Raw genomic sequence first — 55227 nt, forward strand, 5'->3', positions numbered from 1 at the left:
CGTCGCGCTGACCGGGAGTGGTCTCAAGTCGTGACGGTCCGCCCGGCCGACTACTGCCCCGACTGCGGGACCGCCACGACGACCCGGGAGATAGAGGACCGCGAGCGCCGCTACTGCGAGGCCTGCGACCGCCCGGTGTTCCAGAACCCCGCGCCGACCGCCGCGGCCGGCGTGGTCGACGGCGACTCGGTGTTGCTGGTCGAGCGGGCGGTCCCGCCGGGGGTCGGCGAGTGGACCGTCCCCGGCGGCCACCTCGAAGCCGACGAACAGCCCGCGGTCGCCGCGGCCCGCGAACTCCGCGAGGAGACCGGCGTCCGGGTCGACCCCGACGCGCTCGAACTGGTCGACGCCGAACTCCTCGCTCCGTTCCGTGGCAAGCGCGCCGTCTCGATGGTGTACGCCGTCCCGGCGGCCCGCGCCGAGGGGGCGCCCACCGCCGGGTCCGACGCCGCCGCGGTCCGGTTTTTCTCCCGCGACGAGGTCGAGGCCGACGAGGACGCGTTCCGGCCCCACGTCCCCGACCGAGTCGAGTCGGTCCTCGACGCGATCTGAGTCGGCGACCGCTCGTCGCCCGCCCGGAGGATCCCGCGGCTCGGAGCTACAACCACCCCGCCTCGGCCCGCGCGACCAGTTCCGAGTCGGCCGCCCGCCAGTCGTCCTCGGCGTCGGCGAAGACTCGCTCGGCGCGTTCGCTCGCGTCCGCGACGACGGCTTCGGGGTCCGCGTCCACGAACTCGCCGTCGCGAACGATCGGGTCGCCGGCGACGAACACGTCCCGGACCTCCCGGCCGGTGGTCGAGTGGACGAGGTTCGGGACCGCGGTGTGGAGCGGCTCGGAGACGGTCGGCGCGACCCCGAGCGCGTCGACGTCGACGGTGATCACGTCGGCGGCGGTGCCGGCTTCGAGCGTGCCGACCGCGTCGGCGATCCCGAGCGCCTTCGCGCCCTCGACGGTCGCCAGCTCCAGCGCCCGCCACGCGGGCAGGGCGGTCGGATCGCCGGCCTCGACCTTCGAGAGGAGGCTCGCGGTCCGGGCCTCCCTGAGCAGATTGTGGTGTCCCGGGCCCGGCGCCTGATCGGTGCCGACGCCCGCGACCCCGCCGCGCTCGACGTAGTCGGCGACCGGGGGCACCTCGCCGTCGATCATGCCGATAGAACTCGGACACGCGAGCATGCGGGCGCCGGCCTCGACCAGTCGCTCGCGCTCGGCCGGGGTCGTCCCGTGGCAGTGGACCGCGACCAGAAAGTCGTCGACCGCCCCGTGGTCGTCGAGGGCCGAGACGGTGGTCTCGCCGTCGCCGTACCGCTCCTCGATCTGGAGGCGTTCGCGCTCGCCCTGCGCGACGTGCATGTGGACGTCCCGACCGTGCTCGCGGGCCCGGTCGCAGATCTCCCCGAGCAACTCGGGCGAGACCATATCGAGCGCCTGCGGTCCGTAGGCGGGCTCGACGAGCGGGTCGTCGCCGTACCGATCGAACAGCGCCTCCGCGCGGTCGAGCGCGGCCTCGCCCTGCTCGCGGTCGAAGGGGTAGAGCTCTCGGGGCCCGAGATCGGCGCGGTCGTCGGGCACCTCGTTGATCGTCTCGATCGCGACCGTCCGCACGCCCAGGGGCCGGTACACCTCCTCGACGAGCCGGCCGACCTCGCCCGCGTACTCGCCGATCGTAGTGACGCCGCCCCGGACCGCCTCCAGCACGCCGAGTCTGGCCCCGACCGCTTCGTCCTCGTCGGTCATGTGGTTCGCGAGCGGGCCGAGCGCGCGGTTCATCCACTCGATCTCGGGCACGTCCTGTGCGCCCCCGCGCACGAGCGTGTGGCGGGTGTGTGCGTGGGCGTTCACGAGCCCGGGCATCGTGACCGTCCCCGACCCGTCGATGCGGGTTTCGGCGCTCGCGTCGACGTCGTCGGTCGGTCCGACGTACGCGATCTCGCCGCCGGCGATCCCGAGCGCGCCGTCCTCGACGATGCCGAGCGTCTCGTCGCGAAACGTGAGTAGCGTGGTACCGTGGATCAGGGTATCCATACTCGTGATCTCGTAACCACGGCGCTTAACGTTCAGGGTGGCGGAAGACGGCGATCCGGGCACGGACGGTTCAGCCGCCGCGAAAGCCAATGCGCACAGTTTTTCAGCGTCGGCCCGGTAGAGGGAGACAACGAAATGATCTCGAAGGGCTGCGAACAGTGCGCCGAGGGGGGCAAGATGGTGCTGTTCGTCTACGGCTACTGCGACCAGCGCGACTGCTTTTACTGTCCGCTCGGCGAGAACCGGAAGAACGTCACCGACGTGTACGCCAACGAGCGGAAGGTCGAGTCCGACGAGGACGTCCTCACCGAGGCAAAGCGCATGGACGCGCTCGGCACCTCGATCACGGGCGGCGAGCCCCAGGAAGCGATGAACAAGACGTGTCGGTACCTCTCGTTGCTCAAAGACGAGTTCGGCGAGGACCACCACACCCACCTCTACACGGGCATCACGGGGGGCCGCGAGAACATGCGCCGGCTCTCGGAGGCCGGCCTCGACGAGATCCGGTTCCACCCGCCGCTGGAGCTGTGGGGCGACATGCACGGCACCGAGTGGGAGGAGATCCTCTACATCGCCCGCGAGGAGGGGCTGACCCCCGCGTTCGAGATCCCGGGCATCCGCGCCGAGGAGGAGTTTCTGGAGTTCTTAGACGAGGGGGCCGCGGAGTTCTGCAACATCAACGAGTTCGAGATGAGCGACGGCAACTTCCGCCGGATGCAAGAGGAAGGCTACGAGCTTCAGGACGGCCACATGAGCGCGGTCGAGGGCTCGAAGGAGATTCTCGACAGGATGGGCGACCACGACCGGGTCTACTTCTGTACCTCCGTGTTCAAAGACGCCGCCCAGCACCGCAACCGGATGAAGCGAATGGCCCGCAACATCCGCCGGGAGTTCGACGAGGTGACCGACGACGGCACGCTGGTCTACGGCAAGACGTGGGAGACCGAACAGCGCCTCGACGAACTCGGGGTCCCCGAGGAGTTCTACAGCGTCAAGTCCGACCACGTCGAGCTCGCGTGGTGGCTGCTCGAGGAGATGATCGACGAAGGCGATCTCGAAGAGGGCGAGATCGTCGAGCAGTACCCCACCTACGACGGGCAGGTCGTCGAGCGGACGCCGCTGGCGTAGTCGTCCGGTGCGGACGGACGAGCGTGGCGCGTCTGGCCGTCTTTCGGGTCGAGGGCGGCTTTAGACGCCGGTCGAGTAGCGTAGAATTCCGGCGACGCCGCCGAACGCCGACTGGAGCTGTTCGCCCTTCTCGAAGTCCGTGGAGATGAACTTCGTCTCGGTGCCGCGCTGTCCGGCGATGTTCATCAGGTACTCGATGGCGTCCTCGCGCTCGACGATCTCGGCGTCCTCGCCGCTCTCGCAGGTGTGGTCGGGCGTGTCCTCGCGCTGGTCGACGAACTCGAACTCCTCTTTCTCGCCGCAGTCGTAGACCACCACGTCCTTGCGGAGGTCCTCCGAGAGCAACAGCCGGTCGACCGACCCCATCACGAGGTTCTTCCGGGTCGGCTCGAACCCGTAGGTCGCCTTGTTGCCCTCGTGGAGCTGGCGGAAGAACTCCTCCATCTCCTTTTTGTCTTTCATCACCTCGGCGTCCGCGAGGGCGTCCTCGGCGTTGTCGACCAGATCGTAGAGCCCCGACTCGTCGGTGTAGGCCACGTCGAACTTGCCGAGCACCTTCTGCTGGATCTCGTGGTGGAGGTAGTCGCCGTCGAGGAACTCGTCTTTGGTCGGCGAGGGGCCGCCGACGAGCACGCCGTCGATGTTCTCGCGCTCGGGGACGAACAGGTCGTTGGCCATCTCGGCGACCTCCTGATAGAAGTTGTCGATGGCTTCGAGCCGCAGGCGGGCGAACCGCTGGGCGGACTGGCCCCCTTTCCGCTGTTTGCCCGGCACCAGCGACGAGGCGGACTTGACCGGCTCGACGCGCTTGCCCCGGAGCCAGCCGACGTTGGCCTCGCGCCGGTCGAGCACGATGAGGCCGTACAGCCCCTTGTCGGCCAGCATCTGTTCGAGGGGGTCGGTCAGGAACGCCGAGTCGCAGTGGTACCGGAACGACTCGATGGGTTGGGGCGGGTCTTCGAGCACCTTCGTGACCATGTCGGTCCGGCCGCCGCCCGAGTCGATCGCGCCGCTGAAGATGACCAGCCCGTTGTCCGGCGGGAAGGTGTCGTAGTAGCGGAGCCGGTCTTTGATCGAGGTGAGCGCGTCCTGAACGTTCGTGCGGGTCTGTTTGGACTTGATGTTGCTCGCCTCGCTGTGCTCTTGGGTGACGTGGGCGACCACGTCGCTGATCTGCTTGTCCGGCGGGATGTAGATCGTTACGAGCTGGGTCCCCGAGCCCTCGTAGTCTTTGAGGTCCTCGATGACCCTTCGGAACTCGTATTTTTTCCGGTCGGACTGCTCGTCCTCCTGCTCACTCATTGCTACGTTGTAGGCCCTCCAGAGGGTAAGTAACCTTTGACCTGCGAGCCGCGCGTTGCGGCCGCACGCGCCCGATTGGAACACGCTAGAGGCCGCCCCGGGCGGTGACCGGACCCCGCGTCTGTCGCGCGTCGGACGCGCGGCGCGCGCCGCGGCCGAATCGGGGCGAACGCGTCGGCGATCACGGAGTAATTTTATATGCGCATCGTGGTTCGGTTGGGACAACGAATATCATGTCCGACACGGTTTACGCGATAGCGAGCGGGAAAGGAGGTGTCGGAAAGACGACGACCGCGATCAACCTCGGCGCGATGCTGGCCGACCGGGGCCACTCGGTCGTCGTCGTCGACACCGACCTCGGGATGGCGAACCTCGCGGGCTTTCTCGACTTCGACGTCGAGAGCCCGACCCTCCACGAGGTGCTGGCCGAGGAGGCCGACGCCGACGAGGCGATCTACGAGGCGCCCGGCGGCATCGACGTCCTCCCCAGCGCCACCGACATCGAGGCGTTCGCCAAGTCGAACCCGGCGAACCTCACCCACGTCGTCGAGCCCCTGCGCGAGGCCTACGACTACGTGTTGCTCGACACGGGCGCGGGGGTCAGCTACGACACGCTGGTGCCGCTGGCGCTGGCCGACGCCACGCTGTTGGTCGCCACCCCGGACGTCGCCTCGGTGCGGGACACCGCCAAGACGGGCGAGCTCTCGGCCCGCGTCGGCACCGAAGTCGTCGGCGCGGTGCTGACCCAGCGTTCGAGCAACATCCTCAACGCCGACGACGTGGAGTCGACGCTCGGCACCGAGGTGCTCGTGGTGGTGCCCTCCGACGAGGCGGTGCCGATGGGCATCGACGCCGGCCGACCGCTCGCGTCGTTCGCGCCGAACGCGCCGGCCGGGCAGGCCTACCGGGAGCTCGCCGCGGTGCTGATCGGCGACGCCGAGCCCGACCCGGAACTCGAACTCGACGAGCAAGAGCCCGACGACGACCGAGTCACCCCCGAGACGCTGACCGAAGGCGTCGACCGCGAGGTCGAAACGCCCCTCGCCGGCGCCGAGGTGGCCGAGAACGTCCGGGAGGCCGTCGACGGCGACGAGGACCCGCGGGGCCTGCTCGGCGGCGAACTGGCGAAGGCGGCCGACGAGATCCGACGGGAGGCCGCCGGGGAGGCCACGCCGGGCGAGGACGAGGCCGCCGGGGACGACGCCGCGGAGCCGGTCCCCGACCCCGACGAATCGCGCTCCGCCGCCGACGAATCGCGCTCCGACGTCGACGAGTCGCTGTTCGACGTCGACGACCGGCGCCCGGACGAAGCCGGGGCAAGCGAGGACGGGGCTCCCGACTCGGCGAGCGCCGAGGGATCGGACGTGGCGCCAGCCGACGACGTCGACGACGACGCCCGGAGCGTCGACGACCTCCTCGAACAGCACCTCGACGAGGACCGACTGGGCGACGACGAGCCGACGTCTGAGGGGGCGTCGGCCTCCGAATCAGGTGCGGGCGGCTTCGAGGAGGGGTCGGCGATCGAGACCGACCCCTTCGAGGACGCTGAGGAAGGCGGTGATCCGTTGGCCGAAGACGACGCCGACGGTCCGCTCGCCGAAAACGAGGGCGGCGATCTGCTCGCCGAAGACGACGCCGACGACCCGTTGGCCGACGCCGAGAAATCCGACCCGCTCTCCGAGGCACGCGAGGAGGCCGGACTCGATTCGGAGGTGGATGGGACCGACCCGGCCCCGGACGCGGATGCGAGCGGTCCCGACGACTCGACGCCCGACGCGCTCGACGCCGAGTCCGAAGCGGTCCCGTTCACCCGCGACCGCCCCGACACCGGCCCGTCGACCGACGACGAGTCCGACCCCGACGCGACCACGGACGCCGAAGAGAGCGACTCTGACGACGACGCCGAGGCGAGCGACGGGGTGCTCGGGCGCCTCGGCTCGCTGTTCCGCTGACTGGGACACCGAGCGCTCGCCGTCCCGCGTCGAGTGCAGGGTCGAGACGCCGGCCCTGCTCCGGCGCGGTGGGGTCCGTTGGGCTCGTGGCGATTCTGGTCGGCGCCGCCGGCCGCCGGGGGCGTTCGGCGTTAAGTTCCCGGCTCGATCACATCGACCGCGGCGCGGCCACGCCGAGCACGCCCAGCGCGTTCCCGACGGCGTGTTTCGCCGCCGCGACGAGCGCGAGGCGTGCGTCCCGCAGATCGTCGTCGACGTCGTCGCGGAGCACCGGACACTCCCGGTAGAACGTGTTGAACGTGTCGGCGATCTCGCGGGTGTAGGTCGCGACGACGTGGGGTTCGAGGTCCTCGGCGGCCGCCTCGATCACCGCGGGGAAGCGCGCGACGACTTCGAGCAGTTCGCGCTCCGCCTCGGCGTCCAGCACCGAGGCGTCGACGCCGGCGAGGGCGCCGTCGGTGTCGGCCGAATCGAGCCCGGCCTCTTCGAGGATTCCGCAACAGCGGGCGTGGACGTACTGGACGTACGGCGCGCTCTGGGCCTCGAAGTCGAGCGCGCGGTCCCACTCGAAGGTGATCGCCTTCGCGGGCTGTTTCGAGACGATGTCGTACCGAACCGCGCCGATGCCGACCTGCTCGGCGATGCGCTCGACGTCGTCGTCGGTCAGGTCGTCGTCGCGGATCCGGTCGTCGAGCCTGTCTTCGACCTCCTCGCGGGCGCGGTCGACCGCCTCGTCGAGCAGGTCGTCGAGGTCGATGCCCGTGCCGGCGCGGGTCGACATCTTCCCCTCCGGGAGGTTGACGTACGAGTAGATGACCTGCCGGAGCTGGTCGGTGTCGTTGTCAAGCAGGTCGAGCGTCGCCCGCATCTGGTCGGCCTGGAGCTTGTGGTCCTCGCCGAGCACCGTCACCGCGCGGTCGTAGTTCTGGAACTTCCACTCGTGGTGGGCGAGGTCCCGGGTGGCGTAGAGAGTGGTGCCGTCCGACCGGAGGAACACGAAGTTCTTCTCGATGTCGTAGGCCGCCAGATCGAGTTGCCAGGCCTCGTCCTCGTAGACCGCCTCGTCGAGGTCCTGAAGCCGGTCGACCACGTCGTCGACCGAGCCGTCGCGGATGAACCGGGTCTCCTTGACGAACTCGTCGAACTCCGCGGGGAGCCGCCCCAGGCTCTCGCGCATGCCGCCGAGCACGGTGTCGACGACCTCGCCGACGCGGTCGTAGGTCTCCTCGTCGCCGGCTTCGAGCCCCTGCATGATCGCGGTGATCTCCTCCTCGGCGGCCTCGACCTCGTCGGGGTCGCCGTCTTCGAGCACCTCGTTGCCTTTCCGGTAGTAGCGCACGAGGTCGTAGTCGGCCTTCTCGCGCTCGGGATCGGGCAGGTCGTCCTCGTCGAACGTCTCGTAGGCCCAGGTGAACACGGCCATCTGGCGCCCCGCGTCGTTGACGTAGTAGTGGCGGTCGACGTCGTAGCCCGCGAAGTCGAGCACTCGGGCGACCGCGTCGCCCACGATGGGGTTGCGCGCCCGGCCGACGTGGACCGGGCCGGTCGGGTTCGCGGAGGTGTGTTCGACCACCGCGGACTCGCCGGTGGGGTCGAGCCGGCCGAACGTCTCGGACTGGGCCGCCTCGACGGTGCCCTCGTAGTAGGCGTCGCTCGCCCGGAAGTTGACGTAGGGGCCCTGTGCGGTCGCCGCCTCGACGAGATCGTACTCGGCGGCGTCGATCTCGTCGGCGATCCGGCCGGCGACCTGCGGCGGGGGCGCACCGACCTCGCCCGCGAGCCGGAACGCCGCGCTCGCGGCCAGCACGGCGTCGACGCCCTCGGGCGGGTCCTCGATGCCGAGGTCGTCTGTCGGGAGGTCGAGCGCGTCGAGCGCGGAGGTGAGCGCCGCCGCCACCTCGTCGCGGAACTGGAGATACATGCTACGAGCTTTTCGACCGGCGGGTAAATGGGTTTCTGAAGCGTGTGACCCCGTCCGCGCGGTCCGATCCGACGCCGACGCGCCGGCGCGAGTCGCGGACGAACCGGTTAGCCGTGGGCGTCGGCGCTCGCCGACGACGCGGCCGGCCCGGTCAGTCGGCGTCCGAGCCGAAGACCCGGGGCATCGCGACCGTGGTCCGCTCGGAGAGCACGTACGCCGCGACACCGAGCGCGACGACGCCGACCGCGAGCAGGGGCAGCGGCGAGACGTCGTACCCGCTCGCGAGGAACAGCCCCGTCGCGACGGTGCCACAGAGAAGCGCGTACGGGATCTGGGTGTTGACGTGGTCGACGTGGTCGGCCCCGGCGAACATCGACGACATCACCGTCGTGTCGCTGATCGGCGAGCAGTGGTCTCCAAAGAGCGACCCGGTGAGGATGGCGCCGATCGCGCCCGGGAGCGGCGCCCCGAGGTTGAACGCGAGCGGGACGGCCACCGGGAACATGATCCCCATCGTCCCCCACGAGGTGCCGATGCTGAACGAGATGATGGCCGCCGCGACGAAGACCACCGCGGGGAGGAGCTCGGGCGTGATGACGCCCTCGGCGACGGCGACGACGTACTCGCCGACGCCGAGCGCCTCGCTGACCGACCCGATGGTCCACGCCAGCGAGAGCACGGCGACCGGGAAGATCACCATGCTGAACCCCTCGAAGATGGAGTCGCTGACCGCCTCCAGCCCGACGCGGGCGTGCCCGACGAGGATGGCGAGCAGGAGTCCGCAGGCCGAAAAGACGCCCCAGAGGATGGCGTCGGCGGTCGCGGCGTCCTTCAGCGCCTCGACGGGCGCGACGCCCGGCCACCCGCCGGAGGTCAGGAGGCCGAGTCCCGTGACGGCCACGAGCGCGACGATGGGCGCCGCGAAGTACCACCAGCGCGAATCGACGTGGTCGGGCGTCACGATGTCCTCCTCGCGGGTCTCGAGCAGGGGGTCCGCGTCGTCCCGGAGGACCTTCCCCGTCTCCTTCGCGCGGGTCTCTGCGCGCTTCATCGGGCCGAAGCTCCACCCGGTGGTGACGGTGATGAAGACGAGCACCACCGCGAGGAGGCTGTAGAACCGGAACGGGATGCTCTGGAGGAACACCACGAACGCGCTCTGGTCGATGCCGAGCGCCGAGAACTGCTCTTTGATGAGCCCGACCTCGAAGCCGACCCACGTCGAGACGACGGCGACGCTGACGACGGGCGAGGTGGTCGAGTCGAGCAGGTATGCGAGCTTCTCGCGGCTGATGTCGAACTTGTCGGTGATCGGCCGCATCACCGATCCGGTTATCATCGTACTCGCGTACGAGTCGACGAAGATGAGCATTCCGAGGATGCTGGTCCCGAGCTCGGCCTGCCTGCGGGTTCGAATCCGGGCGATGATGCGCTCGGCGAGGGCCTTCATCCCGCCAGAGAGGAATATCATCCCGAGCATCGCTCCGGAGAGGAACGTGAACAGGAGGAGTTTGCTGTTGAACGATGCGGTGATGTTGTCGATGACCAACTGGAGGGAGTAGGCCGCCCCGGTGATCGGGTTCCAGCCAACCAGAATGGTCGCACCGATCCAGATGCCCGCAAACAGCGACAGCAACACCTGCCTGCTCACCAGCGTCAGCACGATGGCGAACAGCGCCGGCAGCAGGCTGATGATGCCGTACGTTTCAGATGCCATTACGCTCGGGCAGTTTCCAAGTAGGAAAGTTAAAACTTGTTCAATTGCACCGCTCGAAATAGATAGATAATCAACAATTCCTCCCCGATCGGCAGACTCGACACAACTACAGTGTCGCAAACGGCCCGGTCGCGGGGCGCCTCGACAGTGCCCTCGTAGTAGGCGTCGCTCGCCCGGAAGTTGACGTAGGGGCCCTGTGCGGTCGCCGCCTCGACGAGATCGTACTCGGCGGCGTCGATCTCGTCGGCGATCCGGCCGGCGACCTGCGGCGGGGGCGCGCCGACCCCGCCCGCGAGCTCGCCGCCGCGCTCGCGGCCAGCACGGCGTCGACGCCCTCGGGCGGGTCCTCGATGCCGAGGTCGCCTGTCGGGAGGTCGAGCGCGTCGAGCGCGGAGGCCAGCGCCGCCGCCACCTCCTCGCGGAACTGGAGGGACATGCTACGAGCTTTTCGACCGGCATAACGGGGCTCCTGAACCGCGTTACCCCTCGAGCGCGGCCCATCGGAGCGCGTCGGCAAACGCGAGCGCCGAGTCGTAGCGCTCGGCAGGGTCGGCGGCGAGCGCGCGGGACGCGACGCCGGTGAGCTCGCCGCCGCGATCGTCGGCGAGCAGGCGGTCCGCGAGCGCACCGAGCTGGTAGACGTCGACGGTCTCGGGTGCGGGGTCGTCTTCGGGCGGAGCGGACCGATCGGACCCGTCCAACCCCGCGGCGAGCCCCCAGTCACCCACCAGAACGTCGTCGCCTGCGATCCAGACGCTCTCGGGGGTCAACCGCCCGTGGACGGCGCCATCGCGGTGGGCCCGGTGGACCGCTTCGGCGGCCGCGGCGACCGCGCGGGCGATCCACTCGATCGACCGATCTGCCGCGCGGGCGTCGAGCGTCGTTTCGACGGGGTCGGTCACCGCCCACGGCTCGGGGTCGACGCCCCACGCCCGCACGCTGAGAACTCCCGAGGTGCCGAGATCGCTCCACGTCGCGAGCGCGTCGGCGAACGCGTCGTCGTCGACCGCGTCGCCGTACCGGTGGAGCGAGACCCGCTGGTCGGCGGGCGTCCGGGCTCGTCGAACGTCAGCGAGGGCGGTCTCGGCGATCCGTTCGCCGGGTTCGAGGTCGCCGATGTCCATCGACGCGTCGGGAGTCGAGTCGTCTCGACCGAACCGGCGGTACGCGCCGGCGAGCACCGCCGCGCCGACCGCGCCGCCGACCGCGAGCCCCGCGGTCGACGAGAGGGCGCGGTAGGCGTCGTAGAGCGGCGTCGACTCGGGCGGCGAGACGGCGAGGACGGTCCCGGAGACTGTCCCGAGATAGAGCGTTCTCCGGTCGAGGCGGGGGAGATACGTCAGTTCCCCGGGGTACTCGAACCGCCACTTCGGCGCGCCGGTATCCGCGTTCACCCCGTACAGCCCGTCGTCGTGACTGTGTACGACGGCGGTGCCGTCGGCGATCCCGATCAGGTAGGCGGCCGCCTCGCGCCCGGTCGCGAACCGCCAGCGCTCGGTCCCGTCCGCCGGCGCGAGCGCGGCCACGAACCCCTGCCCGCTGGCGTACACCGCGTCGCCGACCCGGCGCGGCCGCCAGTCCAATTGGGCGCCCGCGTCGAACCGCCACCGCTCGGCGCCGTCGGACGGCGAGACCGCCCGGACGACCGACCCGTCGTTGAGATACGCGCCGTCGTCGGTCACTGTCCCCGGGAGGCCGTAGGCCTCGTCCTCGCCGGTCGACACGCGCCAGCGTCGGGTCCCCTCCCGGTCGAACGCGTGGAGGGCCGCCCGCGCGGCGTCCCAGACGAACACGCGGTTCTCAGTCGCGCCCGCCGTCGAGATGTGGGGATAGGACGAGCCGTAGCCGGCGTCCTTGACCGGCTGAAACCGCTCGCGCCACCGGACGCGGCCGTCGGCCGCCGAGAGCGCGTACAGTTCACCCTCCGTCGTGCCGAGGTACGCGCGTTCGCCGTCGGACACCAGATCCGTCCAGGGAAACCCCTCGGCGTCTGTGAACCGCCACCGCTCCCGACCGTCCCGGATCGAGAGCGCGACGATACCGCCGTCACGCTCCACGAGGACCGTTTCCGACAGCGTCCCGTAGACGGCGGGGTTCTCGCTCCCGTCGAAGCGCCACCGGACCGCCCCGGTCGCGGCGTCGAGCGCGACGAGCCCGCTCGCGTCGACCACGAGGGCCAGCCCCGCCGCGAAGACCGCGTAGGGGCGAGTCTGGGAGCCGCGGCTCTCGACCTCGTACCGCCAGCGCTCCGCGCCGTCGGTCGAGATGCCCGCGACCCCTCGCTCGGTGACGGCGGTCAGCACGCCGCCTGTCGCGCCAAGAAGCGTCGCGGAGTCGCCCGCGTCGGTCGACCACCGAACCGTCGCCTCGGGGACGAAGGGGTGGTCGGTGATCGCGTCGGTCGCGTTCGTCACCTGCCAACTGCCGAGACTCGCGGCCGAGGCGGCGAGGCCCGCGCCGAGGAGCTCGCGTCTGTTGGGGGACCGCGTCATCACCGTAAACCGGTCACTCGACCTACATTTCACTTCCTATCCGGGGCGACGGCCAGAACACCGACACCTTTTGGGCGTCGCCCGCATACCACGGTCCACCATGAGCGACTCGTCGGGACCCAAGCAGGTGGACTCTCCGGACTACCACAGCGAGAACCACACCGCGGCCCAGACCTGCGGCTGGACCGCCAACGCCCTGCGCGGGGAGGGCAAGTGCTACAAGAACATCTTCTACGGCATCGAGTCCCACCGGTGTATCCAGATGACGCCGGTCGTCAAGTGCAACGAGCGGTGCGTCTTCTGCTGGCGCGACCACGCGGGCCACGCCTACGAGCTCGGCGACGTCGAGTGGGACGATCCCGAGGCGGTCGTCGACGCCAGCATCGAGCTCCAGCAGAAGCTCCTGTCGGGGTTCGGCGGCAACGACGAGGTCCCCCGCGAGGTGTTCGAACAGAGCATGGAACCGCGCCACGTCGCGATCAGCCTCGACGGCGAGCCGACCCTCTACCCCTACCTGCCCGAGCTCATCGAGGCGTTCCACGACCGCGACATCACCACCTTCCTCGTCTCGAACGGCACGCGCCCCGAAGTCATCCGGGAGTGTGACCCCACCCAGCTGTACGTCAGCGTCGACGCCCCGGAACGGGCCACCTTCGACGAAGTCGTGAAGGCCATGGAAGACGACGCGTGGGAGAAGCTCGTCGACACCATGGACGTGCTCGCGGACAAAGACGAGACCCGGACCGTGCTCCGGACGACGCTGGTGGGCGGGGAGAACGTCCGCCATCCGGAGTGGTACGCCGGGTTCTACCGGCGGGCCGACCCCGACTTCGTGGAGCTCAAATCCTACATGCACGTCGGCGAGTCGCGAGACCGCGTGGCGCGGTCGTCGATGCTCGACCACGACGACGTCGTGGCGTTCGCCGAGGAGATTCAGGCCCACATGCCCGACCACGACTACCTGAAGGAGGTGCCGGTCTCGCGGGTGGCGCTGTTGTCGAAGACCGACGAGACGTGGGTGCCGAAGCTGAACAAAGAAAGCGACTTCTGGGCGCGCGACCCCGTCACCGGCGACTGACTCACACCCGTTCGAGCTCCTCCTCGGTCGCCTCGCTCTCGACGTCGCCCGTGTTTCGCGTCTCGGTCGGCTCGAACAGCAGGACCTCGACTTCCGACGGCGCGACGGGTCGGTGTTCGACGCCCGCGGGGACGACCAGCAACTCGCCTTCGCCCAGCACCGCGTCCTCGCGCTCGCGGAACTCGACCCGGAGTTCGCCGGTCCGGACCAGAAAGAGCTCGTCGGCCTCCTCGTGGGAGTGCCAGACGAACTCCCCGTCGAGCTTGGCGAGCTTGACCGCCTGTCCGTTGAGTTCGGCCGCGATCCGCGGCGACCAGTGGTCGTCGAACGAGTCGAACGCCGCCTCGAGGTTCACCGTCTCCATGAGCGAGGGGTGGCGCTCGACCCGGAAAGCTCTGGGGGCGGCCCCGAAGGGAAACGACTACGTGGTGGCGGACCCGACTTTCACGTCCGACGGCGCGCGCCTCTCCGTTCCAATTCTGAGAAACGTACCGCATCCGTTATCCTTAAACCGCGAGCGACCGGAGTTTCACCTATGTCAACGACCCAGCCGCGTGCGGTCGGCTACGACGAGCTCGCGGCGCTGAAGCTGCTCGCCCTCGACGGCGGACTGGAGGGCGAAGTCAAGATCTCGTGCTCGGCGCTCGCCGAGCGCCTCGACGCGTCGAACCAGACCGCCTCGCGTCGGCTCCAGGGGCTCGACGAGGCCGGGCTGGTCGAGCGCGAGATGGTCAGCGACGGCCAGTGGGTCTCGGTCACCGAGGACGGCGAGTGGGCGCTCAAACGCGAGTACGAGGACTACCGGCGCATCTTCAAGGGGCCCGCCGGCGTCGACCTGACCGGCACCGTCACCAGCGGGATGGGCGAGGGCCGCCACTACATCTCGCTGTCGGGCTACATGGCTCAGTTCGAGGATCGACTCGGCTACGAGCCGTTCCTCGGCACCCTCAACGTCGAACTGACCGACGAGAGCGTCCGCGCCCGGTCGGCGATGGAGGCCATGGAGCCGGTGGCCATCGACGGATGGGAGGACGACGAGCGAACCTACGGCCCCGCTGTCTGCTACCCCGCCGTGGTCGAGACGCGAGACGGCGAGACCTACGAGCAGGCCCACACCATCGCGCCCGAACGCACCCACCACGAGGACGACCAACTCGAGATCATCGCCCCGGACAAGCTCCGCGAGGAACTCGGACTCGACGACGGCGACCACGTCACCGTCCACATCGAGGAGGGGCCATGAGCCGCGCCGCCGCGGGCGTCGAGGCCGCTGTCGAGGCGTTCCGGGAGGGATCGCCGGTGCTCGTCCACGACGCCGCCGACCGGGAAGGCGAGACCGATCTGATCTACCCGGCGGGCGCGGTCGGCCCCGCCGACGTCTCCCGACTGCGCAACGACGCCGGCGGCCTGATCTGCGTCGCGCTCGCCGACGAGGTGGCCGAGGCGTTCGACCTGCCGTTCCTCGAAGACGCGCTCGACCATCCGGCGAGCGCGAGCCACGATCTGGGCTACGACGAGCGGTCGTCGTTCTCGTTGCCGGTGAACCACCGGGACACCTACACCGGGATCACCGACGAGGACCGCGCGAGAACCATCGCCGAACTCGCCGCGGCGGCCGCCGATCCCGACGGCACCGACTTCGCCGCCGAGTTCCGCGCGCCGGGTCACGTCAACGTCCTTCGGGCGGCCCCGGACCTGCTGGCCGACCGCGAGGGCCACACCGAACTGGGAATCGCACTGGCCGCCGCCGCGGACCGCGAGCCCGCGGTCGTGGTCTGTGAGATGCTCGACGACGAGACCGGCGGGGCGCTCTCGCCGGCCGACGCCCGGGCGTACGCCGACCGGTACGGCTTCCCGTATCTGGAGGGGTCGGACATCGTCGGCTACGTCGACTGAGCCCGCGTCGATTCGCGGTGCGAACCGTCAACACTCATTACGGAGGCGTGCGTTCGTCGGGACGTATGAGCTTCGACGAGATGGACGTGGACACGATCTGGATGGACGGAGAGTTCGTCGACTGGGAGGACGCACAGATCCACGTCCTCACGCACGCACTGCACTACGGAACCGGCGTCTTCGAGGGCGTTCGCGCCTACGAGACCGAGAACGGCACCGCGATCTTCCGGTGGGAGGAACACCTCGACCGGCTGTACAACTCGTGTAAGCCCTACGACCTCGACATCGGCTACGATCGCGAGGAGCTGACCGAGGCGACCGAGCGGCTCGTCCGCGAGCAGGACCTCGGTTCGTGTTACATCCGCCCGATCGTCTTCTACGGCTACGACAGCCTCGGTGTCAGCCCCGGCGACAACCCGACTCGGACCGCGATCGCGGCGTGGCCGTGGGGCACCTACCTCGGCGAGGACGCCCTCGAAAACGGCGTCGAGGTGATGGTTTCGTCGTGGCGCAAGCACGCCTCCAGCCAGATCCCGACCAACGCCAAGACCACCGGCCTGTACGTCAACAGCATGCTCGCGGGCGAGGAGGCCCGCCGGAACGGCTTCGCCGAGGCGATCGTGCTCAACAAGGAGGGCGACGTCGCGGAGGGGCCGGGCGAGAACCTGTTCATGGTTCGTGACGGCGAGATATTCACCCCCGGGCTCGCCGAGAGCATCCTCGATGGCATCACCCGCGACACCGTCATCACGCTGGCCGAGGAGCGGGGCTACACCGTCCACGATCAGGCGACGATCTCGCGGGGCGAACTCAACACCGCCGACGAGCTGTTCTTCACCGGGTCGGCCGCGGAGGTCACGCCGATCCGGCGGGTCGACAACGTCGAGATCGGCGACGGCAGTCGGGGCCCGGTGACCGAGGAGCTCCAGACCGCCTTCTTCGACCTCGTCGAACGGCGCACCGACGACCACGACGAGTGGTTCAGCTACGTCGGCGAGTAGTCGTCGCCGTCGACGCGTAGTCGAGCGAGTTCGATCGCTCGCTCACCGCGAGGGCGGCGATTCGGCGGTCTTCTCGTCCTCGACGTCGATGGGGATGCCCGACTCGCTTGTCTCGCCGAACCCCGCGCTCAGGACCCGGGTGAGCGCGTCCTCGACGCTCTCGTCGGTCTCCTCGAAGCGGCTGGGCTCGACCTCGACCACGAACCCGGTGGTGATGTTCGGCGCGGTCGGCAAAAACAGCATCTCGCGGCCGTCGTCGGTGGTCTTGCCCGTCTTGAACGCGGTCATCCGCATCCCGTTCCACGTCTCGAGTTTGACCGGGGCCTGCAGATCGGTCGTGTCCGAAAACGCGGTCTCGGCCGCCATCTTCGAGGCGTTGTAGATGACCCGGAGGCCGGGGACCCGGTTCATCACGCCGTCGATGATCCCCTCGACGAGCGAGCCGACGGCGGTCCGCATCATGTAGCCGACGCTCAACACGAGCAGGCTGAACACGATCAGGACGGTCAACACGCGCAACGACTCGGGGGTCATGTCCTGGAGGAACGGGAGGCCGGCGATCTTGAGATAGAGCCACGCGACGATGTAGGTCGTGACCATGATGGGCGCGAGAACGATGAGACCGCTGGCGATGTCGCGTTTCCACGAGGACATTTGTAGGCAACATCCGACCCCAGGATTATAAACTAGATGCTATCGCGAGCCCGCCCGATCGCGGAGTTCACCCGCCGATGATCGCCCGGGCCGCGAACAGGAGGTTCTCCTTGCGCTCCATCACGCGCCGGTAGAAGTACGACAGCCACTTGCCGCCGTACGGGACGTACTGGTAGACCTCGTACTCCTCGGCGAGGTCGTACTGGGCGTCCTCGCGGACGCCCATCAGCATCTGGATCTCGAAGTCGGTGCCGTACTCGTCGTGGAGGTCTTTCGCCAGCGAGATCATCGCCGGATCGTGGCTCCCGACCGCGATCCCGCCCTCGAAGTGCTCGAACATGTACTCGAGGTACTCCTCGTAGGCCGCGTCGACCGCCGATTTCTCGGTGAGCGCGACCGATTCGGGCTCGTCGTACGCGCCCTTGACGAGCCGAACCTTCCCCGGCACGTCCGCGAGTCGTTCGAGGTCGTCGGCGGTCCGGTGCAGGTTCGCCTGAATGCAGACTCCGACCCCGCCCTCGTGTTTGCGCGCGAGCTCCTCGTAGGCGTCGAGGGTCGCGTCGGTCGTGGTGTGGTCCTCCATGTCGATCCAGACGAACAGGTCCCGTTCGGCGGCGTGGTCGACGATGCGCTCGACGTTCTCGCGGAACACCTGCGTCCCCGCGTCGAGCCCGATCTGGGAGGGTTTGACCGAGACGCAGGCGCCGAGGCCCGACCCGTCGATTCCCTCCAACAGCCGGAGGTACGCCTCGGCGTCCTCGTCGGCGGGTCCGCGGTCGTGGTAGTGTTCCCCGAGCAGATTCAGGATGACCTTGACGTTTCGGTCGTTGAGCTCTCGGGTGTGGTCGAGCGCCTCGGCGGGGGTCTCGCCTGCCACGAACTTGCTCGCGATTGGCGGGATCATTATCGGGGCTTAGTACCCACTTGACTTATACGATGGGCATTCGAAGCCCCGTCGACGACCGTCTCAGATCGTTTCTCCCGGCAAAACGCTCCGGCTTCGGTTCGGACAGACCGAAGCTATCCGACGCCGAAAGGGGCCGTTTGCTGTTGTCAACTCTGATTACGCGCCGAAACCGTGCTCGAACGGTCACGTTACGCTGGGACCGCCGAGACCGCTTCGGATCGCCGCCGCGAGCGTCGCATACTCGAGTAAAGCCGAATTTCGCCGTTTAAGCCGGATCTTACAGTTGCAACGGCCAACGACGTTTTCCGTCCAACCGGGTATAACCGCAGTCGGATCGCACCCGACCAGCGATCGCGACACAGACCCATGCAAGAAAACAGCATCTCGTCCGAGTCAAGCGACACAGCGCTCCAAGACGTCGGTGCCGGTGGCGAAGGGTACATGTTCAACAATCAGTTCCAGCCGGACGCTCAGTTCGTCGTGGTGACGCCCGCATTGGACTGGGCGCCCGAAGGGGCCGGCGAGGGACAGTTCGGGACCGCGTTCAACACCCGGATCGTCCAGTACGTCGGCGCGGCCAACCAGTTCGCGTTCCTGTTCCCGTACGAGGACGCGGAGGTCTCGGAGGGCCAGCGGTACACGCTCGGTGGCGACTGGGCGGACATCGAAGATCAGGCCGACGACGGCACCGTGAACTTCGTGAACGTGACGTTCAATCCCGCGTAGACGACTCAACCATGACAGACAACGACACCACGCTCGATCCGATAGTGAGTGAATCGACGCGTCGAACGTTCCTGAAGGCCGGTGCGGTCGCGTCGGGAAGTGTCGCGCTCGGCTTCTCCGGATTCGGGAGCGTCGCGGCTCAGGACGACGCCGGCGGTGTGGGAGTGATGCTCAACAGCCAGTTCTCGGGCGGCGCGCGGTTCACCGTCGCGTCCGACTCACTCGGCTGGGCGCCCATCGAGAGCGAGTTCGACGGGACGCAGTACGACACCCGCGTCATCAACTACGACTGGTCTTCCGGTGCGTACGCGATGCTGTTCGTCCCGCAGGAAGCCGGCCTGCAGGAGGGCGAAGCCTACGAGTTCAGTACCGGTATCGAAGCCGTCGACGTCGACGAGGGAGTGCTCGACGGCGACCTCCTCTTCGACGACGCCGGCGAGGTCGGGCTGGTCGGGGTGGAGTTCTCGCCGATCCAGTCGGACGCGACGGCGAACGGAAACCAGACGACGGGCGACGAGACCACCGGCACCGAAACGACCGCTCTCGAGACCGCGACGACCGAACCGACCGAGTAGCCCGATCGACCCTCTCGGTCGTCGGCGATCAGGCGTCGCGCGCGCCGACCCGGTGGTGTGTGACCGTCTGGGCCGCGAGCCCCCCGATCAAAAAGACGAGATTCCGGATCGGCGCCCCCAGATCGAACACCTCGACGCGGAGCTTTCGCTCGAAGACCGGCCAGAACGGACTGACCGGCTGTGTTCCCGGTAGCAACACGAGCACGTCGGCGACGACGTGGCTCGATGTCCCCACGAACAGCCCGATGGCCGCCCAGACGAAGACGGCGTTCGCGGTGAGCCTCACCGACCGCGGTTCGCCCGCGACCCGGACATACGCGACGAACGCGCCGGCCGCCAGCACGCCGCCGCCGACGCCCGCGACCGCCGCGAACAGGAACGTGTGGGTCACGCCGTGATGGGTGACGTACGGGAGGTGGTTGTCCAGATCCGGGAGGAGACCGACCACCAAGACGAACGCCGAGACGACGGTGCCCGGTTTCCGACCGAGGACGAACGGGATCGGGACCGCGAACAGCATCGCGACGCCGTAGTGACCCGCGGGATACATACCGGATTTTGGTACTGCCCTGAGGCGGTTAACAGTTACCACCGTCTGGCGATCCGCCGGGCTCACGGTCGGCCCAAGAGGTCGAGTCGGTCGAGCCCCCACGCCCCAAGCCCGAGGCCCGCGATCAGCGCCGTCCCGAACAGGAACAGGGGCAGGACTCGCCCCGGGAGCGGCCCCTCGAACGGGCCGAACGCCAGCTTCCAGACCGCATACGAGGTGAGCGTCGTCCCCACGAGCACCGCGAGGGGTTCGATCGCGTCGGACATCTTCCAGAGAGCGACGACCTCCGTCCGCAAGGGGGCTACGGCCGCTCGTCGACCGCTCCGAACTCCCGGCGCTTAAGGTCTCGGCGTTCGCGTACTCGGTCATGAGCCTCTTCGAGACGATCGCGGTCGCGCTGTGGGCGATGCTCCCCGCCTACGTGCCGAACAACGCCGCCGTCCTCGCGGGCGGCGGCCGCCCCATCGACGGCGGTCGGACGTGGGGTGACCGGCGACTCCTCGGCGACGGGAAGACGTGGCGGGGGACGGCGGTCGGCGTCGCGGCGGGCGCGGCGCTGGCGGTCGCGCTCTCGGCGCTCGCACCGGCGGCGTCGGCGGCTGTCGGCGTCGATTTCCCGACCTTCCCCGCCGCGGTCGCGGTCGCCCTGCCGGCCGGTGCGATGGCGGGGGACATCGCCGCCTCCTTCCTGAAGCGCCGGACGGGTCGCGAGCGCGGCGCGGCGTTCCCCGGGCTCGACCAGCTCGATTTCGTGGTGTTCTCGCTACTGTTCGCGTTCGTCGCCGCGCCCGCGTGGTTCGGCGCGGTGTTCACGCTCCCGGTGTTGGCGGTCGTGGTCGTCGCGACGCCCCTGTTGCACGTCGGGACGAACGCCGTCGCGTACGCCCTCGGGCTGAAAAACGAGCCGTGGTAAGACGACCTTTTAGTGCGGGCGCGCCACGAGCGCCGCGCCCTCCCAAGCGCTCGATCAAAAACACCGGGAGAGCTTCGCTCTCCCGAGCCTGCGTTCACTCCGTTCACGCAGACACGGCGTCACCGCCTCAGTCACACCTTTGCTTCGCTCGGGTGTTTCTTTGACGGTTCCTTGGTCCGCTCGCGCGTCGCGGTCCGAGAGAGCGACGCTCTCTCGTCATCACGAAAGGCGATGCCTTCGAACAACTTCGCTCCTCGCTCGCGGTAGTGTGGGTCATCCCCAACTGAAACGTTCGGCCGAGCGACCCGGTCTGACTTAGATTCGCTCCGTAGATTTATAACCGAAGCCGGGACCAACTCGGGGAACGCCGATGGCTCCGAAACGCATCCTCCGAATCATCGCCTTCGCGTTCGCTGTCGGTCCGTTCGGTACCCTCGTTCGAGCGGAGCCGACGCAAAGGGCACATTTTTTCACGCCCGCCGCCCCCACTACTCTCCGATGGCCAACGAGGAACTCATCGCGGCGCTCAGGGAGGCCGAGGCGGTCAAGTACGGCGAGTTCGAACTCTCTCACGGCGGGACCAGCGACTACTACGTCGACAAGTACCTGTTCGAGACCGACCCGCGGTGTCTCGAACTCGTCGCCGAGGCGTTCGCCGAGCGCGTCGGGGAGACGAAGCTCGCGGGCGTCGCGCTCGGGGCGGTGCCGCTGGTCGCGGTCACCAGCGTCGAGACCGGCAACCCCTACGTCATCGCCCGCAAACAGCAAAAGGAGTACGGCACGGCCAACCTCATCGAGGGCCGACTCGACGAGGGCGAGGAGGTCGTCGTGCTCGAAGACATCGCCACCACCGGCCAGAGCGCGGCCGACGCCGTCGAGGCGCTCCGCGAGGCGGGAGCGACCGTCGACCGGGTCGTCGTCGTCGTGGACCGCGAGGAGGGCGCAACCGAGAACCTCGCGGAGTACGACGTCGAACTCGAATCGCTGCTCACCGCCTCGGAACTGCTCGACGCGGAGTGAGTTGGTCGATTACGCACCTCTGGTCTATCTCTGCTGGAATCACTTCGAGGTATTCAAGTTCGTGGGATGAGTGTGGCGGGGTATGAACCGCGCAGAGAAGGCGAACCTCCAGTTGCGGGCGGTCGCCGTGCTTCGGATGCTGAAGGAGACGCGAACGTACGACGAACTCGCGGCGGTGACCGACCTCCCGGCCGGCGATCTGAACCGCTACGTCAACGGCCACGTCCTGCCGAGTCTCGACCGGGCCGAGGAGATCGTCGGCGGCGTCGGCCGCGACGAACTGGCGGCCGAACTCGAGGCCCGCGTCCGGGTCGACGGCGAGGGGTACGTCGACAACTCCGCGGTCGTGTTCGACCAGTCGTTTCTCGATCTGGTCGCGCCGGTCGCCGCCGAGGCGTTCGGGTTCGACCGCCCCGACGTGGTGCTGACCGCCGCCACCGACGGCATCACCCTCGGGGCGGCGATGGCCGACTACTTCGGCGCCCGGGTCGCCTACGCGAAAAAGTCAAAGGAGACCGCCGTCGAGGAGTTCATCGAGTCCCGCCAGCGCCTCCAGTCGGGGATCGAACTCACGTACTACCTGCCCGCCTCGGCCATCGACGCCGGCGACACCGTGCTGGTCGTCGACGACCTGATCCGGTCGGGCGAGACCCAAGAACTGTTGCTCGACATCGCCGAGCGCGCGGACGCGAGCGTCGGCGGCGTGTTCACGCTCATCGCCGTCGGCGACGAGGGACTCGAACGCGCCGAGGGCCGGACCGCCGCTCCGGTCGGCGCGCTGACGACGTACGAGGCCTGACGCCGACCCGGCGCCGTTCGCGGGCCGCGTGATATCCATATTTGTGTATATGTGGGGTTTCTCTATGGTAACGGTTAAATAACGCGTCGGGAGTATGCTCACTCGTGCATTATGGGAGCTAACGACGCTACCGACGAGTCGTCGGGTGCGCTGGCGGAGTACTTCGACTTCGAGGAGCACGGAACCGACCTCCGGACGGAGATCCTTGCGGGACTGACCACGTTCCTGTCGATGAGCTACATCGTGGTGGTCAACCCGGACATCCTCGCGGCCGCCATTCAGATCGATGGCGTCGGCCCCGACCGGACGTTCCAGATGCTCGCGGTCGTGACCATCATCGCGGCCGCGGCCGCGACGCTCGTGATGGCGCTGTACGCCAAGCGGCCGTTCGCGCAGGCGCCGGGGCTCGGGCTCAACGCCTTCTTCGCGTTCACGGTGGTGCTCGGGCTCGGGATCGACTGGCAGACCGCGCTCGCGGCCGTCGTGGTCGAGGGCGTCGTCTTCATCGCGCTCACCGCGGTCGGCGCCCGCGAGTACATCATCCGGCTCTTTCCCGAACCGGTCAAACTCGCGGTCGGTGCGGGCATCGGGCTCTTTCTCGCCATCATCGGACTGGAGGAGATGCGGGTGGTGGCGGGCGACGCCGCGACGTTCCTGACGTTCAATCCGGTGTTCGCCTCCGATCCGGTCGCGATCGTCTCGGTGGTCGGCCTGTTCGTCACGCTCGCGCTCTACGCCCGGGGCGTTCGGGGTTCGATCGTCTCGGGCATCGTCTTCACGTCGGTGCTCGGCTACGCCGTCGCGTGGCTGGGCTACTCGGCGTACCCGGCCGACGCCGACGCGCTCGCGGAGATGGGCGTTACCCTCGTCGACGTCGCGCTCGCGCCGAACGCACCCGTCACCTACGACGCCGCGAGCTACAACATCGCGCCGCTCGCCGGCGCGTTCGTCTCCGGGCTCCAGAACATCGAGGCGTTCTCGTTCGCGCTCATCGTCTTCACCTTCTTTTTCGTGGACTTCTTCGACACCGCGGGGACGCTCACCGGCGTCTCGCAGGCCGCGGGCTTCCTCGACGACGACGGCAACCTCCCCGAGATGGACAAGCCCCTGATGGCCGACGCGGTCGGCACCACGGTCGGCGGCATGCTCGGGACCTCGACCGTTACGACCTACATCGAGTCGGCGACCGGCGTCGAGGAGGGCGGTCGAACCGGCATGACCGCGCTCGTGGTCGCACTGCTGTTTCTGGCCTCGCTCGCGGTCGTGCCCCTCGCGGTCGCGGTCCCCTCCTACGCCTCGCACCTCGTGCTCGTCGTGGTGGGAGTCATCATGCTCTCGAACGTCGCCGAGATCGCGTGGGACGACATCACCTACACCATCCCGGCCGCGCTCACCATCTTCGTGATGCCGTTTACCTTCTCCATCGCCTACGGCATCGCCGCGGGGATCATCTCGTACCCGATCGTGAAGCTCGCGGCCGGTGAACTCGGCGACACTCGTCCCGGCCACTGGGCGCTCGCCGCGGCGTTCGTCCTCTACTTCTTCGTGCGCACGAGCGGGCTCCTCGCCGGTAGCGTCTGACCCGACGCCCGGATCGTTCTCGTTTCGGGCCGCTTGTCTCGGCGGGACACGCCGGTCGACGAGTACGGCGGGGTTCGGCGGCCGTCGCCTCGATCGCGACGAGCGTCCGCCGGCGAGGCCGAGCCGTGAGGACCGACTCTCAGTCTGACGTACATTTAACGGGCACCGCGTCGTCACGGCCGGTATGAACCTCGGCTCCGTCTCGCGCTCGCGGCGGTGGCTCGTCCGGATCGCGGTGGCGCTGGTGGCGGCCGCGCTCCTCGCGCCCGCCGCGATCTCCGGCGCCACGTACGTCCTGACCGACGAGGACCCCGGAAACCTCCGGGCGTCTGTCGAAGAGCCCGCGAACGGCACGACCGTCATCTCGATTCAGGGCTTTCACTTCCAGGGGATGGCAAACGAGAACAAGCCCGCCCGCCTCGTCGCGGTCGGCCCCCGCGGCGACGTCGAGTGGGTCCACAACGGTTCGGGGTTCGACGCGACGTGGTTCTACGACGTCGACCCGCTTGAGGACGGCCACCTGCTCGTGACCGCGACCGCCGCCGACGAGACGCTGGTGTACGAACTCGACCCCGACACCCAAGAGCGGATCTGGACCGAACGCCTCCCCATTCAGGACACCCACGACGTCGATCTGATCAACGGCGACCGACTGCTGGTCGCGAACATGCGCGAGGCCGGGAAAGACGACCGCCTGTTCGTCTACGACACCGCCGCCGACGAGATCGTCTGGGAGTGGCACTTCGACGACCACTACCCCGAGTCGGTCGGGGGCTCGTCGAACGACTGGACCCACGTCAACGACGTCGACAAGATCGGCGACGGCGAGTATCTGGCCTCCCCCCGGAACTTCGATCAGGTGATCGTGGTGAACCGCTCGACCAACGAGATCGACGCGCGACTCGGGAGCGACGACGACCACGACACGCTGTACGAACAGCACAACCCCCAGTACCTCGAAGGCGCGGGCGGGACGCCAACGATTCTGGTCGCTGACAGCGAGAACGACCGGATCGTCGAGTACGCACGGGACGCCCGCGGTGCGAACGGTTCGAGCGCGTCGGCGTCCTCGGACGGCGAGTGGACCCGGACGTGGAGCGTCGGCACCGACGGGCTGAGCTGGCCCCGGGACGCGGACAGACTCCCCGACGGTGACACGCTGGTCGTGGACACGATGAACCAGCGCGTGTTCGAGATGACCCCCGAGGGCGACGTGGTCTGGGAGTTCCACGCGCCGTGGGCGCCCTACGACGCCGAGCGCGTCCACCTCGGCGACGAACCCGGCGGGCCGACGATGCGGGAGCTGAACGCCTCCGGAAGCTACGACCTGAGCGGTAGCAGCCTCTCGGTCGGCGACAGCGAGGGCGTCGCCTTCTGGATCGACGAGACGTTCGGGGGGACGCCGGTCGAGGCCCAGGCCACCTCCGTCGCCCGGACGTGGGCTCACGTCACGCCGTGGATCCGGCCGGTGTGGATGACCGGCTGGGAGTTCCTCGCGGCGATCGCCGCCGGAATCGCGCTGGTCGCGTGGGGCGCGGGCGAGGCGATCTACCAGCGCCGTCGGCTCCGGACCGGCCTCTCGAACGCCCTGAGGCGGGTGTCGGAGTTGGGAGGGCGGTAGTCCGGCGAGCCGACGGTCGCGTCACGACCTTCCGACACCATCACGTTCTTTGCTCGCAAGCGACTACGCGCCCACATGACGAACCTCGAACTGTACGAACTCGAAGGCTGTCCGTACTGCGCGAAGGTCAAAGAGAAGCTCGACGAGCTCGGTCTCGACTACGAGTCTCACATGGTGGCCTCGTCGCACTCCGAGCGCACCGAGGTCGAGGCGGTCAGCGGCCAGACGGGCGTCCCCGTGCTGGTCGACGAGGAGCACGGCGTCGAAGGAATGGCCGAGAGCGACGACATCGTCGAGTACCTCGAGGAGACGTACGGCGATCAGGTGGCCTGAGGACCCCCGGATCGGTCCGGGCGCGATCCGCCGGCAGTCCGAACGCGCTTTCTGACCTCTGCACTCCGCGGAGTGGCAACAAAGGCTACGTGGCTCCCGCCAGTGCGTTCGACCGTGGTGGAACGCTGGGAACGCACGATAGAGACGATCTGGGTTCGGGGGGAGTAGCGTGGGAGACGCCGAAACGACGACCGAGGGCGACTCCGAGGAGTCGACGACCGAGCAGACGCCCTCGCCGGACATTCTGGACTCGCTCATCGAGAGCGGGCTCCACGAGATTCGCCGCGAGCGAAACGGGCTTTTGCTGTCTGGCTTCTCTGCGGGCCTCGACATCGGCTTCGGGCCGGTGCTGATGGCGGTGATTCTCACTCTCTCGACCGGAGGGTACGGCGACCTCGGGACGGAACTGCTGGTGGCGAGCGCCTACGCCGTCGGCTTCATTTTCGTCATCATCGGTCGCTCGGAGCTGTTCACCGAGCACACGACGCTGGCGGTGCTCCCCGTCGTCGACGGGCGGGCGTCGCTCGCGGGACTGGGGCGGCTCTGGGGGCTGGTGTACGCGGGCAACATCGTCGGCGGGGCGGTGTTCGCCGGCCTGCTGGTCACGCTGATGCCCAACCTCGGGGTCGCCTCGCCCGGGGCGTTCGAAACGATCGCGCACAAGCTCGTCGATCACGACCCCGGCTGGCTGTTCGTCGCCGGGATCCTCGCGGGCTGGCTGATGGGACTGCTCGCGTGGCTGCTCACCGCCGCACAGGAGACGATCAGCCGACTCGCGGTCGTCTGGCTCGTCACGGCCTCGATCGGGCTCCTCCACCTCCCGCACTCGATCGCGGGCAACGTGGAGGTGCTGTTCGGCGTGTTCGTCTCCTCGGGGGTATCGGTGACCGATTACGCGACGTTCCTCGCGCTCGCGACCGCGGGCAACGCGATCGGCGGGGGCGTGTTCGTCGCGCTGTTGAAGTACGGTCACGTCGTACGGGGCGGGGGCTGAGTGCTCGCCCGGACCCGGAGAACGATCTGTCCCGGGCGCTCAGGCCGGTTCCTCGGCGCGCTCGCGGATCAGCTTTCGCAGTTCGTCGGGATCGTCGATCTCCTCCAGTTCGTCGCGCTCGACGAGCCCGGTGCCGTCGACGTTCTCGCGGTTGGCCTCGTCGACGAAGTAGACCGATCGGGTGTGGGCGACCTCGCCGATCGAGGACATGATCCGGGCGCGCTTCTCGGCGGCCTTGGTGAACGCCGAGTGGCCGGTGAGGACGTTCTCGTCGCTGTCCTCGTCCTCACTGACGGTCTTGAACGGCGCCCGAACCGTGGGGTGGACCTCGAAGCCCGCGCGGGTCAACACTGTGACGATGCGCTCGTCGTCGCTCTCTGGCTGGGGGTCCTCGGGCGTGGGGTCGCCGTCGCGGACCTCCTCGGCACCGTCGAGCACCTCGACCGGGCTGGTGAGGTCTCCCTCGAACATCTCTTCGAGCTCGAACGCGACCTCGACGCTCGCGTTCATCCCGTCCTCGTACTTCGAGACGGTGCGCCGAGAGACCCCGAGCTCGGAGGCGAGCTGGCCGAGGCTCCAGCCGCGCTCCTCGCGCTCGTCGCGGAGCACGTCGCCGTCGATGTTGACGTAGAGGCCGCCGGGCGCGGCGTAGACCAGCGGCGCCAGTCCCTCGACGAAAAGCTCCATCGCGGTGTCGGGACTGAACACGGGGACGCCGTGGCGAAAGTAGACGACGCCCGGTTCGAGGTCCTCGTCGCGAGTCCGTAGACCGACGACGAGCGGCGTCGCGTCGAGGTACTCCCCGAGCCGACGCATCTCCACACCGGTCGCGCCGTCGAGCGCGTCGACGTTCGCCAGCACTTTCAGTAACAACAGGTCGCGGCCGCGCCTTGCGGCCACGTCGAAACTCTTCGGTCGAATCGCGCACCGGTCGCTCACGGAGAACCCCGCGTCCTCCAGCATCGCAGTCACGTTCCCGACCAGTGCAGACCGGGACATATCCGCATGTAAGTGATTCCCCTATATATGCGTTGTGTCGAACGTATCCCGACCGCTGCTTGCGATTGGACGCCGCCACGGCGGTACATTCATATTGGAAGACGGACGGCTCCGAAAGCCGTTAGTCCGACACGCCCCTACCGCCGACAGTGACGGTCATCGGCATCGACGACACCGACTCTCGGGAACTCGGGATGTGTACGACCTACCTCGCCGCCCGGGTAGCCGAGCGGGTCGGCGCCGAGCGACGGCTCCTCGTCCGGCTGAACCCCGCTGTCGAGCACAAAACTCGGGGCAACGCGGCGCTGGCGATCCACACCGACGCCGACCCCGACGACGCCTTCGAGGTCGCCCGCGAGGCGGTCGCCGAGGCGGCCGCGACCGACGACCCGCGGACGAACCCCGGGCTGGTCGTCGCGCCCGGCGACCCCGGGGCGGTGCCCGATTCGGTCGCCGCGTTCGCCCGCCGCGCGGTTCGCGAGCGGCTCGACGTCGAGGCGGCTGAGGCCGAACTCGACGCCGCGGGCTACCGCCACGCCGGCTGGAAGGTCGGTCGCGGGAAGATCGGCGCGCTGGCCGCGGTCGGCGCGTGGGCGGGGCTGGGCCCCGCGCCGGACGCGAACGGCGTCGACCGCGACGGCTCGAACGCCGCCGACGGCCCGGGGGGCGAGTGGACTTACGAATGTATCACCTATCGGGAGCGCGACCGGTGGGGAACGCCCCGGGAGGTCGACGCCGACTCGGTGTTCGAAGCCGCCGACGACGCCTACCCCGTCGTCTGGGACACCGTCGACCGCGAGACGGGCGAACTGGTCTGTGTCCCCCACACGCCCGGCCCGATCCTCCACGGGATCCGCGGCGACGACCCCGACGCCGTCCGCGAGGTCGCCGAGGCGATCGAGAGCGAGCCCGTCGAACGCCGGGCGGTGTTCGTCACGAATCAGGGCACCGACGCCCACCTCCGAGACGCCCCGCTCTCGGCCGCCGCGAACGGCCGCTCGTACCGGACGACCGGGACCGTCGTCGACGACCCGGAGACGAGGCGGGGCGGCCACGTCTTCTTCGCGATCGAGGACGGCGAGTCGCGCCTCGACTGCGCCGCCTTCGAACCGACCAAGCGGTTTCGCGACCGGGTCCGCGCGCTCCGGGCCGGCGACCGAATCACGGCCTGCGGCGAGGCGTCCGAGGACACCCTCAAACTGGAGAAGTTCGCGGTGCGGTCGCTGAACCGGACGGAACTCGCCACCCCGGACTGCCCGGACTGTGGCCGGTCGATGGAGAGCGCCGGAGCGGGACAGGGCTACCGGTGTCGAGACTGCGCGACGACCGCCGACGGCAAGATCGAACGGGCGGTCGACCGGGAGATCGAACTCGGGTGGTACGAGGTGCCTCCCGAGGCCCGCCGACACATCGCCCGGCCGCTGGTCAGGGGCGGGTTCGACGCGCCGACTCACCCCGAGCGATGACCGCGACGGGCCGACGTCCGGGGATTTCGATCGGCGTCGACCACCGGCCGTCATTCCGACCTCGCGGCGGCGTCCCGAAAAGAGTTAAACCCCGCACCCGTACGCCCGGCTAATGCTGCTGGTCCTGTGTGTGGACCTCGACGACGACCTCGGCCGGAAGACCGACTTCGACACCCCGGTCGTCGGTCGGGACGACGTCGAGCGCGCCGCCGTGGCGCTCGCGACCTCCGACCCCGAGGACAGCGACGTGAACGTCATGTTCGAGGGCGTCCACCTCGCCGACCGCATCGACGACGAGACGGTCGAGGTGGCGGTCGTGACCGGCGTCGACGGGAGCGACGTCGCCGCGAATCGGGCGGTCGGCGAGGAGGTCGACGAGGTGCTTGCCGGGCTCTCGACCAGCGAGGAGGTCCGGGCGGTCATCGTTACCGACGGCGCCCAAGACGAGAGCGTGATCCCGGTCGTCCGATCTCGGGTGCCGGTCGACGGCGTCCGGCGCGTGGTGGTCCGGCAGGCCCAGGACCTCGAATCGATGTACTACACCATGAAGCAGGTGCTCGACGACCCCGAGACCCGCGGGACCGTCCTCGTCCCGCTTGGCATCCTGTTGCTAATCTACCCGCTTGCGGTCATCTCCGACTGGCAGGGGTTGCCCGGCGCGGCGGTGTTCGGCATGACCTCGGGACTGCTCGGCCTCTACGTCCTCGGCCGGGGGCTGGGCGTCGAGCGCCTGCTCGACCGGGCGGCCGAGAAAGCCCGCACCGGGCTGTACGCGGGCCGTGTGACGCTCATCACCTACGTGGTCGCGACCGCCCTGCTGGTCATCGGCGGGGTTCGCGGGGTCGAGATGCTCGAATCGGTGAAGGCCGGGAGCGACGCCCCGGTCGGACCGATACGCGTGCTCGCGTCGCTGGTCTACGGGGCCGTGACGTGGTTCACCGCCGCCGGAATCACCACCAGTCTCGGTCAGATCACCGACGAGTATCTCGCCGACCGCTTCCGGTGGCGCTACCTCAACGCCCCGTTCTACGTCGTCGCGATCGCCGCGGTGCTCCACGCGGTCAGCGCCTACTTCCTCGGGCGCGTCCCGCTGACGTATCTGGCGGGGATGCTCACTGTCGGCACGTTACTCGGCCTCTCGAGCACGCTCGCGTTCGCGGTCGCCGAATCCCGCCAGTCGCGGCGGGCAGAACAGGTCGGCTAGCGCTCGCGGGTCACGACGAACGACGCGAGGTCTTCGAGGTAGCCGGTCGCGGTCTCGTCGGGGGTCTCGGCCCGGTCGAGGGCGGCCAGCGCGGACTCGGACTGCTCGCGAGCGAGGTCGTTGGCCGCCGCGGCGTCGAGGTCGGTCACCTGCACGATCGACGGCCGGCCCATCTCGGCGTCGGTTCCGGTCGGCTTCCCGAGTTCCTCGGCGTCGGCGGTCGCGTCGAGCACGTCGTCGCGGATCTGGAACGCCACGCCGACTCGCTCGGCGTACTCGCCGAACGCCTCGACGGTCACGGGGTCGGCGTCGGCCGCAAGCGCCCCCAGTTCGGCGGCCGCCCGGAACAGCGCGCCGGTCTTCCGGCGGGCGAGTTCCATGTACCCCTCTCGGTCGGTCGGCCGGGCGACCAGTTCGGTCGCCTCGCCCTCGCCGAGTTCGACCATCGCGTCCGCGACCGCGACGGTCGCTCGGGGGTCGGACGAAAACAGCTCGAACGCCTCGCCGATGAGCCCGTCGCTCGCGATGATCGCCGGCGCGTACCCGAACTCGGCCCACGCGCTCGCGGTGCCACGGCGGGTGTCCGACCGGTCGATGATGTCGTCGACCACGAGCGACGCGTCGTGGACCAGTTCGACGCCCACCGCGAAGTCGACTGCGGCCTCGGCGACCCCGCCGGCGGCCTCGCAGGACAGGACGGTGACGGTCGGCCGGACGCGCTTTCCCCCCGACAGCGCGACGTGGCGGACCTCCTCTGAGAGCTCCGTCGGCTCGACCCGGTCGAGGACCGCTTCGAGGCGCTCCTCGACCAGCGCCCGCCGGGACTCGGGATAATCCATCGGCCGGGACTCAGGACCGGCAAAACAAGTACGTGACGATAGCGGAGCGGTTCCGTGACGGTCGCTCCGCACCCGCTTTCGCTCTCGGTCGCGTTGCTCGCCGCGGACACCGCTCGGCGCGGAACGCTCGATCAAAATCCCGGCCGCGAATGTCCCGAGCGGCCGGCGATCGATCCTCCCCGGATCGGTCTGGAGGCGTTACTCGAACTCCTCGATGAGTTCGGGCACGACCTCGAACAGGTCGCCGACGACGCCGTAGTCGGCGATGTCGAAGATGGGGGCGTTCGGGTCGGTGTTGACCGCGATGATCGTGTCCGAGCCCTTCATCCCGGCGACGTGCTGGACCGCCCCGGAGATGCCGATGGCGAGGTAGACGTCGGGGGTGACGACCTTCCCCGACTGGCCGACCTGCCGGTTCTTGGGGAGCCAGCCGTTGTCGACGATCGGTCGCGACGACGACAGCGTCGCGTCGGTCGCCTCGACGAGATCTCGGATGAGATCGAGGTTCTCCTCCTCCTCGATGCCTCGGCCGATCGAGACGATGAAGTCGGCCTCGCTGATGTCGACGTCGCCGCCGCCGACCTCCTCGAAGCCGGTCACCGTCGAGCCGGCGTCGGTGTCGATGTCGACGTCGAACTCGGCCACCTCGGCGTCGCCGACGCCGTCTGCGGCGGGCCACTCCGCGCCGCGGATAGTGACCGCCGTCCGGTCGCCGCCGACCTCGACGGTCGTCTCGACCTTCGAGCCGTACATCTCGCGGGTGACTTCGAGCCCGTCGTCGTACTCGAAGCCGACCGCGTCGGTCGCCAGCGAGAGGTCGAGTCGGTTAGCGACTGCGGGGGCGAAGTCGAGCCCGTTGACGCTGTTTGCCATCACCAGCACTTCGGGGTCGAGTTCGGCGTGGAGCGCCTCGACGGCTTGGGCGTAGACGTCGTGGTTGAACTCCTCGCCCTCCGAGACAGTGTGGATGAAGTCGACGCCTTCGCGGTTCAGCTCGTCCGCGAACTTTTCGGTGTCGCCGCTGATGACCGCGACGTGGAGGTCGCCGCCGGTCGCGTCGGCCAGCTCCCGGCCCGCGGTCACGAGCTCGTAGCTCACGTCTCGGAGGTCGCCGCGGCGGTGCTCGGCGACGGCCAGCACGTCGCTCATTCTGCCACCCCCTTCTCGCGGAGGACTTCAGCCAGTCGCCCGGCGGTCTCGCCGGCGTCGCCCTCGAAGAGCTCGGCGTCGCTCTCGCTCTCGGGCTCGTACATCGAGGTGAGGGTGAGATCGCTCTCGACGGCGTCGGCATCGAGCCCGACGTCGTCGAGGGTCTTTGGCGCGATCTCCTTGCTCTGGGCCTGCCGGATGCCCCGGAGGCTGGCGTACCGGGGCTCGTTGATCCCGGTCTGGATGGTGAGCACCGCGGGGAGCTCGATGTCGGTGAGCTCCTCGACGCCGCCCTCCAGTTCGCGGTGGACGTGTGCGACGCCCGCCTCGTGGTCGTAGTCGAGGGCGTTGACGACCGCGCCCCACTGGAAGCCGAGGTGGTCGGCCAGCGAGACGCCGGTCGCGCCGAACGCGTCGTCGCCAGCCTGCACGCCGGAGAGGACGAGATCGGGGTCTTCCTCCTCGACGACGGCGGCGAGCATGTTGGTCTTCGTCTCAACGTCGAGCAGGTCGACGTCTTCGAGCGCGTCGTCCCACACTCGGACGGCGCGGTCCGCGCCCTTCGCCAGCGCCATCCGGATGGTTTCGTCGGCCCGCTCGGGCCCGATAGTGACCGTCACGACCTCGTCGGCCGGACCGTCCTCTTTCAGTTGGACGGCCTCCTCGACCGCGTAATCGTCCCACTCGTTCAGGTCGTACTCGAGGTAGCGTTCGTCTACCTCGGTCCCCGCAATCTCGAAGTCGTCGGCGACTTCCGCGACCTCTTTCACTGTCACCAGGACCTTCATAATAGATGTGTCTCTGGCACGGAGGTAAACGCTTTCGAAACGCACGACGCGATGCCGGTAGTTTCCGAGCTACTCGGTCACGTCCTCGTCCGGGAGGGTGATGAGGTTCTCGCGGCCGATCCGGAGCTTGTCCACGTCGCCGTTGTCCGCCATCTTCGAGAGCAACTGGGAGACTTTGGCGTTCGACCAGTTGGTCTCCTTGACGATGTCGGCCTGCTTCATCCGGCCGTCGTTCTCCTCGAGCAGTCGGAGGACTCGCTCCTCGTCGCTCAACAGTTCCGGATCGGGCTCGGCCTCGTCGTCGCTGTCGGTCTCCTCGGCGGTCGCGCCGCCCGTAGTAGCGTCTTCGGACGGCTCGTCCGACGCGGCGTCGGCGATGTCGGCCTCCGACAGGTCGGGAGCGTCCTCGCGGCGAGTCCACGCGTACGCGCCGGTCCCGCCGGCCAGCACCAACAACAGCAAGACGACTCCCGAGAGGCTTCCGACGTCGGGCAAGCCGCCGCCCGGCGATCCGGGGGTCGTCGAGGCCGGGTTCCGGGGCTCGTAGGAGACCTCGATCTCGCCCGGCTCGAACGACTCGGGGCCCTCGTAGTGGAGTTCGTTGACGTTCGAGACGCCCTTGTTCGGGGGCGTGTTCCGCACCACGTAGCTGTCGGGGCCGTCGATGACCAGCGACTGGTCGCGGGTCAGCTCCGGGAGCCAGGTTCCGGACGGCGTTCTGAACGCGTCGTCGACGACGACGACTCTGTCTTCGACTCGCGAGAAGTTCGTCCAGGTGAACGACAGCGTGAGCCGGCCGACCGTCCCGTTCTCGAGGAGCCTCGCGGACCGACTCGCGTCGCGGATCGCCATCTTTCGGTCGGGGGCGGCGCGGGACCCGATGCGTTCGAACGTCTCGCTGGTGACCCCGACGTCCGTCTCGCCGCTCTCGTACTTCTCGGCGAGCTGTCGGAACGCCGCCGTCTCGTTCTCGTCCCGGAGGGCGAATTGTGTCGTTACCGTCCAGTCGGCGTCCCCGGTCTCGCGGAGGGAGACGCGCATGATCGTTTTGTCGTGGGTTTCGTTGGTCTCCGTCGCGGTCTCGCTCTGTTGGAGGGGCGTCGCGGTCAGCTCGTCGGTCGACTGGCCGACGCCAGCGGCGGCTCCGGCGACGGGACCGAGGGCGAGGAGGGCGACGAGGAGGGCGGCGAACCACCGCATACAGTCGCGTGAACACGCCGACAAGAAAATACTTTCTATCCGGAGATAAAACGTCAGCGCGCTCCGTGAAACGTCTCGGGCGCTCTGATGGCGTCCCGGCGGAGTTCATACTTTCGTGCGTATTTTAATGGTGGGCGGGCGAGATGCGAACGAGATGCGAGTCACCCCCGTTATGCTGGCGTTACTGCTGGCCCTCTCTCCGGGCGCGGCGGCGGTGCAGGCGGCCGCGCCGCTGGCCTCGGCCGCCGACGACCGCGTCGGGGCGACCGACGTGGTCCGACCGGCGACGAACGAGAACACGACCGCGGTGCTGACGCTCGGCGCCGACCCCGATCGGACGGCGTTCGACTCGGCGTCGGTGTCGCTCGGACGCGCGCTCGCGGCCGATCGGGCGAGCGCCGAGACGGCGCTCAGCGTCGGCGCGCTCGACGAGAAACTGGCCGCGGCCGGAAGCGACCGCCGGCGGAAACAGATTCTGACGCGGTACCGGTATCGGATAGAGAATCACGTCATCTCACTACGGTCGGCCGAACAGCGCGCGACCGAGGCGTTCTCGAACGGATCGCTGTCGGCCACGGCGTACCTCCGGACGCTCGGTCGCATCGACGCCGAAGCCGAGCACGTCCGCCACACCGTACGGGAACTCCAGACGCGGGCACAGAAGCTCCCCGACTTCGGAATGCTGAACGTCGACACGTCGGTGCAGGTGCGGCTCATGCTCGTCGAAGGGCCGGTCCGAGACCGGATCTCGAAATCGCTCCGGGGGACGCGCGATCCGATCCGCGTCCACGTCAGCACGGCCGGACGCGGCGTCGCGCTCTCGGCGATTCGCGACGGCGAGTACGTCCGTGAGATCGCCCGCCCCGACCGGCGCGACTCGGGGACGACCGAGTCGCTGACCGTCGGACGGGCGTTCAACCTCGTCCTCGACCAGTACCCCTGGGTCCGGAACAACACCGCCGGCGGGAGCAGTTCCCAGTACAGTCCGACCGATGTCTACGACGTGACCGTGAACCACAACCACGGCAACTTCACGGCCTCGCTCGACGCCGGGACGGGTGAGATATTCAAGGAGATCCAGTACAAGCGCCTCGAAGGCCAGCGGACCCTTCCGCCGGGACCGGGCGTCCGGAACACCGCCGCGAACGCGTTCGGCACGGAGAACGTCACGCTCACCGTCAACCGCACCTACCCCGGCGGTCCGCTTCGGGCACATCTCGCGAACGAGACCGGCGCGCCCCTCGACGGGACGATCACAGTCGACGGCGAACCCGTCGGGGCTACGGGCTCAGACGGCGTCCTGTGGACGCTCGGCCCCGACGAGCAGTTCCGCGTGAGCGCGACCCACGACGGGACGACGGTCAACGTGACCGCGACACCGGTCGACATCCGCTCGGCCGAAGGTTGAAGACGGAAGCCGGGACCAGTTGGCGGCGTGTCCCCCCGCGCCGTCTCCCCCGTCTTGGGCGTCGTCTGCCTGCTCGTCGTGACGGTCGTCCTCGCCGCCGCCGTCGGGACCGCGGCGCTCGGGACCACGCTCCCGACCGACCGCCCGACGGCGGCCGTCGATCTACGCGTCGACGCGGGCGCCGACCGGCTCGCGCTCGTTCACCGCGCTGGCGAGGCCCTCGACGTGCGAGCGCTGTCCGTCCGGATTCTGATCGACGGCGACCCCCTCGACCGCCAGCCGCCGGTCCCGTTCTTCTCGGCGCGCGGGTTCGTCTCCGGGCCGACCGGCCCGTTCAACCCCGCCGCCGACCCCCGGTGGTCGGTCGGCGAGCGTGCGAGCCTCCGAATCGCCGGGACGAACGCGCCGACGATAGCGCCCGGCGAACGCGTCGCGGTCGAATTCCTCGTCGAAGGTGTAGTCGTCGCGGAGGCGTCGGCGAGGGCGTAGCTCCTCTTCGGGGACGCGAGCGACGGTGGTGATCGCGACGTTGGGATCGTACGAGGGCCCCATCTCGCGGTGCTCGACCACCCTTTTACTTCGTCGAGCGTCCACGCTCGCGGCGCTCGCCGCGGACGCCGCTCCTCGCAAAAAGCTGGATCAAAAACGACGCTCCCCTACTGCGTTCGCTCGCATCTCCGGTCGCTCCGGTCGATCGCTGACCTACTCTTCGGGGACGCGAGCGACGGTGGTGATCGCGACGTCGGGATCGTACGAGGGCCCCATCTCGCGGTGCTCGATGTCGACGTACCCCGCATCGCGGAACATCCGATCGGCCTCCTCGCGGTCGTAGAACAGCATGATCGCGTCGGCGACCTTCTGCATCACCGTCGATTCCGGGTAGTTCGGCCCGACCACGAGCACCTGTCCGCCGGGCTTTGCGACTCGGCGGATGTCCCGCAGTGCGAGCACCGGGTTGGGCCAGTACTCGATCGAGCCCGACGACCACACCACGTCGAAGCTGTCGTCGCGGAACGGGAGCCGCTCGGCGTCGCCTCGGTAGAAGCTCACCGGGTCGTGCTTGCCGAACTTGTCCCACGCCTTCTCCATCTGGTGGACGCTCTGGTCGAGCCCGTGGACGTTCTCTGTGTGTTCGAGCAGTCCCTCGGTGCCGAAGCCGGTGCCACAGCCCACGTCGAGGACCCGGTCGTCGGCCTCGATGTCGAGCATCGCCAGCGCCTCGGCACGCATCTCCTCGTTCCAGATGAACGGGTTGACGCTGTCGTACACCTTCGAGAGGTACTTGTAGAACAGCCGCGCCCGGCTCTTGTCTTCGAGGATACCCATTGGCACTATTTTTGTGCCGCTCGACAAATAATCCTGCCATTTCGCGCGGGTGAAACCGACGAGCGCACGCCGGCGCTTTCCGCAGAACGCGCTCGTGATCGCACACCCGACCGACGAGGCGGCCGGCTCCGAGGACCCCGCGTTCGCTTCGCTCACGGGGTCGCGCCAAAGGACCGTAGGTCGTTCCGCAAGTAGTTTATAGGCGCTCCCGCAACTTTCGCGTGATTAGTATGCCGAGGCCAGAGGTTCTCGAACGAATCAAGGAGGCCGAGACGGAGGCCGACGAAATCGTCGCCGAGGCCGAGGAGGCCCGCGACGAGCGCATCTCCGAAGCACGCGAGGAAGCAGAGGAGATCCGCCGCGAAGCCGACGAAGAGGCGTCCGAGCTCCACGAGGAGCGGGTCGCCGAGGCTCGCGAGGAAATCGAGGCCGAGCGCGAAGACATCCTCGCCGAGGGCGAGGCCGAGCGCGAGGAGCTCGAAACCCACGCCCGAGAGAACGAGGAGGAAGTAACCGACTACGTCGTCGACCTGTTCGAGGAGGCGGTGCATGCTCAGACCTGAACGAATGAGCAAGGTGTCCGTGACGGGCTCGCGCGCCGTCATGGACGACGTCATCGAGACCGTCCACGAGCTGAATCTGGTGCATCTCTCGGACTACGACGGCTCGTGGGAGGGGTTCGAGCCCGGCGCGCCGATCGAGGGCGCCGACGAGGCGTCGGACAAGCTCGTCACCGTCCGATCGCTCGAGAGCATGCTCGACCTCGACGAGGCCGACGCCGGACCGAGCCGCATCGTCACCGACGAGGCCCTCGAAGACGAACTCGAATCGGTCCGCACAGAGGTGAACGAACTCGACGACCGACGGAGCGAGCTCGAAACCCAGCTCCGGGAAGTCGAGGAGCGTATCGACTCGATGGCGCCGTTCGCGGACCTCGGTATCGATCTCGACCTGCTTTCGGGCTACGATGCCGTTCAGGTCGCGGTCGGCGAGGGCGACGCCGACGAGGTCCGTCTCGCGCTCGAAGCCGACGAGAACGTGCGTGAGTTCGACGTGTTCGCGGGGTCGGACACGATCGCGGTGTTCGCCTACCCCGAGTCGGACGCGGGCGACGACGCGCTCGACGAGGCGCTGGTCGGCGTCGACTTCGCGCTACTCGCGGTCCCGGACGCCGAGGGGAGCCCCGAGGAGTACGTCGAGGAGCTCGAACACGAGCGCCAGAAGCTCGAAACCGAGCTCGAAAGCGTCGAGAGCGAACTCGAGAACCTCCGCCTCGACACCGCCGGCTTCCTGCTGGCCGCCGAGGAGAAGCTCTCTATCGACGTCCAGAAGGCCGAGGCGCCGCTCAACTTCGCGACCACCGAGAACGCGTTCGTCGCGGAGGGCTGGATCCCGACCGACCGGTACACCCAGCTCGCGAGCGCGCTCGGCGATCGAGTCGGCGACCGCGTCGAGGTCGACGAGCTCGAACGCGCCGCTTACGACCGCCACGGCAACGCCCACGACACCGAAGAAGTCGAGCGCGACGAGCCCGCCCGCGAGGAGATCGCCGACGAGGACGTGGCGGCCGACGGCGGACAGGTCACGATGGGCGACGACCAGCCGCCGGTCGTCCAGGACAACCCCGGCGCGTTCAAGCCGTTCGAACTGCTCGTCGAGACGATCAACCGCCCCAAGTACTCCGAGTTCGACCCGACGGCGCTGCTGTTCCTGACGTTCCCCGCGTTCTTCGGGTTCATGATCGGTGACCTCGGCTACGGACTCCTGTACATGGGGATGGGCTATTGGCTGTACCGCAGTTTCGACAGCGCGGCGCTCAAGAGCCTCGGCGGCATCGCGATATGGGCCGGCGGGTTCACCGCGCTGTTCGGCGTCCTCTACGGCGAGATATTCGGCCTCCACCAGCTCGGCGAACTCGTCTGGGGCGGCCACCCGCCCATGAAGAAGGGACTCCAGCCGATCGAGGGCGAGTTCGCGCTGACGTGGATGGTCGTCTCGATCCTGGTCGGCCTGCTCCACATGACCGTCGGATACGTTCTCGACTTCGTCGAGAACCTACAACACAGCGTCACCGACGCCGTCCTCGAGAGCGGCTCGTGGGTCCTGCTGTTCGCGGGCATCTGGACGTGGATCTTCAGCACGCAGGCCGAGACGATGAAGCCGGGCTTCCTGTTCACCGTCTTCGACGGCGAACCGTTCGCGCTCGGCTTCGGGGGCTTCTCGCCCGCGATCGGGACCGTCGGACTCGCCATCGGCGCGGTCGGCTTCGTGCTCTACGTCGCCGGCGAGTTCAAGCACTTCGGCGGACCCGGTATCGTCATCGGCGCGCTCGAAAGCCTGAGCGTCCTCTCGGACGCGCTGTCGTACACCCGGATCGCCGCGGTGTTGCTCGCCAAGGCGGGGATGGCCTTCGTGGTCAACCTCCTGTTCTTCGGCGTGTACTCCGTGGACCACGGGGAGGGCGCCGAGTGGCACTTCATGATCGACTACGGTCCGCAGTACGTCCTCGACCACTACGAGGCGGCCTCCATCATGTTCCCCGGCCTGATGCACTCGGGCATCGCCGGCGTGCTCGGCGGGCTGGTCGTGCTCGTCGTCGGCCACCTGCTGGTGCTGGCGCTCGGGATCACCAGCGCCGGACTGCAGGCGGTGCGTCTCGAGTACGTCGAGTTCTTCGGGAAGTTCTACGAGGGTGGCGGCGACGAGTACGAGCCGTTCGGGTACGAACGGACGTACACCACGCAGGACTGACTCCCCCGCCGCTCTCCGATCGACTCTGCGTTGGCGGTTCCCCCCGTGTCTTTTCCATTGTCATTTGGTATCACAAAACCGGCTCAAGGGCCGAGACGCCCCCGCTCGTCAACTCTTTTGGGAAGCTTTATGATGGCAGTGACGGCAAATACGACTGTCCGGTTACGAGAGCAAACGGAGACAAAACCCTATGTACGAATTTGTACTCGCGTTCGTGGAAAGCAGTGTACTGCTCGCTCAAGACGGCGCCGCCAGCGGCGGCCCGGCGTTTACGGCCGAAGCCGCCGCCGCGTTGTCGGTCGGTCTCGCGGCGCTGGCCGCGGGGTACGCAGAGCGCGGTATCGGTAGTGCGGCCATCGGCGCCATCGCCGAGGACGAGAGCCTCTTCGGGACGGGCCTCATCATGACGGTCCTGCCCGAGACGCTCGTGATCCTCGCGCTGGTCGTCGTCTTCATCGTCGGTTAAACGCACCCTTTCCCCTCTTCATCAATGAGTCTGGACACGGTAGTTGAGGATATTCGAAACGAAGCCCGCGAGCGCGCGAAGGAGATTCGTTCGGAGGGCGACGAACGCGCCGCCGAAATCGTCTCCGAGGCCGAAGCCGACGCCGAGGAGATACTCGCGGAGCAAGAACGCGAAACCGAACAGACGATCGCCCAGGAGCGCGAGCAGAAACTCTCCAGCGCCAAGCTGGAGGCCAAGCAAAAGCGCCTCGAAGCCCGCCGAGACGTCCTGCAGGACGTCCGCGAGAGCGTCGAAGAGCGACTCGCAACTCTCGGCGGCGACGACCGAGAGGCGCTCACCCGCGAACTCCTCGACGCGGCGGCCGAGGAGTTCGACGACGGTGCGACGGTTCGGGTGTACGGCAAGCCCGACGACGACGAACTGCTCACCGACATCGTCGCCGACTACGACGGCTACGAGTACGCCGGCGAGTACGACTGCCTCGGCGGCGTCGTCGTCGAGAGCCAGGAGTCTCGACTCCGCGTGAACAACACCTTCGACTCGGTGTTGGAAAGCGTCTGGGAGGACAACCTCCAAGACATCAGCGGCCGTCTCTTCGAGCAATGAGCGTAGAAAAGACGGGCGGTCCCTCGAACTACGAGTACGTCTCGGCCCGGGTCCGAGCCCGGCGAGCGAAGCTGTTCGCCGAGGAGGACTACCGGAAGCTCATCCGGATGGGCCCCGGCGAGATCGCGCGGTACATGGAGGAGACGGAGTACGAAGACGAGATCAACGCGCTTGGCTCTCGGTACGACGGCGTCGATCTGATCGAGTACGCGCTCAACCGCAACCTCGCCAAGCACTTCGAGGACCTGCTCGACTGGGCCGAGGGCCGGCTCTACACCCTCATCGCCCGGTACCTCCGGAAGTTCGACGCCTGGAACGTCAAGACCGCGCTCCGGGGGATCTACTCGGGCGCCGACAGCGAGACCATCGCCGAGGACTTCACTTACGCCGGCGAGTTCGACCGGCAGTTCCTCGACCGGCTCGCGGAGGCCGGCTCCATCGAGGACGCCGTCGAACTGCTCGACGGCACGCGCTACGGCGAGCCGCTCGCCGCCGCGTTCGAGGACTACGAGGAGTCGGGCGTGTTGATCCCGCTCGAAAACGCCGCCGACCGCACGTACTACGAGGGTTTGATCGAGGGCGCCACCAAGTCCGGGAACCGCGCGACCCAGCTGTACGCCGAGTTCCTGCAGGCCGAGATCGACTTCCGGAACGTCCGTAACGCGCTCCGGATCGCCCGGAGCGGGGCCGAGATCGACCCCGAGGACTACTTCATCGAGGGCGGCGACCTGTTCGACGCGTCGGACGTGGCCCAACTGTCGGGGAACGTCGACGAACTCGTCACGTTCGTCCGTGACAGCAGCTACGGCGACGACCTCTCGGATGCGCTGAACGAGCTCGAACGAGCCGACAGCCTCATCGGGTTCGAACACGCACTAGACGCTGCACTGCTAGAGTACTCGAACCACCTTTCGCACGTATTCCCGCTGTCGGTCTGTCCGGTCCTCGCGTACATCCTCGCCAAAGAGCGCGAGGTCGAGAACATCCGCGCCATCGCTCGCGGCCGCGAGGCGGGCCTGACCGAGACGGAGATCGAAGACGAACTGGTGATACTATGAGCCAGGAGATCGCGGTCGTCGGCAGCCCGGAGTTCACCACCGGATTCCGGCTCGCCGGCGTTCGAAAGTTCGAGAACGTTCCGGACGACCGGAAAGACGAGGAGCTCGACGACGCGGTGAACCGCGTCCTCGACGACGAGGAGATCGGTATCGTCGTGATGCACGACGAGGACCTCGATCGCCTGTCGCGGCAGGTCCGCAACGAGGTCGAGACGAGCGTCGAACCGACGATGGTCTCGATCGGCGGCGGCGCGGGCAGCGGCGGACTCCGCGAGAAGATCAAGCGCGCAATCGGTATCGACCTTATGGACGAAGACGAAAACGGTGACAACGAATGAGCCAAGCAACCGAAACCGACACCGTCCGCGAGGACGGCGTCATCGAGAGCGTAAGTGGACCGGTCGTGACCGCCACTGACCTCGGGGCCCGGATGAACGACGTCGTGTACGTCGGCGAAGAAGGGCTGATGGGCGAGGTCATCGAGATCGAAGGCAACCTGTCGACGATTCAGGTGTACGAGGAGACGTCGAGCGTGGCGCCGGGCGAGCCGGTCGAGAACACGGGCGAACCCCTCTCGGTCGACCTCGGCCCCGGAATGCTGGACTCCATCTACGACGGCGTCCAGCGCCCGCTGGCGGTCCTCGAAGACAAGATGGGCGCGTTCCTCGACCGTGGGGTCGACGCGCCCGGCATCGACCTCGAAAAGACCTGGGCGTTCGAGCCCGAGGTCGACGAGGGCGACCACGTCGAACCCGGCGACATCGTCGGGACGGTCCCCGAGACCGAGAGCATCGACCACAAGGTGATGGTCCCGCCCGACTACGAGGGCGGCGACGTCGTCGCGATCGAGAGCGGCAACTACACCGTCGAGCAGACGGTCGTCGAACTCGACAACGGCGAGGAGATCCAGATGCACCAGGAGTGGCCGGTCCGCGAGGCCCGCCCCGCGGCCCGCAAGGAGACGCCGACCGAGCCGCTCGTCTCCGGCCAGCGCATCCTCGACGGCCTGTTCCCCATCGCGAAGGGCGGCACGGCCGCGATTCCCGGCCCGTTCGGCTCGGGCAAGACCGTCACCCAGCACCAGCTCGCGAAGTGGGCCGACGCCGACATCGTCGTCTACGTCGGCTGTGGCGAGCGCGGCAACGAGATGACCGAGGTCATCGACGACTTCCCCGAACTGGAGGATCCGGTGACCGGCAAGCCGCTGATGTCTCGGACCTGCCTCATCGCCAACACCTCGAACATGCCGGTCGCGGCCCGTGAGTCCTGCGTGTACACCGGTATCACCATCGCGGAGTACTACCGCGACATGGGGTACGACGTGGCGCTGATGGCCGACTCCACCTCCCGGTGGGCCGAGGCCATGCGCGAGATCTCCTCCCGGCTCGAAGAGATGCCCGGCGAGGAGGGGTACCCGGCGTATCTGGCCGCGCGCCTCTCGGAGTTCTACGAGCGCGCCGGCTACTTCCAGAACATCAACGGAACCGAGGGGTCGGTCTCGGCGATCGGCGCGGTCAGCCCGCCCGGCGGCGACTTCTCCGAGCCGGTCACCCAGAACACCCTGCGTATCGTGAAGTGTTTCTGGGCGCTCGACGCCGACCTCGCGGAGCGTCGTCACTTCCCCTCGATCAACTGGGACGAGTCGTACTCGCTGTACACCGACCAGCTCGACCCGTGGTACAAGGAGAACGTCGACGAAAACTTCCCCGATCGGCGTCAGTGGGCCGTCGACGTGCTCGACGAGGAGGGCGAGCTTCAAGAGATCGTCCAGCTCGTCGGCAAGGACGCCCTGCCCGAAGACCAGCAGCTCACGCTCGAAGTCGCCCGCTACATCCGGGAGTCGTGGCTCCAGCAGAACGCGTTCCACGACGTCGACACCTACTGCTCCCCGGAGAAGACCTACGCCATGCTCGGCGCCATCGAGACGTTCAACGACGAGGCGTTCGACGCGCTCGACGCCGGCGTCCCGGTCGAGGAGATCCAGGACATCGACGCCGTCCCGCGGCTCAACCGCATGGGCGTGCAGGACGACTGGGAGGAGTACATCTCCGACCTCGAAGACGACATCGCGGACCAGCTCCGCGCCAAATACTGAACCATGAAAGAATACCAAACTATCACCGAAATCAGCGGCCCGCTGGTGTTCGCCGAAGTTGACGAGTCCATCGGATACGACGAGATCGTCGAGATCGAGACCGAACAGGGCGAGACGCTCCGCGGACAGGTGCTCGAATCCAGCGACGGTCTCGTCGCGATCCAGGTGTTCGAGGGCACCGAGGGCATCGACCGCAACGCCTCGGTCCGGTTCCTCGGCGAGACGATGAAGATGCCGGTCACAGAAGACCTGCTCGGGCGCGTCCTCGACGGGACGGGCCAGCCGATCGACGGCGGCCCCGAGATCGTGCCCGACGACCGCCACGACATCGTCGGCGCGGCGATCAACCCCTACGCCCGCGAGTACCCCCAGGAGTTCATCCAGACCGGCGTCTCCGCCATCGACGGCATGAACACCCTGATCCGGGGCCAGAAGCTCCCGATCTTCTCGGGCTCGGGACTGCCCCACAACGACCTCGCGCTCCAGATCGCCCGACAGGCGACCGTCCCGGAGGAAGAGGCGGACGGCGACGACGAGGAGGGCTCGGAGTTCGCGGTCATCTTCGGCGCGATGGGCATCACTCAGGAGGAGGCAAACGAGTTCATGGACGACTTCGAGCGCACGGGCGCGCTCGAACGCTCGGTCGTCTTCATGAACCTCGCCGACGACCCCGCGGTCGAGCGGACGGTCACCCCGCGGATGGCGCTCACGACCGCCGAGTACCTCGCGTTCGAGAAGGACTACCACGTACTGGTGATCCTGACGGACATGACCAACTACTGCGAGGCGCTCCGCGAGATCGGCGCGGCCCGCGAGGAGGTGCCGGGTCGCCGTGGCTACCCCGGCTACATGTACACCGACCTCGCCCAGCTCTACGAGCGGGCCGGCCGCATCGAGGGCCGCGAGGGGTCGGTCACCCAGATCCCGATCCTCACGATGCCCGGCGACGACGACACCCACCCGATCCCGGACCTCACCGGCTACATCACCGAGGGCCAGATCTACATCGACCGGGACCTCAACAGTCAGGGCATCGAGCCGCCGATCAACGTGCTACCGAGCCTCTCGCGGCTGATGGACGACGGCATCGGCGAGGGGTTCACCCGCGAGGACCACGCCGACGTCTCCGACCAGATGTACGCGGCGTACGCGGAAGGCGAGGACCTGCGTGACCTCGTGAACATCGTCGGTCGCGAGGCGCTCTCGGACCGCGACAACAAGTACCTCGACTTCGCCGACGCCTTCGAGACGGAGTTCGTCCAGCAGGGCTTCGACACCAACCGGGACATCGACGACACGCTCGACCTCGGCTGGGACCTGCTCGGGATGCTTCCCGAAGAGGAGCTCAACCGCATCGACGAGGAGTTCATCGAGCGCTACTACCCCGAGGACGACGAGACCGAGACGGCAGAAGAAGTCGCGGCGGACTGACGACCGATCTCTTTTCGACCGCTCGCCGAAAGCGGTGGTGCCGGGCCGGCGGGCGTCCCCGATGTTCATACGTCAGGAGTCCTACGCTAGCGTATGACAACGCGTGGCGTGGACGGGGCAGACGTGGTGTACGTCGCCTCGGCGGCCGACACCGCGGCCGACGTCGCCGACGGGCTGGCGGCCGCGGGCGCGGCAGTGACCGTCGTCGCGTCGGCGGACGCCGCGATCCGGGCGGTCCGCGAGCGCGACCCCGACTGCGTCGTCACCGAGTTCCGACTCGGCGAGGGAAACGGCCTCGACCTTCTACGTCGGCTCCGGCGCGAGCGCGACCTCCCGGTCGTCGTGTTCTCGGACGCCGACGATCCCGCGCTCGCGGCGGCGGTGCTCGACGCCGCCGGCGCGTTCGTTCCGACCCATGACGGCGGCGTCGATCGGCTGTGTCGCCGGCTCGCGAACTGTCTCGGCGACGAGGCTCGCGTGGGCATCTCCGAGACGATGAAAGAGCGCGCGATGGACGAAGCGCCCGTCGGCATCACGGTCGCCGACGCGACACAGCCCGACGAGCCGCTCGTCTACGTCAACGAGGCGTTCGAGCGGCTGACCGGCTACTCAACCGAGCAGGTGCTGGGGCGAAACTGCCGGTTCCTGCAGGGGCCCGACACCGACCCCGAGGCGGTTCGAGAGCTCCGGGCGGGCATCGATGGGGCCGAGCCCGTCTCGGTCGAACTCCGGAACTACCGTCGGAACGGCGAGCCGTTCTGGAACCGCGTGGACGTCGCCCCGATCCGGGACGGCTCGGGAACCGTCACTCACTACATCGGGTTCCAGACGGACGTGACCCGGCGTCGACGCGCCGCGACCGCCGCGCGCCGGTGGGCCGAGGAGTGCCGCGCCGAGCGACGGACGGTCGAACACGTCCTCGACCGGGTCGAGGGGCTGGTCGAGGACGTGACCCGGGTGTTAGTCGAGGCGTCGTCGCGTCGAGCGGTCGAACGTCGGGTCTGCGAGCGGGTCGCGGCGACCCCCGGATACGCGGCCGCGTGGGTGGGGCGGGTCGACCGGACTCGCGACGAGGTTACCACGCGCGCCCGAGCGGGCGATGTCGACCGCTCGCTCGGCGATCGGTCGGTCGACCTCTCGTCCGCCGCGCCGGCCGCGCGTGCGGTCCGAACCGGGACGGCCGAGTCGGGCGAGGGGTCGGCCGCCTCGCCGGACTCAGACCCGGCCGACTGCTCGACGATCGCGGTGCCGCTCGCCTACCGCGAGACGACGTACGGAGTGTTGACGGTGTACGGGGCCGACTCGAACGCGTTCGACGCCCACGACGCGACCCTGCTCGCGTCGGTCGGGCGGGCGACCGGCAACGCGATCAACGCCATCGAGAGCAAGCGAATGGTGGCGGCAGACGAGGTCGTGGCCGTCGAAGTGACCGTCTCGGATCCGAACGCGCCCCTCACCGAACTCGCCGCGGCCGCCGGTAGCCGGTTCGAGTTCGAGGGCGTGAATCGCCGATCCGACGGGACCGTCGTGCTCTTTCTGGGAGCAGACGGCGCGGTGTCGTCGGACGTCGACGAAGACTCGTCGGTGCGGGCGATCACCGCGGTCAGCACCGATCCCGAGTGGTCGCTGACGGAGGTCTCGCTCTCGGCGGACACCGTCGTCGGCCGACTCGGGGATCTGGGCGTTCGGCTGACCGACCTCGACGCCACCGACGAGCGCGTCGCCTATCGGTTCGAGGCGCCCGGCGAACCCGTGGCCCGATCGGCCGTCGACGCCTTCGAGGACCGTTACGACGGCGTCGAACTCACGCGGTTTCGGCGTCGCGAGCGGTCGGACCGCTCGGGGCGGGGGTTCGTCCGCGACGTCCGCGACCGGCTCACGGACCGCCAACTGACCGCGCTCCAGAAGGCGTACTTCGGCGGGTTCTTCGAGCGGCCCCACCGGGTGACCGGCGACGATCTGGCCGACTCGATGGGCATCTCCCGGTCGACGTTCCACCAGCACCTGCTCGCGGCACAGCGAAAGGTCCTCGGAGCGTTTCTCGAAGACCGCCCCGACCTCGACCCGATACCACACTAGTGTGGTACGTCGCTTTCTATCCTTCAGCATTATTTACTAAGTGCTATGCCACAACCAGGTAGCGAATCGATTTGGCTCTGGCTCGGGACCGCCGGTATGTTCCTCGGGATGGTGTACTTCATCGCGAGGGGCTGGAACGAACGCGACCAGCGACGACAGGAGTTTTACATCGTCACGATATTCATCACCGCCATCGCGTTCGTGAACTACCTCGCGATGGCGCTCGGGTTCGGGCTGACGACCGTCGAACTGGCGGGCGAGACCCTCGACATCTACTGGGCGCGGTACACCGACTGGTTTTTCACCACGCCGCTGTTGCTCGTCGACCTCGGGCTGTTGGCCCGAGCGAACCGCAACCAGCTCGGCACGCTGGTCGGTCTCGACATGCTGATGATCGCGACCGGCGCGGTCGCGACGCTGGCCGCCGGAACCGGCGCGCTGGGCGAGGGCGCTCGACGCCTGATCTGGTGGGGCGTCAGCACCGGCTTCCTCGTGGTGTTGCTGTACTTCCTGTTCGGCACGCTGAGCTCGCAGGCCTCGGAGGTGTCGGCCGAGGCCCAGTCGACGTTCACTCGGCTCCGGAATCTCGTCGTCGTGGTGTGGGCGGTGTATCCCGTCTGGTGGCTGGTCGGCACGGAGGGACTCGGCGTGATCGGACTCGGCCTCGAAACGGCTGGCTTCATGGTTCTCGATCTGGTCGCCAAGGTCGGCTTCGGCTTCATCCTGCTGTCGAGCCGCAAGGCCATCGACGACGCCGCCGCGGCCGGCGGCGACCCCGAACCCGCGGCCGCGTGAGGCTCGCGGTCGCTCGCTTCGCTCGCCCGCGTGAGGCCGGGGACCGCGCCCGACCCACTCGGGTTCGGAGGACCGACGGACCGATTCGCGCGTTCGATTCCATGAGCACGATCACCTACTTCCAGTTTCACGTCGCCTTGCTGGTCCCCGCGTTGCTCGTCCTGTCGGCGATCTCGTCGGTTCGACGGCGGGCCGGATCGAGCGACGTCCGTCCGTCGGGCGTGGTCGTCGTCTCGGTCGTCGCGCTGGCGTACACGATTCCGTGGGACAACTACCTCATCGAGGTCGGCGTCTGGCGGTACGGGACCGGCGCCGTCGCGGTTCGGATCTGGAACGCGCCGCTCGAAGAGTACCTCTTCATCCTGATCCAACCGATCCTCGTCGCCCTGTGGCTCCACTACCTGAAGCGGCCGCCGAAAGCCGGTTCGGAGTCGCTCTCGGTGACCCGCCGGGCGCGGATCGCGGGCGCCGCGGCGGGACTCGGGATCGGCGGCGTCGGCCTCGGGCTCCTCGCGCGCCCGGCGACGCTGTATCTCGGCGCCATTCTGGCGTGGGCCGGACCGGTGCTCGCGCTCCAGTGGGGCTTTGGTTGGCCGTACCTCTGGCGGCGGCGACGGACGCTCGCGATCGGCGTCGGCGCCCCGACTGCGTACCTCTGGGCCGCCGATTGGCTCGCGCTCCGATACGGCATCTGGGAGCTCGCGCCCGCGTACACTACCGGCTGGAATCTGGCGGGACTGCCGGTCGAGGAGGCGACGTTCTTCGCCGTCACGAACCTCTTCGTGGTGCAGGGCTTGCTGCTGTACGCGTGGGTGCTCGACGGTCGACGCCGACCGTCGCCGACTGAAAAAGGTTAACCCCTTCGAACAACAAACGTCCCTCAAGATGGCCAAGGACGTCAAACCCACTCGGAAGAACCTGATGCAGATCGAGGATCGCATCGAGCTCTCCGAGCGGGGTCACGACACGCTCGAAAAGAAGCGTGACGGTCTCATCATGGAGTTCATGGACATCCTCGATCAGGCCCAGGACGTGCGCGCCGACCTCGAGGACGACTACGAACTCGCCCAGCAGAAGATCAACATGGCCCGGGCCATGGAAGGCGACGTGGCGGTTCGAGGCGCCGCGGCCGCGCTGAAAGAACACCCCGAGATCACCACCGAGTCGAAAAACATCATGGGCGTCGTCGTGCCCCAGATCGAGTCGAGCAAGGTCCGGAAGGGCCTCGACGAGCGCGGATACGGCGTCTTAGGAACGAGCGCCCGGATCGACGAGGCCGCCGAGGCCTACGAGGAGCTCTTAGAGAGCATCATCCTCGCCGCGGAGGTCGAGACCGCGATGAAGAAGATGCTGACCGAGATCGAGACGACCAAGCGCCGCGTGAACGCCCTGGAGTTCAAGCTCTTGCCCGATCTCAACGACAACAAAGAGTACATCGAGCAGAAGCTCGAAGAGCAAGAGCGCGAGGAGATCTTCCGGCTCAAGAAGATCAAGGGCAAGAAAGAAGAAGAAGAGAAAGAAGAGCGCGCCGCCGCCGCGGCCGAAGCCGCCGAGGACGAGGAAGTCGTCACCGCCGACGACTAACGACCGTTTGCGAGGGCGGCGCGCTCGTGGGCCGCCCTCGCAAACGCTCGATCAAAAACCGTCGTCACCCCCTTCGGGGGTTCCTCGGTCCGCTCGCTTCGCTCGCTGATCTGCGGTATTGTGCCCCGCTTTCGACCACGCTTTTCACCTCGCTCGCCGACGCTCCGATATGACCTGTCCGAACTGCGGTATCGAGCGCCTCGCGTTCGCGGTCCCGACCGACCTCCGGGAGCATCTGCCCGACGACGCCGAGCGCGTGGCGATCTGTCCGCGGTGTCTCGACCTCGCCCCGGTCGAGGACGCCCCGGCAGACCTGCCGGACTTCGCGGGAATCAGCGACGCCGTCCCCGACGGCGAGGCGGGCGCGACGATGGCGCTCGCGATCGGGCTACTCGATTCGCTGGCGCTCTACCGGAGCGAGATCGGAGCCCTCCTAGAGCGGGTCGAGCGCGCGGGCACCGACCCCCTGCTCGTGGTCGACCGGCTCGCGGCCGACCCCGACGTCGAGCCCCGGTTCGACCTCGATCGGCGCCGGACCCAGATCGAACAACTGCTGTACGGCTGAGCCCCTCGTCACGCGAACGGGTCGGGGGACGGCCGTGGCGGTCGTGCGTCCCCGAGAGTGGCCGGCTCACGGTTCGACCCCGAGACGCTGGTCGGCTTCTCGGTCACATCCATCCCGACGGTCATCATCGCCGTCTTTCTCCTCGGATCGTTTCCGGCGGTCCCGTTCGCGGTCGCGATCAGCCTCGCGCTCCACGTCGTCCCGTTCGTCGCGCTCGGGATACTCACCTACTCGGGGCTCACTGTATCCGACCCCGCCGCTCGCCCGACCTCGGTCCCGTCAGGTAGTTTCACTTTCACTCCGGATGGCTGACGTTCATATCAGTTCAAGATAAGTTAGACGTATGACTCCAGAGCTGATCCGCGGCGACCGCGCGACCGACCGATCGGACCGGACGATGCTCGACGTCTCGGACGTCGAGACCGCGCGCGTCGAGGAGTACGTCACCGAGTGGTTCCCCGACGTCGGCGACGTCTACCTCGAACGCAAGGGCGGCACGACGCTACTGATCGCCGGCGAGTAGGCCCGCGGTCCGATCGCGGCGCGGTCGCGGCCGCGGTGCAGTCGCGGTGCGGTAGCAGTACGCCATCGAGCAGTTGTCCCGCGAGCGACCGGAGGGAGCGAGCGGCCTTTTCATCAACGTTTTGCAAGGGCGCGCCTCTCGGGGCGCGCCCGCAGCAAAAGGTTGTACGTAAACGTTTAGGCCACCGGGCGACTACCCACGACCATGCCGGACTGTCCACTCGCCGACGACTGCCCGAGCTTTCAGGAGCGGATCGAGGGTATGGGGTGTCAACACTACGGCGACCGGGGCGGTGCCGAGTGGTGCCAACACTACAGCCAGCCCATCTCCGAACTCAAGACCGCGCCGGTCCAGCCGGGCGAGGAGGTGGTCGTCGATGTCGAGGACATCCACGAGAGCGGCGCCGGCGTCGGCCGGACCGAGGACGGCTTCATCGTGATGGTCGACGGCATTCTGCCCGACGCCCGCGCGAAGGTCGAGATCACGAACGTCCACGGCAGTCACGCGAAGGCCGACCCCGTCGAGCGCCTGCCGATGGACGAGGAGGCCGACGCCGACGAGGCCGACGCCGACGAGGTCGACGACGCGGCCGACGACGCCGAGACCGAGACCGACGACGAAGACGGACCGTCCCGTCCCCAACTCGGGAGCCGCGACAACTTCTGGGGCAGCTGATCCCGCTCTCGCGGGGCGCCTCGGGGTGGACAGTCCCAACGACGGCTCGCGCCGCGGGTTTTTTCGCACGGAGTGCATACACGCTACTATGAGCCGACGACGCCTCTCGGAGGGTCCCCCGTGAACGACGTTCCGGATCCCGAAGAGTTGCTCGACCGGGCCGGCTTCGACGCCGAGACGAACGTGCTGACTCAGCGTCAGGCCGTCGTGCTGGCGTTGCGCGAACACGACGTCGCGCAGGCGACCATCGCCGACCGGCTCGGCACCTCGCGCGCGAACGTCTCGAGCATCGAAGCCAGCGCCCGCGAGAACGTCCGGAAAGCGGGCGAGACCGTCGCGTTCGCCGAAGCCCTGCGCGCGCCGGTCCGAGTCGTCGTCGAGGCCGGCACCGACCTCTACGACGTGCCTTCGCGGGTGTACGACGCCTGCGACGAGGCCGGGGTGAAGGTCGACCACGCCGCCCCCGAACTCATGAAACGCGTGAGCGACGAGGCCGGCGACGCGGTCGAGAACCGCCAGATTCTGGAGGATCTCCTGATCGGCGTGACGACCGACGGCACGGTGACCGTCCGGGAGTCGCGGGAAGCCGACCGCGCGGAGTGACCCGGGCCGGCCGGCGCGCGGTCGACCGACCGGGACGCCCCCGGGAGCTTTGGGGGTGGGTTCCGAACTGACTCGCATGGAGTTCGGATTAGCGGGCGATTCGGCACTGGTAACGGCGAGTTCGAGCGGTCTCGGTCGGGCGTCGGCGACGGCGCTGGCCGCCGAAGGCGCGGACGTCGCGATCTGTGCGCGCGGCGAGGAGCAACTCGCCGACGCGAAAGCGGAGCTCGAGGCGGCCGGCGACGGCGACGTGGTGGCGGTCCGGACCGACATCACCGATCCCGACGAGGTCGAGGCGCTGGTCGAGGCGACCGTCGAGGAGTTCGGCGGGCTCGACCACGTCGTCACCTCCGCGGGGGGCCCGCCGTCGGGACGGTTCCTCGACACCACCGAGCGCGACTGGTACGAGGCGTTCGACCTGCTGGTGATGAGCGTGGTCCGACTCACGAAGGCCGCCCATCCGCACCTCGTCGAGTCGGACGCGGGCACGATCGTCAACGTCACCTCGACCAGCGTCCGGGAGGCCATCGACGGCCTCGTGCTCTCGAACGCGGTCCGGCGCGCGGTCATCGGCCTGATGAAGACCCAAGCCCGCGAGTGGGCGCCCGAGGTGCGCGCCAACGCGGTGCTCCCGGGCGCTCACGAGACCCCCCGAATCGCCGAACTCGTCGAGGCGGGGGTCGAGCGCGGCGAGTACGACAGCTACGAGGAGGGGCTCGCCGACTGGGCGGCCGACATCCCGCTGGATCGGGTGGGCGACCCCGACGAACTCGGCGATGCGGTCGCGTTCCTCTGTAGCGAGCGGGCGAGCTTCGTCAACGGCGCGTCGCTCCCGGTCGACGGCGGGACCCTCCGTAGCTGACCCGGGCGGAGACGAGTGCGGACGCGTCGACGACGGTCCGCTACTCCGAGCGCTCTTGGCGTCAGAATCGCGATATCCTCCGTCTGGATGATGAACCAACCCCCGAGAGTTAACGCCCGCCGAAGCCGCGGATCAATCCCGGACGCCGCGAGCCAAAGGGTGCCGTATCGGCGGCTCGTCCTGTTTATCGGTCCTCGGCCTCGGCCGACTCGACCCCATTTCCGTCAGTGGCCAGCGGGCGATCGTCGCCGGTCTCAGTGGCCGACTCGGCGGCCGATTCGTCTGATGGGACGGTGGGATCACCGGTCGCCACTGTGAACTCCCCGAGGAGCGTGTCGAGTTCACGCGATTTCTCAGAGAGCGTCTCGACTTCGCCGGTGACCTGACTCAGCGAGGCGGTCTGCTCCTCTGCGGCCGCGGACACGTTCTGTGCCTCGGCGGAGGTTTGTTCGCTGATACTGGCGACTTCACTCGTCATCGAGACGACTTCCTCGGTCGTGGTCGCCTGATCTTCGGTGGCCTCGTGGATCTCTTGGATGCCATCGTTGGCCTTCTCGACGTCTTCGACGACTTCTTCGAGCGTTCCGAGGCCCTCGTCGATAGTTTCCATCCCCGCGTCCACCCGGTCGCGCATCTCTTGCATGTCCTCGACCGTATCGGAAGTCGACTCTTGTACTCGGTCTATCAGGTCACCGATCTCTTGGGTGGCGTCGCGGGTGTCCTCGGCGAGGTCTTTCACCTCGCTGGCGACGACCGCGAACCCCTCACCGGCTTCGCCCGCCCGTGCGGCCTCGATCGAGGCGTTGAGTGCCAGCACGTTGGTCTGCTCGGCGATGTCGTCGATCATGTCCACGATCTCACCGATCTGATTCATCTCGTCGCTCAACTGCTCGACGGTCTCGACGGTCTCGACCGTGGTCTCCTCGATGCGGTCCATTTCGTCCATCGCCTCGTCGGAGAGTTCCCGACCGGTCGCTCCCTTCTCGGCGGCCTGTTCGGAGAGGGAAGCGACCTGATTCGCTGAGGCCGCGACCTCCTCGATGGTCGCCGAGAGGGTACTCATCTCGTTGGTAACCTCGTCGACGTGTTCTGACTGCTCGACCGCTCCCGCAGAGATGTCCGCGGTGGATTCGGCGACCTCCTGACTCGCGTTTTCGACCTCCTCGGCTCCGGCGCTCGCCTCCTCGCTGGCGTTGGCTACCTCGACCGAGAACGCCTTGATGCGGCCGATAGTCTGCTCGAGGTCCTCCATCATCTCGTTGAACTGTTCGGCGATGTGTTCCATCGCCTCGCTCTGGCTCTCGGCGTCCATCCGTTGTGTCAGGTCGCCGTCTGCGGCCTTCTCCATGACGCCGCCGAACTCCGCGGCCTTCCGTTCGAGCGCGTCCGTGAACGATTCCAGTTTCTCTTCGCGCTCCTTGGCGTTCTGGCGGGCCTCTTCGGCCTGTTGTTTGGCCTGTCTGGCGGCCTCGCGCTGTTTCTCGGCCTGCTGTTTGGCCTCCTCGGCCTCCCGGCGCTCCCGTTCGGCCTCCGCGACGACGTCTTTCATGTCTTCGACGACCGCGAGCGTCGCGG

57 protein-coding genes (2 of these 57 running past the window's edge) are annotated in these 55227 nt (G+C 68.2%); 39 read left to right on the plus strand and 18 right to left on the minus strand.

Annotated features, from left to right (window positions below):
* Positions 1-34 carry the end of a pyridoxal-phosphate dependent enzyme gene (locus EPL04_RS00255; RefSeq protein ID WP_134668349.1) on the plus strand. Its footprint begins 1133 nt before the window's first position, so only the last 34 of its 1167 coding nucleotides appear in the window; the start codon falls outside the window, past its left edge; the stop codon is at positions 32-34.
* The gene (locus tag EPL04_RS00260) at positions 31-552 is read left to right on the plus strand and encodes an NUDIX domain-containing protein (RefSeq protein WP_134668351.1); all 522 of its coding nucleotides are present in this window, start codon (positions 31-33) and stop codon (positions 550-552) included. Before EPL04_RS00255 ends, EPL04_RS00260 begins: the two co-directional genes overlap by 4 nt.
* 46 nt (positions 553-598) lie before the next feature.
* Here the strand turns inward: EPL04_RS00260 and EPL04_RS00265 are convergent, their stop codons facing one another.
* Positions 599-2023 (minus strand): amidohydrolase family protein, encoded by a 1425-nt coding sequence (locus tag EPL04_RS00265; protein WP_134668353.1) that lies wholly within the window; start codon positions 2021-2023, stop codon positions 599-601.
* 135 nt (positions 2024-2158) lie between these two features.
* On the opposite strand from EPL04_RS00265, the gene EPL04_RS00270 reads away from it, so the two are divergent.
* Positions 2159-3151: a radical SAM protein gene (locus tag EPL04_RS00270; protein ID WP_134668355.1), complete on the plus strand. Its 993-nt coding sequence runs from the start codon at positions 2159-2161 to the stop codon at positions 3149-3151.
* 60 nt (positions 3152-3211) lie between these two features.
* On the opposite strand, the gene prf1 is transcribed toward EPL04_RS00270, so the two are convergent.
* Positions 3212-4453: a peptide chain release factor aRF-1 gene (gene prf1, locus EPL04_RS00275; RefSeq protein WP_134668357.1), complete on the minus strand. Its 1242-nt coding sequence runs from the start codon at positions 4451-4453 to the stop codon at positions 3212-3214.
* Positions 4454-4686: 233 nt separating this feature from the next.
* Here prf1 and minD point away from each other — a divergent pair, with 233 nt between their 5' ends.
* A complete protein-coding gene (gene minD / locus EPL04_RS00280; RefSeq protein WP_134668359.1) occupies positions 4687-6405 on the plus strand; it encodes a cell division ATPase MinD in 1719 nt (572 codons plus the stop codon).
* A 148-nt stretch (positions 6406-6553) separates the two neighbouring features.
* Here the strand turns inward: minD and argS are convergent, their stop codons facing one another.
* The 4 genes from argS to EPL04_RS00295 form a co-directional block, all read right to left on the minus strand.
* Positions 6554-8326, minus strand: coding sequence for an arginine--tRNA ligase (gene argS, locus EPL04_RS00285; RefSeq protein WP_134668361.1), 1773 nt, complete (start codon positions 8324-8326; stop codon positions 6554-6556).
* Between the two features lie 151 nt (positions 8327-8477).
* Positions 8478-10040, minus strand: coding sequence for a Na+/H+ antiporter NhaC family protein (locus EPL04_RS00290; RefSeq protein ID WP_134668363.1), 1563 nt, complete (start codon positions 10038-10040; stop codon positions 8478-8480).
* 29 nt (positions 10041-10069) lie between these two features.
* Positions 10070-10291, minus strand: a complete 222-nt coding sequence (locus tag EPL04_RS19485) for a hypothetical protein (protein WP_394345871.1) — start codon at positions 10289-10291, stop codon at positions 10070-10072.
* 228 nt (positions 10292-10519) lie between these two features.
* On the minus strand, positions 10520-12532 hold the full coding sequence (locus EPL04_RS00295) for an outer membrane protein assembly factor BamB family protein (protein WP_134668364.1): 2013 nt from the start codon (positions 12530-12532) through the stop codon (positions 10520-10522).
* 100 nt (positions 12533-12632) lie between these two features.
* On the opposite strand from EPL04_RS00295, the gene twy1 reads away from it, so the two are divergent.
* On the plus strand, positions 12633-13610 hold the full coding sequence (gene twy1 / locus EPL04_RS00300) for a 4-demethylwyosine synthase TYW1 (RefSeq protein ID WP_134668366.1): 978 nt from the start codon (positions 12633-12635) through the stop codon (positions 13608-13610).
* Position 13611: 1 nt separating this feature from the next.
* Here twy1 and EPL04_RS00305 read toward each other — a convergent pair whose 3' ends face one another.
* Positions 13612-13974 carry a cupin domain-containing protein gene (locus tag EPL04_RS00305; protein WP_134668368.1) on the minus strand — a complete coding sequence of 121 codons (363 nt, stop codon included), beginning with the start codon at positions 13972-13974 and terminating at the stop codon, positions 13612-13614.
* Between the two features lie 171 nt (positions 13975-14145).
* Here EPL04_RS00305 and EPL04_RS00310 point away from each other — a divergent pair, with 171 nt between their 5' ends.
* From EPL04_RS00310 to EPL04_RS00320, 3 genes are all read left to right on the plus strand, one after another.
* Positions 14146-14853 carry a DUF120 domain-containing protein gene (locus EPL04_RS00310; protein WP_134668370.1) on the plus strand — a complete coding sequence of 236 codons (708 nt, stop codon included), beginning with the start codon at positions 14146-14148 and terminating at the stop codon, positions 14851-14853.
* Entirely contained in the window at positions 14850-15506 is a 657-nt protein-coding gene (ribB, locus tag EPL04_RS00315) for a 3,4-dihydroxy-2-butanone-4-phosphate synthase (protein WP_134668372.1), read from the plus strand. Before EPL04_RS00310 ends, ribB begins: the two co-directional genes overlap by 4 nt.
* Before the next feature lie 65 nt (positions 15507-15571).
* A complete protein-coding gene (locus tag EPL04_RS00320) occupies positions 15572-16507 on the plus strand; it encodes a branched-chain amino acid transaminase (RefSeq protein WP_134668374.1) in 936 nt (311 codons plus the stop codon).
* 42 nt (positions 16508-16549) lie between these two features.
* Here the strand turns inward: EPL04_RS00320 and EPL04_RS00325 are convergent, their stop codons facing one another.
* Together EPL04_RS00325 and EPL04_RS00330 are read right to left on the minus strand one after the other, a co-directional pair.
* Positions 16550-17161 (minus strand): DUF502 domain-containing protein, encoded by a 612-nt coding sequence (locus EPL04_RS00325; protein ID WP_134668376.1) that lies wholly within the window; start codon positions 17159-17161, stop codon positions 16550-16552.
* Positions 17162-17228: 67 nt separating this feature from the next.
* Positions 17229-18065, minus strand: coding sequence for a proline dehydrogenase family protein (locus EPL04_RS00330; protein ID WP_134668378.1), 837 nt, complete (start codon positions 18063-18065; stop codon positions 17229-17231).
* A 369-nt stretch (positions 18066-18434) separates the two neighbouring features.
* Here EPL04_RS00330 and EPL04_RS00335 point away from each other — a divergent pair, with 369 nt between their 5' ends.
* The gene (locus EPL04_RS00335) at positions 18435-18794 is read left to right on the plus strand and encodes a hypothetical protein (RefSeq protein WP_134668379.1); all 360 of its coding nucleotides are present in this window, start codon (positions 18435-18437) and stop codon (positions 18792-18794) included.
* 11 nt (positions 18795-18805) lie between these two features.
* On the plus strand, positions 18806-19369 hold the full coding sequence (locus EPL04_RS00340) for a hypothetical protein (RefSeq protein ID WP_134668381.1): 564 nt from the start codon (positions 18806-18808) through the stop codon (positions 19367-19369).
* Positions 19370-19397: 28 nt separating this feature from the next.
* Here EPL04_RS00340 and EPL04_RS18520 read toward each other — a convergent pair whose 3' ends face one another.
* Both EPL04_RS18520 and EPL04_RS18525 read right to left on the minus strand, forming a co-directional pair.
* Positions 19398-19919, minus strand: coding sequence for a metal-dependent hydrolase (locus EPL04_RS18520; RefSeq protein WP_167599378.1), 522 nt, complete (start codon positions 19917-19919; stop codon positions 19398-19400).
* Positions 19920-19981: 62 nt separating this feature from the next.
* Positions 19982-20185 carry a hypothetical protein gene (locus EPL04_RS18525; RefSeq protein ID WP_167599379.1) on the minus strand — a complete coding sequence of 68 codons (204 nt, stop codon included), beginning with the start codon at positions 20183-20185 and terminating at the stop codon, positions 19982-19984.
* Positions 20186-20286: 101 nt separating this feature from the next.
* On the opposite strand from EPL04_RS18525, the gene EPL04_RS00350 reads away from it, so the two are divergent.
* The 7 genes from EPL04_RS00350 to EPL04_RS00380 all read left to right on the plus strand — a co-directional run bounded on the left by EPL04_RS00350 (position 20287) and on the right by EPL04_RS00380 (position 27180).
* Entirely contained in the window at positions 20287-20832 is a 546-nt protein-coding gene (locus EPL04_RS00350; RefSeq protein WP_134668385.1) for a CDP-2,3-bis-(O-geranylgeranyl)-sn-glycerol synthase, read from the plus strand.
* Positions 20833-21330: 498 nt separating this feature from the next.
* Positions 21331-21852: an orotate phosphoribosyltransferase gene (pyrE, locus tag EPL04_RS00355; RefSeq protein WP_134668387.1), complete on the plus strand. Its 522-nt coding sequence runs from the start codon at positions 21331-21333 to the stop codon at positions 21850-21852.
* A gap of 82 nt (positions 21853-21934) precedes the next feature.
* Positions 21935-22651, plus strand: coding sequence for a phosphoribosyltransferase family protein (locus tag EPL04_RS00360; RefSeq protein ID WP_134668388.1), 717 nt, complete (start codon positions 21935-21937; stop codon positions 22649-22651).
* 111 nt (positions 22652-22762) lie between these two features.
* The gene (locus EPL04_RS00365) at positions 22763-24232 is read left to right on the plus strand and encodes an NCS2 family permease (RefSeq protein ID WP_134668390.1); all 1470 of its coding nucleotides are present in this window, start codon (positions 22763-22765) and stop codon (positions 24230-24232) included.
* A 184-nt stretch (positions 24233-24416) separates the two neighbouring features.
* Complete coding sequence (locus EPL04_RS00370) at positions 24417-25853, plus strand: arylsulfotransferase family protein (protein ID WP_134668392.1); 1437 nt, start codon at positions 24417-24419, stop codon at positions 25851-25853.
* Between the two features lie 75 nt (positions 25854-25928).
* Positions 25929-26186, plus strand: coding sequence for a glutathione S-transferase N-terminal domain-containing protein (locus EPL04_RS00375; RefSeq protein ID WP_134668394.1), 258 nt, complete (start codon positions 25929-25931; stop codon positions 26184-26186).
* 169 nt (positions 26187-26355) lie between these two features.
* Positions 26356-27180 carry a formate/nitrite transporter family protein gene (locus EPL04_RS00380; RefSeq protein ID WP_209019534.1) on the plus strand — a complete coding sequence of 275 codons (825 nt, stop codon included), beginning with the start codon at positions 26356-26358 and terminating at the stop codon, positions 27178-27180.
* Positions 27181-27219: 39 nt separating this feature from the next.
* Here the strand turns inward: EPL04_RS00380 and EPL04_RS00385 are convergent, their stop codons facing one another.
* Positions 27220-28179: a transcriptional regulator gene (locus EPL04_RS00385; protein ID WP_134668396.1), complete on the minus strand. Its 960-nt coding sequence runs from the start codon at positions 28177-28179 to the stop codon at positions 27220-27222.
* 149 nt (positions 28180-28328) lie between these two features.
* Here EPL04_RS00385 and EPL04_RS00390 point away from each other — a divergent pair, with 149 nt between their 5' ends.
* A complete protein-coding gene (locus EPL04_RS00390; RefSeq protein ID WP_134668397.1) occupies positions 28329-29645 on the plus strand; it encodes a tRNA(Ile)(2)-agmatinylcytidine synthase in 1317 nt (438 codons plus the stop codon).
* 112 nt (positions 29646-29757) lie between these two features.
* Positions 29758-30849, plus strand: a complete 1092-nt coding sequence (locus tag EPL04_RS00395) for a DUF373 family protein (RefSeq protein WP_134668399.1) — start codon at positions 29758-29760, stop codon at positions 30847-30849.
* Here the strand turns inward: EPL04_RS00395 and EPL04_RS00400 are convergent.
* The 4 genes from EPL04_RS00400 to EPL04_RS00415 all read right to left on the minus strand — a co-directional run bounded on the left by EPL04_RS00400 (position 30846) and on the right by EPL04_RS00415 (position 34825).
* Positions 30846-31688, minus strand: coding sequence for a polyprenyl synthetase family protein (locus EPL04_RS00400; RefSeq protein WP_134668401.1), 843 nt, complete (start codon positions 31686-31688; stop codon positions 30846-30848). The two genes, EPL04_RS00395 and EPL04_RS00400, sit on opposite strands and share 4 nt — an antisense overlap.
* 198 nt (positions 31689-31886) lie before the next feature.
* Positions 31887-32837, minus strand: coding sequence for an electron transfer flavoprotein subunit alpha/FixB family protein (locus EPL04_RS00405; protein ID WP_134668402.1), 951 nt, complete (start codon positions 32835-32837; stop codon positions 31887-31889).
* Positions 32834-33625 (minus strand): electron transfer flavoprotein subunit beta/FixA family protein, encoded by a 792-nt coding sequence (locus EPL04_RS00410; protein ID WP_134668404.1) that lies wholly within the window; start codon positions 33623-33625, stop codon positions 32834-32836. Before EPL04_RS00410 ends, EPL04_RS00405 begins: the two co-directional genes overlap by 4 nt.
* 69 nt (positions 33626-33694) lie before the next feature.
* Positions 33695-34825 carry a helix-turn-helix transcriptional regulator gene (locus EPL04_RS00415; RefSeq protein WP_134668406.1) on the minus strand — a complete coding sequence of 377 codons (1131 nt, stop codon included), beginning with the start codon at positions 34823-34825 and terminating at the stop codon, positions 33695-33697.
* A gap of 154 nt (positions 34826-34979) precedes the next feature.
* Between EPL04_RS00415 and EPL04_RS00420 the strand changes: the two genes are divergently transcribed.
* Together EPL04_RS00420 and EPL04_RS00425 are read left to right on the plus strand one after the other, a co-directional pair.
* Complete coding sequence (locus EPL04_RS00420) at positions 34980-36233, plus strand: DUF7094 domain-containing protein (RefSeq protein WP_134668408.1); 1254 nt, start codon at positions 34980-34982, stop codon at positions 36231-36233.
* Between the two features lie 27 nt (positions 36234-36260).
* Entirely contained in the window at positions 36261-36722 is a 462-nt protein-coding gene (locus tag EPL04_RS00425; protein WP_134668410.1) for a type IV pilin, read from the plus strand.
* A 213-nt stretch (positions 36723-36935) separates the two neighbouring features.
* On the opposite strand, the gene EPL04_RS00430 is transcribed toward EPL04_RS00425, so the two are convergent.
* Positions 36936-37559, minus strand: a complete 624-nt coding sequence (locus EPL04_RS00430) for a methyltransferase domain-containing protein (RefSeq protein WP_134668412.1) — start codon at positions 37557-37559, stop codon at positions 36936-36938.
* A gap of 230 nt (positions 37560-37789) precedes the next feature.
* Here EPL04_RS00430 and ahaH point away from each other — a divergent pair, with 230 nt between their 5' ends.
* The 18 genes from ahaH to EPL04_RS00520 all read left to right on the plus strand — a co-directional run bounded on the left by ahaH (position 37790) and on the right by EPL04_RS00520 (position 53652).
* Positions 37790-38122 (plus strand): ATP synthase archaeal subunit H, encoded by a 333-nt coding sequence (ahaH, locus tag EPL04_RS00435; RefSeq protein ID WP_134668413.1) that lies wholly within the window; start codon positions 37790-37792, stop codon positions 38120-38122.
* Positions 38109-40310, plus strand: a complete 2202-nt coding sequence (locus EPL04_RS00440; RefSeq protein WP_134668415.1) for a V-type ATP synthase subunit I — start codon at positions 38109-38111, stop codon at positions 40308-40310. Before ahaH ends, EPL04_RS00440 begins: the two co-directional genes overlap by 14 nt.
* A gap of 190 nt (positions 40311-40500) precedes the next feature.
* Positions 40501-40776: a F0F1 ATP synthase subunit C gene (locus EPL04_RS00445; protein ID WP_134668417.1), complete on the plus strand. Its 276-nt coding sequence runs from the start codon at positions 40501-40503 to the stop codon at positions 40774-40776.
* Positions 40777-40800: 24 nt separating this feature from the next.
* Positions 40801-41382, plus strand: a complete 582-nt coding sequence (locus EPL04_RS00450) for a V-type ATP synthase subunit E (protein ID WP_134668419.1) — start codon at positions 40801-40803, stop codon at positions 41380-41382.
* Positions 41379-42440 carry a V-type ATP synthase subunit C gene (locus EPL04_RS00455; RefSeq protein WP_134668421.1) on the plus strand — a complete coding sequence of 354 codons (1062 nt, stop codon included), beginning with the start codon at positions 41379-41381 and terminating at the stop codon, positions 42438-42440. The genes EPL04_RS00450 and EPL04_RS00455 overlap by 4 nt, the downstream gene beginning before the upstream one ends.
* Positions 42437-42778 carry a V-type ATP synthase subunit F gene (locus EPL04_RS00460; protein ID WP_134668423.1) on the plus strand — a complete coding sequence of 114 codons (342 nt, stop codon included), beginning with the start codon at positions 42437-42439 and terminating at the stop codon, positions 42776-42778. Before EPL04_RS00455 ends, EPL04_RS00460 begins: the two co-directional genes overlap by 4 nt.
* The gene (locus tag EPL04_RS00465; protein WP_134668424.1) at positions 42775-44535 is read left to right on the plus strand and encodes an ATP synthase subunit A; all 1761 of its coding nucleotides are present in this window, start codon (positions 42775-42777) and stop codon (positions 44533-44535) included. The genes EPL04_RS00460 and EPL04_RS00465 overlap by 4 nt, the downstream gene beginning before the upstream one ends.
* A gap of 3 nt (positions 44536-44538) precedes the next feature.
* A complete protein-coding gene (locus tag EPL04_RS00470) occupies positions 44539-45966 on the plus strand; it encodes an ATP synthase subunit B (RefSeq protein ID WP_134668426.1) in 1428 nt (475 codons plus the stop codon).
* A gap of 93 nt (positions 45967-46059) precedes the next feature.
* Entirely contained in the window at positions 46060-48045 is a 1986-nt protein-coding gene (locus EPL04_RS00475; protein ID WP_134668428.1) for a bacterio-opsin activator domain-containing protein, read from the plus strand.
* 45 nt (positions 48046-48090) lie between these two features.
* On the plus strand, positions 48091-48840 hold the full coding sequence (locus tag EPL04_RS00480) for a bacteriorhodopsin (protein ID WP_134668430.1): 750 nt from the start codon (positions 48091-48093) through the stop codon (positions 48838-48840).
* Positions 48841-48941: 101 nt separating this feature from the next.
* On the plus strand, positions 48942-49697 hold the full coding sequence (locus EPL04_RS00485) for a lycopene cyclase domain-containing protein (protein WP_134668432.1): 756 nt from the start codon (positions 48942-48944) through the stop codon (positions 49695-49697).
* A gap of 28 nt (positions 49698-49725) precedes the next feature.
* Positions 49726-50424, plus strand: a complete 699-nt coding sequence (locus tag EPL04_RS00490; protein ID WP_134668434.1) for a V-type ATP synthase subunit D — start codon at positions 49726-49728, stop codon at positions 50422-50424.
* Positions 50425-50593: 169 nt separating this feature from the next.
* Positions 50594-50989: a DUF6276 family protein gene (locus EPL04_RS00495; protein WP_134668435.1), complete on the plus strand. Its 396-nt coding sequence runs from the start codon at positions 50594-50596 to the stop codon at positions 50987-50989.
* Positions 50990-51046: 57 nt separating this feature from the next.
* Positions 51047-51301, plus strand: a complete 255-nt coding sequence (locus tag EPL04_RS00500) for a DUF6684 family protein (RefSeq protein ID WP_134668437.1) — start codon at positions 51047-51049, stop codon at positions 51299-51301.
* A gap of 31 nt (positions 51302-51332) precedes the next feature.
* The gene (locus EPL04_RS00505; protein WP_134668439.1) at positions 51333-51512 is read left to right on the plus strand and encodes a hypothetical protein; all 180 of its coding nucleotides are present in this window, start codon (positions 51333-51335) and stop codon (positions 51510-51512) included.
* 204 nt (positions 51513-51716) lie between these two features.
* Complete coding sequence (locus EPL04_RS00510) at positions 51717-52187, plus strand: TRAM domain-containing protein (protein WP_134668441.1); 471 nt, start codon at positions 51717-51719, stop codon at positions 52185-52187.
* Positions 52188-52307: 120 nt separating this feature from the next.
* Positions 52308-52790: a Tfx family DNA-binding protein gene (locus tag EPL04_RS00515; RefSeq protein ID WP_134668443.1), complete on the plus strand. Its 483-nt coding sequence runs from the start codon at positions 52308-52310 to the stop codon at positions 52788-52790.
* A gap of 76 nt (positions 52791-52866) precedes the next feature.
* The gene (locus EPL04_RS00520) at positions 52867-53652 is read left to right on the plus strand and encodes an SDR family oxidoreductase (protein WP_134668445.1); all 786 of its coding nucleotides are present in this window, start codon (positions 52867-52869) and stop codon (positions 53650-53652) included.
* Positions 53653-53836: 184 nt separating this feature from the next.
* Here EPL04_RS00520 and EPL04_RS00525 read toward each other — a convergent pair whose 3' ends face one another.
* A protein-coding gene (locus EPL04_RS00525; protein WP_134668447.1) for a methyl-accepting chemotaxis protein crosses the window boundary here: on the minus strand, positions 53837-55227 show its 3' portion. Its footprint extends 256 nt past the window's final position; 1391 of the gene's 1647 nt are visible here — the last part of the coding sequence; its start codon lies off the right edge, out of view; the stop codon is at positions 53837-53839.

The organism is Halorussus marinus (assembly GCF_004521895.1).
Classification (GTDB): domain Archaea; phylum Halobacteriota; class Halobacteria; order Halobacteriales; family Haladaptataceae; genus Halorussus; species Halorussus marinus.

Bases quoted from the DNA above. Each gene is read 5' to 3' on its own strand.
- EPL04_RS00265 (WP_134668353.1), bottom strand. From the start codon at position 2,023: ATGGATACCCTGATCCACGGTACCACGCTACTCACGTTTCGCGACGAG.
- EPL04_RS00270 (WP_134668355.1), top strand. From the start codon at position 2,159: ATGATCTCGAAGGGCTGCGAACAGTGCGCCGAGGGGGGCAAGATGGTG.
- prf1 (WP_134668357.1), bottom strand. From the start codon at position 4,453: ATGAGTGAGCAGGAGGACGAGCAGTCCGACCGGAAAAAATACGAGTTC.
- minD (WP_134668359.1), top strand. From the start codon at position 4,687: ATGTCCGACACGGTTTACGCGATAGCGAGCGGGAAAGGAGGTGTCGGA.
- argS (WP_134668361.1), bottom strand. From the start codon at position 8,326: ATGTATCTCCAGTTCCGCGACGAGGTGGCGGCGGCGCTCACCTCCGCG.
- EPL04_RS00290 (WP_134668363.1), bottom strand. From the start codon at position 10,040: ATGGCATCTGAAACGTACGGCATCATCAGCCTGCTGCCGGCGCTGTTC.
- EPL04_RS00295 (WP_134668364.1), bottom strand. From the start codon at position 12,532: ATGACGCGGTCCCCCAACAGACGCGAGCTCCTCGGCGCGGGCCTCGCC.
- twy1 (WP_134668366.1), top strand. From the start codon at position 12,633: ATGAGCGACTCGTCGGGACCCAAGCAGGTGGACTCTCCGGACTACCAC.
- EPL04_RS00305 (WP_134668368.1), bottom strand. From the start codon at position 13,974: ATGGAGACGGTGAACCTCGAGGCGGCGTTCGACTCGTTCGACGACCAC.
- EPL04_RS00310 (WP_134668370.1), top strand. From the start codon at position 14,146: ATGTCAACGACCCAGCCGCGTGCGGTCGGCTACGACGAGCTCGCGGCG.
- ribB (WP_134668372.1), top strand. From the start codon at position 14,850: ATGAGCCGCGCCGCCGCGGGCGTCGAGGCCGCTGTCGAGGCGTTCCGG.
- EPL04_RS00320 (WP_134668374.1), top strand. From the start codon at position 15,572: ATGAGCTTCGACGAGATGGACGTGGACACGATCTGGATGGACGGAGAG.
- EPL04_RS00325 (WP_134668376.1), bottom strand. From the start codon at position 17,161: ATGTCCTCGTGGAAACGCGACATCGCCAGCGGTCTCATCGTTCTCGCG.
- EPL04_RS00330 (WP_134668378.1), bottom strand. From the start codon at position 18,065: ATGATCCCGCCAATCGCGAGCAAGTTCGTGGCAGGCGAGACCCCCGCC.
- EPL04_RS00335 (WP_134668379.1), top strand. From the start codon at position 18,435: ATGCAAGAAAACAGCATCTCGTCCGAGTCAAGCGACACAGCGCTCCAA.
- EPL04_RS00340 (WP_134668381.1), top strand. From the start codon at position 18,806: ATGACAGACAACGACACCACGCTCGATCCGATAGTGAGTGAATCGACG.
- EPL04_RS18520 (WP_167599378.1), bottom strand. From the start codon at position 19,919: ATGTATCCCGCGGGTCACTACGGCGTCGCGATGCTGTTCGCGGTCCCG.
- EPL04_RS18525 (WP_167599379.1), bottom strand. From the start codon at position 20,185: ATGTCCGACGCGATCGAACCCCTCGCGGTGCTCGTGGGGACGACGCTC.
- EPL04_RS00350 (WP_134668385.1), top strand. From the start codon at position 20,287: ATGAGCCTCTTCGAGACGATCGCGGTCGCGCTGTGGGCGATGCTCCCC.
- pyrE (WP_134668387.1), top strand. From the start codon at position 21,331: ATGGCCAACGAGGAACTCATCGCGGCGCTCAGGGAGGCCGAGGCGGTC.
- EPL04_RS00360 (WP_134668388.1), top strand. From the start codon at position 21,935: ATGAACCGCGCAGAGAAGGCGAACCTCCAGTTGCGGGCGGTCGCCGTG.
- EPL04_RS00365 (WP_134668390.1), top strand. From the start codon at position 22,763: ATGGGAGCTAACGACGCTACCGACGAGTCGTCGGGTGCGCTGGCGGAG.
- EPL04_RS00370 (WP_134668392.1), top strand. From the start codon at position 24,417: ATGAACCTCGGCTCCGTCTCGCGCTCGCGGCGGTGGCTCGTCCGGATC.
- EPL04_RS00375 (WP_134668394.1), top strand. From the start codon at position 25,929: ATGACGAACCTCGAACTGTACGAACTCGAAGGCTGTCCGTACTGCGCG.
- EPL04_RS00385 (WP_134668396.1), bottom strand. From the start codon at position 28,179: ATGTCCCGGTCTGCACTGGTCGGGAACGTGACTGCGATGCTGGAGGAC.
- EPL04_RS00395 (WP_134668399.1), top strand. From the start codon at position 29,758: ATGCTGCTGGTCCTGTGTGTGGACCTCGACGACGACCTCGGCCGGAAG.
- EPL04_RS00400 (WP_134668401.1), bottom strand. From the start codon at position 31,688: ATGGATTATCCCGAGTCCCGGCGGGCGCTGGTCGAGGAGCGCCTCGAA.
- EPL04_RS00405 (WP_134668402.1), bottom strand. From the start codon at position 32,837: ATGAGCGACGTGCTGGCCGTCGCCGAGCACCGCCGCGGCGACCTCCGA.
- EPL04_RS00410 (WP_134668404.1), bottom strand. From the start codon at position 33,625: ATGAAGGTCCTGGTGACAGTGAAAGAGGTCGCGGAAGTCGCCGACGAC.
- EPL04_RS00415 (WP_134668406.1), bottom strand. From the start codon at position 34,825: ATGCGGTGGTTCGCCGCCCTCCTCGTCGCCCTCCTCGCCCTCGGTCCC.
- EPL04_RS00420 (WP_134668408.1), top strand. From the start codon at position 34,980: ATGCGAGTCACCCCCGTTATGCTGGCGTTACTGCTGGCCCTCTCTCCG.
- EPL04_RS00430 (WP_134668412.1), bottom strand. From the start codon at position 37,559: ATGGGTATCCTCGAAGACAAGAGCCGGGCGCGGCTGTTCTACAAGTAC.
- ahaH (WP_134668413.1), top strand. From the start codon at position 37,790: ATGCCGAGGCCAGAGGTTCTCGAACGAATCAAGGAGGCCGAGACGGAG.
- EPL04_RS00440 (WP_134668415.1), top strand. From the start codon at position 38,109: ATGCTCAGACCTGAACGAATGAGCAAGGTGTCCGTGACGGGCTCGCGC.
- EPL04_RS00445 (WP_134668417.1), top strand. From the start codon at position 40,501: ATGTACGAATTTGTACTCGCGTTCGTGGAAAGCAGTGTACTGCTCGCT.
- EPL04_RS00450 (WP_134668419.1), top strand. From the start codon at position 40,801: ATGAGTCTGGACACGGTAGTTGAGGATATTCGAAACGAAGCCCGCGAG.
- EPL04_RS00455 (WP_134668421.1), top strand. From the start codon at position 41,379: ATGAGCGTAGAAAAGACGGGCGGTCCCTCGAACTACGAGTACGTCTCG.
- EPL04_RS00460 (WP_134668423.1), top strand. From the start codon at position 42,437: ATGAGCCAGGAGATCGCGGTCGTCGGCAGCCCGGAGTTCACCACCGGA.
- EPL04_RS00465 (WP_134668424.1), top strand. From the start codon at position 42,775: ATGAGCCAAGCAACCGAAACCGACACCGTCCGCGAGGACGGCGTCATC.
- EPL04_RS00470 (WP_134668426.1), top strand. From the start codon at position 44,539: ATGAAAGAATACCAAACTATCACCGAAATCAGCGGCCCGCTGGTGTTC.
- EPL04_RS00475 (WP_134668428.1), top strand. From the start codon at position 46,060: ATGACAACGCGTGGCGTGGACGGGGCAGACGTGGTGTACGTCGCCTCG.
- EPL04_RS00480 (WP_134668430.1), top strand. From the start codon at position 48,091: ATGCCACAACCAGGTAGCGAATCGATTTGGCTCTGGCTCGGGACCGCC.
- EPL04_RS00485 (WP_134668432.1), top strand. From the start codon at position 48,942: ATGAGCACGATCACCTACTTCCAGTTTCACGTCGCCTTGCTGGTCCCC.
- EPL04_RS00490 (WP_134668434.1), top strand. From the start codon at position 49,726: ATGGCCAAGGACGTCAAACCCACTCGGAAGAACCTGATGCAGATCGAG.
- EPL04_RS00495 (WP_134668435.1), top strand. From the start codon at position 50,594: ATGACCTGTCCGAACTGCGGTATCGAGCGCCTCGCGTTCGCGGTCCCG.
- EPL04_RS00505 (WP_134668439.1), top strand. From the start codon at position 51,333: ATGACTCCAGAGCTGATCCGCGGCGACCGCGCGACCGACCGATCGGAC.
- EPL04_RS00510 (WP_134668441.1), top strand. From the start codon at position 51,717: ATGCCGGACTGTCCACTCGCCGACGACTGCCCGAGCTTTCAGGAGCGG.
- EPL04_RS00520 (WP_134668445.1), top strand. From the start codon at position 52,867: ATGGAGTTCGGATTAGCGGGCGATTCGGCACTGGTAACGGCGAGTTCG.